Here is a 57,234-nt window from a genome sequence, read left to right as displayed (position 1 = left end):
CGGCGATGCCGGCACCAGCCGCATCTTCACCACCAAACTCGACGACGGCGGCGAGGTCTCCCCCGTGCTGCACCACACCGTCCAGGTGGGCGACGTCGTCGAGATTTCCAACCCTTACGGTGAGATCACGCTCAAGGACGGCGAAGGCCCGGTGGTCCTGGCCTCCGCAGGCATCGGCTGCACCCCCACCGCGTCCATCCTGCGGTCGCTGGCCGAATCCGGCTCTGACCGGCAGGTGCTGGTGCTGCACGCGGAAAGCACCCTGGAAAGCTGGGCCCTGCGCAGCCAGATGACCAGCGACGTCGAGCGCCTGGACGGCGCAGAACTGCAACTCTGGCTGGAGCAGCCGGTGGACGGCACCAGGCAGGGCTTCATGTCCCTGCGCGAAGTGGACCTCCCGGCCGGTGCGTCCCTCTACCTCTGCGGCCCGCTGCCGTTCATGAAGAACATCCGCAACGAAGCCATCAACGCGGGCATTCCCGCCACCAGGATCCACTATGAGATCTTCGGCCCGGACATCTGGCTCGCGAGCTGAATCCACCCCACGGCCCGCTCCCGGGCCCACAGTACGACGACGGCCCCGCACCTTTGGGGAAAAGGTGCGGGGCCGTCGTCGTACTGATAAGGGGGCAGCTCAGCCCAGGCGGGCCTTGAGGCCTGCCAGTTCGGACTGCAGGGCTTCGGGCAGCGAGCCCCCGAAGTTGGCGAACCAGTCTTCAATGGAGGCCAGCTCGGTAGCCCACTCGGCGGGATCGACCTTGACGGCCTCCTCAACCTGCGCAGCTGTCATGTCCAGGCCTTCGAGGTCGATGGCCTCGCCGGTGGGAACGTAGCCGATGGGGGTTTCGACGGCGTCCGCCGTGCCTTCGAGGCGCTCGATGGCCCACTTGAGGACGCGGGCGTTGTCACCGAAGCCGGGCCAGGCGAAGCCGCCTTCGGAGTTCCGGCGGAACCAGTTGACCAGGAAGATCTTGGGCAGGCGCTCCGGGTTTGCCTTGGCGGACAGGTTTACCCAGTGGTTCAGGTAGTCGCCTGCGTCGTAGCCGATGAAGGGCAGCATGGCCATGGGGTCGCGCCGGACCACGCCGACCGCGCCGGCGGCGGCAGCGGTGGTTTCGGAGGACAGGGTGGAGCCCATGAAGATGCCGTTGGACCAGCTGCGGGCCTCGGTGACCAGGGGAATGGTGGTCTTCCGGCGGCCGCCGAACAGGATGGCAGAGAGCTCCACGCCGTCCGGGCTGAAGTACTCTTCGGCCAACATGTCGATCTGGTCGATCGGGGTGCAGAAGCGTGAGTTCGGGTGGGCCGCGGGCTTGTCCGAATCCGGCGTCCAGGAGTTGCCCTGCCAGTCGGTAAGGTGCGCGGGCACCTCGTCCGTCATGCCCTCCCACCACACGCCGCCGTCGTCGGTCAGCGCCACGTTCGTGAAGATGCTGCTGCCCTTGGCGATGGCCCGCATGGCGTTGGGGTTGGTGCCCCAGCCGGTACCGGGTGCCACGCCGAACAGGCCGGCCTCGGGGTTGACGGCCCGCAGCTCGCCTTCCTTGCCGAACCGCATCCAGGTGATGTCGTCACCGAGGGTTTCAACCTTCCAGCCCTTGATGGTGGGATCCAGCAGGGCGAGGTTGGTCTTGCCGCAGGCGGAGGGGAAGGCCGCGGAAATGTAGTACGTCTTCTGCTCGGGGGAGGTCAGCTTGAGGATGAGCATGTGCTCTGCCAGCCAGCCTTCGTCGCGGGCCATGACGGAGGCGATGCGCAGGGCGTAGCACTTCTTGCCCAGCAGCGCGTTTCCACCGTAGCCGGAGCCAAAGGACCAAATGGAGCGCTCTTCGGGGAAGTGGACGATCCACTTGTCCGGGTTGCACGGCCACGGGACGTCATCCTGGCCCGGTGCCAGCGGCGCGCCCAGGGAATGCAGGGCCGGGACGAAAAAGGCGTTGGTCTCGGTGATCCGGTTCAGGACATCCGTGCCAATGCGGGCCATGATGCGCATGGAGGCAACAACGTAGGCGCTGTCAGTGATTTCCACGCCAAACTTGGGGTCCTCGGCATCCAGGTGGCCCATGACGAACGGGATGACGTACATGGTGCGGCCGCGCATGGAACCGGCGAAGAGCCCGCGCAGCTTGTCCTTCATCTCGCGCGGGTCCATCCAGTTGTTGGTGAAGCCGGCGTCACGCCTGTTTTCCGAGCAGATGAAGGTCTGCTCCTCGACGCGGGCAACGTCGGCGGGATCCGAGAACGCGGCGAAGGAATTGGGGAACAGGTCCTGGTTGAGGCGCGTGAGCGTTCCGGCAGCGACGAGCTCGTCGGTCAGGCGGGTGTTTTCCTCTTCGGACCCGTCAACCCAGTAGATGCGGTCCGGCTGCGTAAGCTCAGCAACCTCTTCGACCCATGCCAGCAAGCCGGCATGTGTGGTGGGTGCTTTCTCAAGCAGCGGCTTCTGCGCCAGATCGCCCATTGCAGTTCCCTTCCTCGGGTTCATCGGTGTGAGCTAAATGCTATGGTCCGGACCACTGGAGTTTTTTGGGAGCTTGACTGACATCTCCGGTCACGAAAAGTGAATTCCGCGGAAATTCAAGGAATTTTTACCGCAGAATCGCGGATTAAGTGACAAAGGTCACCTATACCGGTCTAGTTGCCGAGATTACAAGGGTTTCGATTTGGCACTACGGCCCCGGCTCGCGTAAAGTAATTCGAGGTTCGGGGAGAGCGGTTCTTCTCCCGGGACACGGAATGCGCCCATAGCTCAGCTGGATAGAGCGTCTGTCTACGGAACAGAAGGTCAGGGGTTCGAATCCCTTTGGGCGCACCAACAAGGTCCGCACCGGCTCGCCGGTGCGGACCTTTTTTGTACCCTCCAGTCGCCGCGTCCCGGCTAGGCTGTGCACATGATGCCCGAGGCCGCTGAGCGCGAATTTGATGTTGTTGTTATCGGCGCAGGCGCCGTAGGTGAAAACGTGGCGGGCCGCGTGGTCCAGGCGGGCCTGAGCGCCGTCATGGTGGAAGCGGAACTTGTTGGCGGTGAATGCTCCTACTGGGCATGCATGCCATCCAAGGCACTGCTCCGGCCCGGCACCGCCCTGCATGGGGCGCAGACCACCCCCGGCGCCAAGGAAGCCGTCACCCGAACCCTGGACGCCGCCGCCGTCCTGGCCCGCCGCAACTACTTCACGTCCAACTGGCAGGACGACAGCCAAGTCAGCTGGGCGAAGGACACCGGCATCGAGCTGGTGCGCGGCCACGGCTGGCTGACCGGGCCCAAGGCGGTTGAAGTGGCGGGCCTGGATGGGGCGCAACACCTGCTGCGGGCCAGGCACGCAGTGGTCCTGGCCACCGGGTCCACCCCCAATAACCCTCCCATCGAGGGACTGGAGGACGTGCAGGTCTGGGGCACCCGGGAAGCGACCTCCGCGGCTGAGATCCCCGAACGCCTCACGGTCCTGGGCGGCGGAGTGGCCGGCACGGAGCTCGCGCAGGCCTTCGCCCGCCTGGGCTCGAGCGTTACCCTGGTGGCGCGCAGCGGCCTGCTGGGCACCTTCCCGGAGGAAGCGGCGGCGCTGGTTGCGGCGGGATTGCGGGCAGACGGCGTGACCCTCCGGCTGCATACGGCCACCGAACGGATCAGCGCAAACGAGGACGGTACGCTCACCGTCAGCCTGGGCGACGGAACCACCGTCACGGCAGAAAAGGTCCTGGTCTCCACCGGCCGGCACCCGGCGCTGGAAGGCCTCGGCCTGGAAAGTGTCGGCTTCGAGCCCGGAGAATCGGGCCACCTGAGCCTGTCCACGGACACCACCGGCCTCGTGGAAGGGACCCCCGGCGACGACGACTGGCTGTACGCCGTGGGGGACGCCGCCGGGAAGAACCTTTTCACCCACCAGGGCAAGTACGAGGCCCGCGCCACCGGTGACGCCATCGCCGCCCGGGCCACGGGCGGGCTCAAGGGAGCCCCGGGCGACTGGACCAGCTGCGCCCAGACGGCCAACCAGCACGCCGTACCCAGCGTCGTCTTCACGGATCCGGAACTGGCGAGCGTGGGGCGCACGCTGGAATCTGCCAGGAAAGACGGCTACAACGCCTCGTCCGTGGAGCTGCCCATCCAGGTGGCTGGTTCCTCCCTGCACTCCGAGAACTACGAGGGGTGGGCGCAGCTGGTGGTTGACGAAGACCGCAAAGTCCTCCTGGGCGCCACCTTCGCCGGGCCCGATGTGGCCGAGCTACTCCACGCGGCCACCATCGCGGTAGTGGGCGAAGTTCCGCTGGACCGGCTATGGCACGCGGTCCCTTCCTACCCGACCATCAGTGAGGTCTGGCTGCGGCTGCTGGAGAAGTATGGCCTGTGAGTCTTATTTGAACTGACCGGTCAGTTTGGTTAGTCTTGATGCAGACTTCTTCTGCGAAAGGCAAGCCTTGCTCTCAGCACACCAGCTCCAGGCCAAAGGACGCCGGGACCCGCTGCTTCCTCCCACGTCCCTGACGGTTGCGCGTGGCGAGCTGCTGCTCGTTGCCGGCGACCGGCAGGACCAGCGCACCGCGCTGGCACTCCTGCTCAGCGGCAGGATGAAGGCCACTGGCGGCGGACAGCTCAGCTGGGACGGCAACTCCCGGGCCAAGCAGCTCCGCCTCGCCGCGGCCCTGGTGGACTCCCCCGGCGTCAATGAGCCGGAGGAACACCTCAGCGTCCGCGACCTGGTCACCGAGGACCTGGCCCTGATCCCCCGCCGCTACCGTGGCGCCCTGCTCAGCCGGCCCTGGCTCAAGGTCAACCGGTTCGAGGACATCGCGGACCTGTGGACCGAACAGCTCGAGCCGCGGCGGCGGCTTGAGCTGCTCACGGCGCTGGCCCTCGCCAACCCGGGCACCGACCTGCTGGTGGTCGACTCCCCTGACCGGCACAGTGCGGATGACCTCACCTGGCTGCCGCGCCTCCAGGCGTTGGCATACGACGCCGGGCGCCCCCTCGCCGTCGTAGCGGCCGTCAGTGCCGTCCCCGCCTCGTGGGACGGACCGGTCGCCCACATCGGCAACGAGGCACCCGAACCCGCGCCGGAACGGATACCCGAAACCGAACCCGATACCCCGGGCGGCAAGCACTCAGCGGAGTCCGCGCCTGACCGGGAAAACCAGGAAACCGAACTCGAAACCGAGGTTGCCAAGTGACTGTCCTGCGGCTGGCCCGCTCCGAACTCAAGCGCATGACCGGCGGTCTGCTGCCCAAGCTGACCATCCTGGCGCTGACCATGGTCCCGCTGCTCTACGGTGCGGTGTACCTGTACGCGAACTGGGATCCTTACGGGCACCTCAACAGCCTCGACGCCGCACTGGTGGTCGAGGACTCCGGCGCCACCGCTGCCGACGGCACCCGGCTGGAGGCCGGAACCAAAGTGGCGGACAGCCTGGTGGAGGGCAACGTGTTCCACTGGGTTCCGGTGTCCAGCTCAACGGAGGCCGACGCCGGAGTCAGCAGCGGCCAGTACGCCTTCGCCCTGAAGATCCCCAAGGATTTCTCGGCAAACCTGGTCTCGCCGGGCAGCTTTGATTCCGCGAGCCAGGCCATGCTGAACGTCACCACGAACGATGCCAACAACTACCTGTTGAGCACCATCGTGGACAAACTGACCACGGCCGTCCACACCACGGTGGCCAAGGAGGTTGGGGAGGAGACCGCCAACCAGCTGCTCACCGGCTTCGGCACCATCCACAGCAAGATGGTCCAGGCCGCGGACGGCGCCGCCCAGTTGGCCGACGGAGTGGCCACCCTCAGGGACGGAACGGTCACCCTCCACGAGGGCACCACCGCCTTGAGCAGCGGCGCCGACCAGTTGTACGCCGGCCAGCTGAAGCTGCGGGACGGCGCCAACCAGCTGACCGACGGCGCGGGGCAGCTCAGCAACGGATTGTCCACGCTGAAGGACAAGACCGCCACGCTGCCCTCCGATACCCAAACGCTTGCCTCCGGCGCGGCCCAGGTGGCTGCCGGGAACGCCCAGCTGAACACCAAGGTCCAGGATGTGGCGTCCCAGCTGGAAGCAGCCGACCAGGGGCTGCGCGGCCGGGTGGTGGAGTCCAACAGCAGGCTGGTCGCCTCGGGTGTCCTGACCCAGGAACAGGCTGACAAGGTATTGGCTGATTTCGATGCCGCCGCAGCGTCCAGCCCTGTGGCAGCAGCCAAGGCCAAGATCCAGACAGACGCCGAACAGGTCCAGCAGCTGGCCGACGGCTCCCAGGCGGTCAGCGTCGGCGCAGCCCAACTGGCTGCCGGGATGCCGGCCCTGAAGGACGCCATCGGGCAGGCCTCGGCCGGGGCGAACCAGCTGCACACAGGGGCCGCAGCGCTGGCAACCGGTGAGCAGTCCGCCGTCGACGGCGCCTCCGGCCTTGCGGACGGGGCGCGGAAAGTGGACGCCGGCGCGGCCCAGCTCGCCGATGGTGCGGGCCAGGCCGCCACCGGCTCCCGTACCCTGGCCGACGAGATCGGAAAGGGTGCCGGCCAGGTTCCCAACCCGGACGACACACAAAAGAGCAACCTCTCCCAGGTGATGGCCGATCCTGTGGCGGTCAGCAATGTCTCGCAGGCCAAGGCCGGTTCCTACGGCGCAGGGCTGGCACCGTTCTTCCTCACGCTCGCCCTGTGGATCGGGATCTTCATGCTGATCCAGGCGATGCGGCCCATCACCCAGCGGGCCCTGGCCTCGAACGCGCCCTCGTGGAAGATCGCGCTGGGCGGCTGGCTGCCGTTCCTGCTGGTCTCGGTGGTGCAGGCGTCCCTGCTGACCCTGGTGGTGGATGTGGCGCTGGGGTTGAACCCGGCGCACCCGGTCCTGATGTGGCTGTTCCTGCTGGCCGCGGCGATGGCGTTCAGCGCCCTCATCCAGGGGATCGTGGCCTTGTTGGGCTCCCCGGGCAAGCTCGTGGTGCTGATCCTGCTGGTCCTGCAGCTGGTGTCCTCCGGCGGCACGTTCCCGTGGCAGACCACCCCGGAGCCGCTGCATGCTGTGCACCAGGTCCTTCCCATGGGCTACGTGGTGACCGGGATGCGGCACCTGATCTACGGCGCGGACCTGTCCATGATTGTTCCCACCCTGGTTGGCCTGCTCGGGTACACGGTACTGGGCGCCGCCCTGTCCACCCTGGCGGTGCGCAAGAACAAGTACTGGACACTCAAGACGCTGAAACCGGAGATTGCCGTATGACCACCGAACCCCAGGCCGGGGCAAAAGCGCTCCGGCCTGCCCGGACCAACGCCACCCGCCAGAAACTCTTCGACGCCTCCATGGAGCTCATCGGCGAACGCGGGGCGGCCAACGTCACGGTGGACGAGATCGCCGCGGCGGCAGGAGTGTCCAAGGGCACGGTCTATTACAACTTCGGCAGCAAATCCGAGCTGATCGCCCAGTTGCTGCGGCACGGGGTGGACATCCTCAAGGCACGCCTGCTTGAGGCCGCTGACGGCGGCAGCGGCCGGGACCCGCTGCTGGCCATGGAAGCGATGATTGGCCAGGCCATGGACTTCATGGCCGAATACCCTTCCTTCGCCCGCCTGTGGGTCAGCGAGAACTGGCGGATCCCCAGTGAATGGCAGGGCACCTTTGCGGTCCTGCGCGGGGAGCTCCTCGCGGTCATCGGCCAGGCCGTGGAAAGCGTGGCCGCGGCGTATCCGGTGGATGCCTCGGTGTCCCGGGGCAGCCTGGAGACAGCCATCTTCGGCGCCTGCTTCGTGGTGGGCCTGGACCGGCAGACCTACAATCCTGAGCGCACCCGTGACCAAAGTGTTGCAGCAATCATGGCCATCATGCGCGGCTACGTCCTGGGGGAGGCCGCTCCTCGGGGATGATGGAGCACATGCGCCATACCGGAAAGAGCGGAAAATTTGCGGTGATCTGCGGCGTCGTCGCCGCCGGGCTCCTGGTGCTCACGGGGATGACCCTTGCGGAGCCGGTGTTCGTCGCGTTCCTTGGCGTGCTGGCGCTGGCGTACCTGGCTGCGGTGGCCGAAATCGTGGTCCGCCGCCGGCGCTTTGCCCTGCTCGCCGCGGGGACCGGAACTGCCCTTGCCTTCGGCTTTTCCCTGGCGTTCCTCAGCACCTGGACGCTGGCGTACGACGACCAGTCCTCCTTCCTGGGCACCCCGCTGCCCACCCGCGACCCGGACAACTACTTCATGGGCGCCGGGGTTGCGGCCGTCGCGACTTTCGGAATCCTCTTCCTGGGCGCGCTCTGGCCGGGCCGGCGGCGTGCAGCACCGGTCCGCAGGCCGGCCGGAACCACCAGGCGCCCGGCGGCCGCACCACGGGCGGGCACCCGGGCCACAACGCAGGGCACCGCGCCGCAGCGCACCCTTTCGCAGCGGTCCAGTCCTGCCGGCAGCCCGCGCGGTGCCGCACCACGGGCCGGCCAGGCGTCCGGGCCCCACGCATCCGGCGTCCAGGCTTCCCCCGGTCAGCGTACGTCCGCCTCCCGCGCTCCCGCCCGCGGGACATCGACGGCAGCCAAGCGCCCGTCGTCGTCCGCGTCTCCGGCCCCCAAACCGGCACCACGGCCCGGCAGCGGCTCAGCCCCGCGCCGCTGACGGCGCCCGCCCGTTCCGGTGATCACCGCGGTCGCGACGCCACCCAGGAGAAGCAGTCCGCCCGCCAGTTCCGTTGCCGACGGCATCTCTGCGAGGACCAGCCACGCCGCGCTCATGCCCACTACCGGGACCAGGAGCGTGAAGGGCACCACGGCCGACGACGGGTGGCTGGCAAGGAGCCGGTTCCAAATGCCGTAACCCACCAGCGAGGCGAAGATTGCCGTGTACAACGCGCTGAGCACGGTGGGCATCTGCAGGGTGGCCAGCGACTGCCACACCGTATCCGGGCCGTCCACCAGCACGGACAATGCGCCCAGCGGAAGCGGGACCACAGCCCCGGACCAGACCACCAGCCCCAGGCCGGAGGCGGCTTTGGCCTTCCGGGCCAAGACATTCCCGGCGGCCCATGACAAGGCCGCAGCCAGGACAATGACCAGCGGGAGCAGCGGCGCCACAGCGCTGCGTCCTGCCGCCACGACGGCGAGTCCGGCGACGCCCAGCACGACGCCCGCCAGTTGCCGCCGGCTGGGGCGTTCGCCCAGGAAGCCCGCGGCAAGGAGGACGGTCAGCAGGACCTGCGCCTGCAGGACCAGGGACGCGAGTCCCGCGGGCATGCCCAAGGCCATGGCCAGGTACAGGAGGCCGAACTGGCCCGCGCTCATGAAGAGTCCGACGCCGAGGATGGCCTTCCAGCCGACGTCCGGTTTCCTGATGAAGAAGATCCACGGGAACACCACCAGGACAAAGCGCATGGCGACGAACAGCAGCGGCGGGAAGTCGTGGCCGCCGGCGTGCAGCCCGAGGTCGATGGCAACGAAATTCAGGCCCCACAGCAGGGCGACAAGGACGGCAAGCAGGGAATCGCGCAGGTTCACAATCCATACTCTGACAGGACTGCGGATGAAGCACCAGCGCTGGTTTATACCGCGAATCATGTACCTTTGCTTCATGATTGATATTGGCTCCCTGCGGGCCCTCGCAGCGGTGGAGCAGCACGGTTCCGTCATTGCGGCTTCGGAGGCCATGGGGTTCAGCCCATCGGCCGTGTCCCAACAGGTGAAGAAGCTGGAGAAGGAAGCCGGCTTCGCGGTGCTGGAGCGCCGGGGCCGCGGCGTCCTGCTCACGGAGCGCGGACTGGCCCTGGCGGCATACGGCCGGCGCATCCTGGCCGAACTGGAGGAACTGCAGTCCACGCTCCTGGCAGATCCGGCCAAACCCAGCGGCAGCCTCCGGGTGGTGTCATTTTCCACGGCCTGCCGCGGACTGGTGGGCCCGCTGCTGGCACAGCTCGAAAAGTCAGGGGTGCCGTTGGGTATCTCCGTGCTGGCCGAGGATCCGCGGGAAGCCGTGGCCCGGGTGGCCAATGGGGAGGCGGACCTCGGCCTGGTGCACAATTGGAATTCGGTGCCCTTGGTGATCCCGGAGCATCTGACGCTGGAGTGGCTGTGCGAGGATGTGGCGGACGTCCTGGTGCACCGCAGCCATCACCTGGCGGGTCGCCCTGCGGTTGCACCGGCGGAGCTTGTTGACGAACGCTGGATCAGCACGCCGGCGGGGGCAATCTGCAACGAAGCCCTGCTGCGGATTTTCGCGGATTTGGGCCGGGTGCCGGACATCCGGGTGTACGATCCCGATTTCGCGACGCATATTGCGATGGTGGAGCAGGCGGTGGCGGTGGCGCTTGTTCCCCGGCTGGGGCGGCCGGCACTCCCCCGGGATGTGGTGGCCGTCCCGGTGGTCAACCCGGTCCAGGCCCGCCAGGTTGGGCTCATCCATCGCAAGACCATGACGGCCAGCCCCGGCATCAGGCACGTCGCGGGCCTGCTGCGGGAGATTGCCGCAGGCGGGGTTGCCGCTAGTGGGCCCGGGGAACTTTGAACCGGGTAATCCTGGCGTCCTGCCCATCCAGTTCCGCCCAGGGTTTCTCTGTCTGCAGCACGGTCAGCGCATTGGTGGGGAAGCGGGTGGCGGCATCCATGTAGGCGTCGTGGTCGGAGTCCCGGGAGGCGAGGTGCATTGCCAGGTCCTGCACGCCGGGCAGGTGCGCGATCAGCATCAGCGTGGTCACGGTGTCCGGCACGTGGTTGACCACGGTGAGCATCCGCTGCGCTGAGGCCGCATACAAGCCGTCTTCAAGCTTGGGCGTGGGCGCCTTGTCCCCCAGTTCGGAGCAGACCCAGGTGCACGTCTGCCGGGTGCGCAGGGCGCTGGAGCACAGGATGAAGTCGGGGACGATGTTGTGCTCGAGCAGCCACCGCCCGGCGAGCGGCGCTTCCCGGTGTCCGCGTTCCTCGAGCGGCCGCTCATGATCGGCCACCCCGCCCGGCCAGTCAGCCTTGGCATGGCGCATGATCACGAGGCGTCGAACATGGTGCGAACTCATGGCCCAAGCCTAGCTAATCCCGTGGGCCCCTAAGATGGTCCCGCAAAATGCTCCCCGCCCGGTGGGGCAGGACGAATGGAACCCGACGCTAGATGGAGTACTCGGGAGCGGCCCAGACAACAACTTCGGGGTGCTCGTAGAACCGGTAGCCCTGGCCGCGGACCGTGCGGACGGTATTGGCAAGGCGGCCCAGCTTGGAACGGAGGCGCCGGATGTGGACGTCGATGGTGCGCTCATTGGGCACCTCTTCGGCGTTGCGCCACAGCCCTTCGAGCAGTTCGTCGCGGCCCACGGTGCGGGTGCCGTTCTCAACGAGGTAGTTGAGGAGTTCAAATTCCTTGAAGGTGAGGTTCAGGGATTCACCATCGAGGTGGACTTCGCGGCGCGCGAGGTCGATCAGGACACCGGAGGGGCGCGGTTCCTGCGGCTGCGCAGGACGGGCGGCCTCGGTGCGCTGGCGGGAGTTGACCGTGGGGTCGCCGAACGTGGAACGGACGACGTCGAGTGCGGACCCGGGGGTGCCTGCCGGAGCTACCGCAACGGCGGCGTAGCTCTCGGCACCGGAAACCAGCGACTGGGCGTAGGCACGGATTTCCTGGGCGAGCTTGGCGATGGAGGTGCCGGCTGCTGCCGCGGTTTCCTCATCGATCCCCATGTACAGGACGAACCCGCGGGCCACATTGTCATTGGCCACCGGGCGGACAGCATTCGGACCGGCCACCACGGGCGTGGGGGCCGTGACGGGAGCGGCCTCGGCGGGCTGGACGGCGCGGAGCTGGCCGTAGGAGTTCGGGTTGTACCCCTGCGGGGCGTAGCCCTGCGCGGGGAAGGCGCTTCCGGAGGTGGGAGCGAGCGCCGGGCGGGGCCCGAAACCGGGGCGCAGGCCGGAGGGCTGGCCTGCCTTGGCGGCGTTACGGACGGAGATGTGGACGTATCCGGATGCAACTGACATGGAATGCTTACCTCAATGTGAATGGCCGCGTTCGCGGCTCGAATGCTGGATTCCCCGTCAACGCGGACCGGGGAGGGACGCCCGACGCTGGGCTGGGGGGCGAATGCCTAAGAACTTCAGGGGTGCGAAGGTCAGGCGTGCATTCGACAACAGCGCATGTCGGCAGCAGCGGATGTGCTGGGCCAATATTCTGCGGCTGCAGGTGCTGTTGAGTTCTTGTTCACATTGGAAGTGTGCAGCGTAACAATGCCAACTTGCAAGTAACAATGGACCAATTCGTCCACATGGTGAGACAAAACCGTCGATTGTGTTTTAGATCACTATTTCGAGATGGGGAAATAATAACGTTCGTTATCCGGAGGAAAGCCTCGGATAGCCGCCCACTCGGAAGATAATTCGATGGAACGCTAATTCTCCGAATCTCCCTGAAATTCAATCGCTTGACATAGAATCGGCTGGACGACGGGAGCTCATGTCCAGTCCCGGTCCTGCCGGCGGCAGATTTTTTAGCCCTGACGGCGGGCGTGGGCCGGCGGCAGGACCTGCCTGGGAGTGGTACGGCATGCCGGGATCAGTTGCTGCTGGTTCCGGCACCTGCCGAGGTACCGGAACCGGCGGTGGCAAGCTGGATGGCTTGGACGGTGTAAGTGTCGCCGTCCTTGAGCGCGGTCACCCGAACGCTGGATCCCGCGGTCACGTTGGACAAGCTAAGCGTGCTACCAGTGGATGTGCCCCCGCGCTGCCTCATCCCCTGGGTGACCTGCACATCGGAGCCCACGGCATAGGTCCGGGAGAAGCCGTCCTCGCTCTTGACCGTCAGCGACGTGGCCGACACATCCGTCACCGTGCCCGCCTGGCCCGCCATGGTTACGTAGTTGGAACCTTCCAGGATCACATACTCGGAGTGGATGGCAGCGTTCAGGCCGGCCGCCCCCATCCCCAAGCCACCGGGGCCCCCGTCCATGCCCATGCCGCCGGCCGTGCCGCCGTTGGTACCGGCCTGGCTGCCCGGCCCGGCCATGCCGTTCTGCCCGCCGGGACCGAACTGGCTGACCGCGCCGGCGCCTTGGGCGTTGGCTGCTGAGCCCGAGCCGTTTCCGGCAGCGTAGGCGCCGGCGCCGGCCGCTGCGCCCAGGACCACGGCCGCGCCGCCAACCAGGAGTCCCTTCTTCGCCGTCCACGCACCTTTCGGCCCGCGGGACGCCGAGGTGGAAGCGTACTGCTGCGGTGCGCCCCAACCAGTGCCGCCGCTGTGCACCTGGCCGGTTGCCGGCGGAGTACCCCACCCTGCCGATCGCGGACCTTCCACGGGCGTTCCCCAACCCTGCGAAGGCTGCTCCTGCCCGACCGTTTCGTATGCTTCCCCGCCCTGGTTGGCCGGGAACTCCCGGTCGTGGGCCGCCGCGCCGTGGCCGCTGCCCTCTGGTGAGCCTCCCCAGACGGGGGCAGGCTGCCGGTTCTGCCCTGATGTGCCCGGGGCTGGCTTGGTGTTGTGCTCGTCCATTGTCATTCTCCAAGAAGGTCGAAACTGCTGGTGGTGATGCTGTCTGTTCCAACAGGCTCTGCCGAATTGCTGTGCAGAGGCTGTGCAGCAGGCCACCACGGCCTGTGACCTGCACGCTTCCGCCTGCACGGGCAGGCTCCTGGCCTCGGGTCCAGGTGGCTAGGCTGGAGCTCACAGCTGGAGCACAGCAACGGCAAAGCACCGGCACACCGGTAGATCGGAGAGTTGTCCCATGGCATCCCCGCACTCCATGACCAACAACCTGCCCCAGCTCTCCCATCCCGACGGCTCTCCGATCCGGGCCCTGGTGGTCGATGACGAACCCAGCCTGTCGGAGCTGATGAGCATGGGCCTGCGTATGGCGGGCTGGTCCGTGGCCGTGGCCGGGGACGGGCCCACGGCCGTCAAGCTTGCCAAGGACTTCCATCCGGACGTCCTGGTGCTCGACGTCATGCTGCCGGGGTTCGACGGCGTGGAGCTGCTGGGCAGGATCCGCGCCTTCGCGCCGGAGGTGCCCGCGCTGTTCCTGACCGCAAAAGACGATGTCCAGGACCGGATCGTGGGGCTGGCAGCCGGCGGCGACGACTATGTGACCAAGCCCTTCAGCATGGAGGAAGTCCTGCTGCGCCTGCACCGCCTGGTCCAGCGCTCCGGCGTGGCCGCCATGGATACGGCCGAACTGGTGGTTGGCGACCTGGTCCTCAATGTGGACACCCGGGAGGTCACCCGGGCCGGGGAGGAAATCCAACTGACGGCCACGCAGTTTGAACTCCTCCGCTACCTCATGGAAAACCCCAAGCGCGTGGTGAGCAAGGCCCAGATCCTGGACCACGTGTGGGACTACGACTTTGGCGGCCAGGCGAACATCGTGGAGCTGTACATCTCCTACCTGCGCAAGAAGCTCGAAGCCAACCATCCGCCCATGATCCATACCGTGCGCGGAGCCGGCTACGTCATCAAACCCGCAGACTAGCCAAAGGAAACGCGTGTCTCTTTCCGGGGTTCCCCGGCCCACCGGCCGCTCGTGGTTCAACCCTGCCACCTGGCATCTTCGGACCCGCCTGATCCTGCTCTCCATGGCCCTCCTGGTGGCCATCTCGAGTGCGATCGGCGTGGTCAGTTACGCCTCGATGGACGTGGTCCTCTCCAAGCAGTTGGACGAGCAGCTGACCATGGCTTCACGCGGCCGCCCGCCCGAGGGCAATCCCTCGGGACGACCGGATCCGCTCGACGCGCGGGGTCAAAGCGTGGGAACACTCAACGCCAGGGTGGTGGGTGGCCAGATCACTCGGGAAGCGGGTTTCCTGTCCGCGGATTTCACCCGCACGCCGCTGACTTCCCGGGACACGGCCACCCTGCAGGCCCTCCCCCGTGACGGCAGCCCGGTTGACCGGGAACTGTCCAACGGCGACTACCGGCTCATGGCGACACAGACCCCTTATGGCGACGTGGTGATCACCGGGCTGCCGCTGGCAACCAAGGAAAGCACCGAGGCCTCGCTGGTGTTGACGATGGTGCTGGTGTCACTGGGCGGCCTTGTCCTGATCGGGCTGGCCGGCACGGCGTTGATCCGCCGGACCATGCGGCCGCTGGAGCAGCTCTCCGACGTCGCCACCAAGGTTTCCAAGCTGCCGCTCGACGCCGGCGAGGTAGCCCTGGCGGTGCGTGTCCCGCCGTCGGCAGCGCATCCCACCACGGAAGTGGGCAGCGTGGGGCACGCGCTGAACCTCATGCTGGACAACGTCTCCAGCGCTCTCGAAGCCCGGCAACGGAGTGAGATGAAAGTGCGCCAGTTCGTGGCGGACGCCTCCCATGAGCTCCGGACCCCATTGACCGCCATCCGCGGATACACCGAGCTGATGCGCATGACCGAAACCCTCACCGAGGACGGCCAAAAGTCGCTGGGCAGGGTGCAAAGCCAGTCTGAGCGCATGACCGCCCTGGTGGAGGACCTGCTGCTGCTGGCCCGGCTGGATGAGGGCAAGGCGACCGAAACCACCGATGTGGACCTCACCCAGCTGGTGATCGAAACCGTCAGCGACGAAAAGGTCATGGCACCGGACCACACCTGGCAGCTGACGTTGCCCGATGAACCGGTAACCGTCCGCGGCGACACCACCCAGCTCCACCAGGTCCTGGCCAACCTGCTCTCGAACGCCAGGAAGCACACGCCGGCCGGCACCACCGTCACCACCGGGGTCATGCGCTCCGCCGACGGCAGCGTGGTGGTCACGGTCACCGACGACGGCCCCGGCATTCCCGCCGAGTTCCAGGGCAACATTTTCTCCCGGTTCACCCGGGCCGATGCCTCCCGCTCAGGCTCCGAAGGATCGTCCGGGCTGGGGCTTTCGATCGTCGAATCCATCGTCGCGGCCCATGGCGGCACCGTGGAACTCGCCTCCCGGCCGGGCAGGACCGAGTTCGCCGTCCGCCTGCCGGCAGCGGCAACCGCCACCTCCTGACTGCGAGCGCCGGCCGCACTTACACAGGCACGTCACAGGTTGCGCCTAAAGCCCTCAAATACGGCGGCGCCACTCTTGATTCATGACGCTCACGGACTCCACTTCAGGAACCCTGCCGGACGCCGCGGTGGCGCCGGTGGGCATTCCATCACGGGGGCGCGCCGGACGGCGCGCCCCCGTGGACACCCGCACCACCGCGCCGGTCCTGGATGTGACCATCCCGGTCTTCAACGAGGAACGCGACCTGGAGGAATGCCTCCGCAGGCTCCACGCCCACCTGCTCGATTCCTTTCCGCACTCCTTCCGGATCACCGTGGCCGACAACGCCAGCACGGACGGCACCTTGAAGATCGCCGAACGCCTCGCCCGGGAGTTCCCCGAACTCGCGGTGGTCCACCTCGACGAAAAGGGCCGCGGAAATGCGCTGCGCAAGGTGTGGCTGGCGTCGCCGTCGCCGGTCCTGGCCTACATGGACGTGGACCTCTCCACCGACCTTGCGGCCCTGGCACCACTGTTGGCGCCGCTGATCTCCGGCCATTCGGACCTTGCCATCGGCACCCGGCTGACCCGCAACTCCCGCGTAGTCCGCGGACCCAAGCGGGAATTCATCTCGCGCGGCTACAACCTGATGCTGCACTCCTTCATGGGTGCCCGGTTCAGTGACGCACAGTGCGGGTTCAAGGCGATCCGCGCAGACGTGGCCCAACAGATCCTTCCGTACACCGTGGACAACTCCTGGTTCTTCGACACCGAGCTCCTGGTCCTGGCGGAGCGGTGCGGCCTGCGCGTCCATGAGGTTCCCGTGGACTGGATCGACGACCCTGATTCAAGCGTTGACGTGCTGCGGACGGCGCTGGCGGACGTCCGGGGCATGGCACGGCTCACCCGCGACCTGCTCTACGGCCGCATCCCGGTTCCGGAGCTGCGGGCAGCCCTGGCGCGGGGGCCGCTGCCCGCCTCGTCCCGGGCGGCCGAGCAAACCCGCGGCAGCAGCCTGTTTGGCCAGTTGGTGCGCTTCGCCGCCATCGGTGCCGCGTCGACCCTGGCCTACCTGGCGATCTTCGTGTCCTGCCGCAGCTTCATGGATCCCCAACTTGCCAACTTCCTGGCCCTGCTGATCACGGCCGTGGCCAACACGGGAGCCAACCGGCGCTTCACGTTCGGCATCCAGGGCGGCAACCCGGTCCGCCACCACTTTGAGGGGCTGATCGTGTTCGGCATCGGCCTGGTGCTCACCTCGGGTGCGTTGGCACTGGTGCACAGGACGACGACGCCGGACCGGTGGGCGGAGATCCTCACCGTCGTGGCGGCGAACCTCGCCGCCACCGCCGTGCGGTTCCTGCTGTTCCGGCTCTGGGTCTTCCGGGAGCGGGCGCCGCGTACAGCACCCTCCACGCGCCCCGTTCCATGGACAGGCCCTGGACCGGCAACACCATCCGCCGGAACCCCCGCAGCTTCGTCCGCCGACGACACTACCGCCACCGCCTCCACAGAAACGGCAGCATCATGACCTCCACCTTTTCACCGGCAGGCGCCGGATCGACCACCGAATCAACCGACGGTCCACAGCACCCGTCAGGTGCCGCGGCTTCCTCTGCCGGCCCCGCACGCACCGGACCGCGCTGGACCCGCTACGCCTTCGGCGGCCAGCCCCGCTGGGTGCGGCCCTCGGCCGCCGGCCTCCTGGTGGCCACGGCAATCCTGTACCTCTGGAACCTGGCCGCCACCGGCTTCGGAAACTCCTTCTATGCCGCTGCCATCCAGGCGGGCACCAAGGACTGGACGGCATTCCTCTTCGGATCGCTCGACGCCGGAAACGCCATCACCGTGGACAAGCCGCCCGCCGCGCTCTGGATCCCGGCCCTGGCGGGCCGTATCTTCGGCTTCTCGTCACTGAGCATGCTGGTGCCCGAAGCGCTCATGGGAGTGGCCGCCGTCGGCTTCCTGTACCTCGCTGTGAAGCGGGTTTCCGGTCCGGCGGCAGGCCTCCTGGCCGGCAGCGCCCTCGCACTAACGCCTGTGGCGGCGCTGATGTTCAAATTCAACAACCCGGACGCCATGCTCACCCTCTGCCTGGTGCTGGCGGCGTACTTCACCACCCGGGCCATCGAACGGGCCGGATGGAAGTGGCTGGTGGCGGCGGGGGCCGTGATAGGCCTGGCGTTCCTTAGCAAGATGCTGCAAGGCTTCCTGGTGGTTCCCGCGCTTGGACTTGCCTACCTGTGGGCTGCCCCCACACCGCTGGGACGCCGGCTGGTCCACCTGCTCGGCGCGCTGGGCGGGATCATCGTGGTGGCCGGCAGCTACGTTGCCCTTTTCCAACTGACGCCGGCCTCGGAACGGCCGTACATGGCCGGGTCCACCACCAACAGCTTCCTGGAACTGACCTTCGGCTACAACGGCCTGGCCCGCATCACCGGTTCGGGTGAAGGAATGCCCGGAGGTGGAGCCGGCGGCCCGGGCGGCGGTGCGGCGGGCGGCTTCGGCGGCGGAAATGCGGGATTCGGCGGCGCGGCCGGCCTGCTGCGGATGTTCGGGACCAGCTTCGGCGGCGAGGTGTCCTGGCTGCTGCCTGCCGCCCTGGTGCTGCTGGTGGCAGGCTTATGGTTCACCCGCCGCGAAACGCGCACGTCCCGGAGCCGCGCGGCCTTGATCCTGTGGGGCGGCTGGCTGCTGGTCACGGCGGGCGTCTTCAGCTTCATGAGCGGCATCGTCCACCCCTACTACTCGGTGGCACTGGCACCGGCCATCGCCGCGCTGGTGGGCATCGGCGCGGCGGAACTCTGGCGCGGCCGCGCGTACTGGCCGGCACGGACCACTCTTGCCGTCGTGGTCTTAGGCACCTCCATCTGGTCCTCGGTGCTGCTGGGCCGCGACGCGTCGTGGCTGCCGTGGTTGCGCATCGCCACCATCGTCCTTGGTGTCCTTGCCGCGTCCGCCATCCTCCTCCGCCTTGACGGCAAGGGCGCTGCGGGACGGTTCCGGCGCTCCGGGACGGCTGCCGTCGTCGTCCTCTCCTTGTTGGCCGGGGGCCTTGGAACGGCTGCCTGGACCTTGGCCACCGCCGCGTCCGCCCATTCGGGATCCATCCCGACGTCGGGGCCCGCAGGTTCGTCGGCGGGCGGTTTCGGCAACAGGGCTGCCGGCTTCCGGGACGACGCCGCGCTCCGTGGCGACCGGACCGACGGAACGGATGCGGCAGCCGGTGCCGGCGGTTTTGATCCCGCGAACGGAGCCGGCGGCTTCACCGGGGCCCCCGGAGCCGGCGGGGCGGGTGGTCCCGGCGAAGGCACCGCCGATGCAGCCGTGACCGCACTGCTCACCGGCACCACCACGAAGTGGTCGGCGATTGTCTCCGGGGCCAGCCAGGCCGCCAGCCTGGAACTGGCCACGAACACCAGCGTCATTGCCCTGGGCGGCTGGAACGGCGGCGACCCCTATCCCACGCTCGCCGAGTTCCAGGCCATGGTGGCCAGGGGTGAGATCAGCTACTTCATCGAAGGCGGCATGGGCGGCGGCATGGGCGGCCGGGGCGGCAACTCCGAGGTGGCCGCCTGGGTGCAAGCCAACTTCCAGGCCCAAACCGTGGGTAACTCCACGGTGTACCAACTCACCAAGTAGGACCCCATGGCCAGATCTAACTCCACTCCGGTGCAGGCTCCCTCCGCTCCCGCTGCCCCCGGCCCTGCTGCCGCGGCCGGCGTGCGGCGGGAGTCCCCGGCCCTCCGGCACCGCCTGGAACTGGCAGCCGTGCTGGCAGCTACCGCCGTGCTGTACCTGTGGAACCTCGGGGCATCGGGCTGGGCCAACGCTTTCTACTCCGCCGCTGCCCAGGCCGGATCGCAGGACTGGGCGGCCTGGTTCTTCGGTTCCTCGGACGCCGCCAATTCCATCACGGTGGACAAGCCACCGGCGTCCCTGTGGATCATGGGGTTGTCGGTCCGGATTTTCGGCCTGAGCTCCTGGAGCATCCTGGTTCCTGAAGCCCTGATGGGCGTCGGCACCGCCTGGCTGCTGTACCTGGCCGTCCGGCGGGCCGCGGCACCGGCCACCGGTGATCCGCGCCTCGCCCACCGGGCAGGGCTGCTGGCCGCCGTTGCGCTGGCACTGACGCCCGTGGCCACGCTGATGTTCCGGTTCAACAACCCGGACGCCCTGCTGGTGCTGCTTATGACCGCCGCGGCCTATGCGGTGCTCCGCTCCGTGCAGGAGGACAGGCTGCGCTGGCTCCTGCTGGCAGGGGTTTTCCTGGGCTTCGGGTTCCTTGCCAAGCAGCTGCAGGTCCTGCTGGTGGTTCCCGGGTTTGCCCTCGCCTACCTGGTCGCGGCGCCCGCCAGGCTGGGCCGGCGGCTGCTGCATCTGCTCGCCGCCGGTGCCGCGATGCTTGCCGCGGCCGGCTGGTGGCTGGCGGTCGTGGAGCTCATCCCGGCTGCGGACCGTCCGTTCATTGGTGGTTCGCAGGACAATTCCATCCTGGAACTGACCCTCGGCTATAACGGCCTCGGCCGGCTGACGGGCGACGAGACAGGGAGCGTGGGCGGCGCCAACGGCTGGGGCGTTCCCGGGCTGCTGCGGATGTTCAACAGCGAATTTGGCGGCCAGATCGCGTGGCTGCTGCCCTCCGCACTGATCCTTGCTGCCGGCCTGCTGTGGGTGGGACGCCGGGCGCCGCGGACTGACGCCGTCCGGGCGTCGGTGCTCATCTGGGGTTCCTGGGTCCTGGTGACCGGCCTGGTCTTCAGCTTCATGGCGGGCATCATCCACCCCTACTACGCGGTGGCATTGGCGCCCGGGATCGCAGCCCTGGCCGGCCTGGGCCCGGTACTTCTCTGGCAGCACCGGCGGCAGGCCGCAGCGGCGGTCTTCCTGGCCGCCGCAGTGGCCGCGGCAGCCCTGATGGCATTCACCCTGCTGGGAACCACATCCGCCTACGGCCCGTGGCTGCGCTGGGTGGTGCTGGCTGCAGGCCTTGCGGCCGCAGCAGGAACAGGGTTGAACAGGTTCATCCGCCTGCGCTCCGTGCAACGGACGACGACGGCGCTCGCCATTGCGGCATCGCTGGCCGGCCCGCTGGCCTTCTCCATGTCGACGGCGGCGACGGCGCACAGCGGGGCCATTGTCAGCGCCGGACCGGCGACGTCGTTCGGCGGCCCGGGCGGGTTCGGCGGAAACCGGACCGGCGGGTTTGGCGCGGGCGGCACGTCCCGGCAGTTGAACGGCCAGGCTGGACAAGGCCAGGCCGGACAAGGCCAGGCCGGACAAGGCCAGGGTGCCGGCCAGGGCGGGGCAGCAGGCCAGGGCGGGGCAGCGCAGGGCGGTCAGGGTGCCACCGGTGGCCGCGCCGGCGGGATGGGCGGCCTTCTGGGTGCGCCCACGCCGTCGGCCGGGCTCGTGGCCGCATTGAAGGACGGTGCCTCAAACTACACCTGGGCAGCGGCAGTAGTCGGTTCGAACAATGCCGCAGGTTACCAACTGGCCACGGAACTGCCGGTGATGGCCGTGGGCGGCTTCAACGGCACCGACCCCTCCCCCACGCTGGAACAGTTCCAAGCGCTGGTCTCCCAAGGCCGGATCCACTACTTCATTGCCGGCGGGACCATGATGTCCAGCAGCGGCTTTGACGCCTCCACCCGGATTGCACAGTGGGTGGAGTCCACGTTCCCGGCGCAAAACATTGGCGGGACCACGGTCTATATCCTGGCGGGATAACCCGGCGCCGGGGATCCGCCTGCAGCAAATCGACGCGCCATGATTCGTGACTTCCGTTACCCAAATGTGACTAATGCGCAATCTTCCTGTACCGTCGATTGGGTGCGGTCCCCGTTCGGGCCGCATATCCCGGGTTGACGCCAAGCTCTGCCGCTTCCCGGATTCCGCTTGAGCAACGGCAGAGGCGGGGGACCCACCGTCCCGGGCAATGATTGCCCTTGGGGTTAAGCCAGCACGTGTTTTTTCCGTGCGGCCGGATGCCCTCATCCGAACCCGACAGCTAACTCCGCAGGTGTGAGAGGCGATCAATCATGTCTAAATCCATGGCAAAACCATGCCTGCAAACCAAGGCAAAACATCGGGCCAAACCCCAGCCCGCCAAAAAGACCACCGTGGGCCGGCGTGTTGCGGTCCTCGCTGCATCATGCGCGGTGCTGGTTGGCGTTGGCGCGGCAGGCCAGGCGACCAACAGCATGACCCAGGCGTCGTCCACCGGGTCAAGCGCTTCCACGTCGGCGGCGGATGCCCAGATGAGCATCGAGAAGAGCGAAATCCGGTCCAACCCGGCCGCTAATCCTGCTCCTTCCGCCATCAGCGTGGCACCGCAGGCCGCGGAGCCGGCCCCCGCGCCCGCTCCCGCCGCCCCGCCTGCTGAAGCACCCGCACCTGCGCCGGCCCCCGCACCTGAGCCTGCTCCCGCCGTCGCGGTTAACGATCCCGCGGGCGCCCAGGCCTACGCCGCCAGCCAGCTGTCCTCCTTTGGCTGGGGACCGGACCAGATGCAGTGCCTGCAGACGCTGTGGACCAAGGAATCCGATTGGACCACCACCGCCACCAACGCCAGCAGCGGCGCGTACGGCATCGTCCAGTCGCTGCCGGCGGAGAAGATGGCCAGCGCAGGCGCCGACTACCTGACCAACTACCGCACGCAGATCAACTGGGGCCTGGACTACATCAAGAAGAGCTACGCCTCGCCCTGCGGCGCGTTGAACTTCCACCTGGCACACAACTGGTACTAGGCACCACCAGCACCGGGCGCAACGCAAACCGCGGGCCGCATCATGTCGATGCGGCCCGCGGTTTGCGTTAACCGGCGCCCCGGACGTCGCCCGGCCCGGCGTTCCGCCAGGGGATGTACTGGACAGACCACTTGTTGCCGTCCGGATCGGCGAAGTACAGGAAGTGGCCCCACTGCTGCACATCCACGTCGCTGACGTCCACGCCGTTGCCCTTGAGTTGGCGGTGGGCAGCCTCGATGTCGCTGACCACCAGCTGGAGGTTGGATCCTGTGCCGGGCGGAGCGTCGGTGAGCCCTTCGCCGATGCAGATGGAGCAGGCGGAGCCGGGTGGCGTCAACTGCACGAAGCGGATCGACTCCGACGGGCGTTCGTCGTAGTCGGCGTTGAAGCCAACCTTGTTGACGTAGAAATCCTTGGCGCGGTCCACATCGGATACAGGGACAAAGACAAGTTCAAGTTTCCAGTCCATCCGCACAGGCTAGCGGCGGGAACGGTTTTGAAAAAGGGTGGAACCTACCCGGCGATCCCGTACAGGCGGTCGCCGGCGTCGCCGAGGCCGGGAACAATGTAGGACTTCTCGTTGAGCTTCTCGTCGATGGAGGCCAGGACGATGTGCACGTTTGCGTCGCCCAGTTCCTCCTCCAGCTTGGCCAGGCCCTCCGGGGCCGCCAGCAGGCAGATGCAGGTGACGTCGGAGGCGCCGCGCTTGAAGAGGAACTTGATGGCCTCACGCAGGGTTCCGCCGGTGGCCAGCATCGGGTCCAGGACGAAGACCTGGCGGCCGGTGAGGTCCTCGGGGAGGCGCTCGGCATACGTGATGATGTCCAGGGTTTCCTCGTCCCGGGCCATGCCCAGGAAGCCCACCTCGGCGGTGGGCACCAGCTTGGTCATGCCTTCCAGCATGCCCAGGCCGGCGCGCAGGATGGGAACTACCAGCGGCGTGGGCTTGGTGAACGCGGTGCCGACCGTGGTGCTGACGGGCGTTTGGATGGTGACGGGCTCGGTGCGGACCTCCCGCGTGGCCTCATAGGCCAGGAGGGTCACCAGCTCCTCCGTCAGCTGGCGGAAGACCGGCGACGGCGTGTTTTTGTCCCGCAGGACGGTGAGCTTGTGGGCGACCAGGGGGTGGTCAACAACGAGAGTGCGCATCCCCTAAAACTATCATCCGGCGCTGCCTTTGCCGGGTCCGGAGTGTTCGCCGTCGTGCAGCTCCTCGGCCACCACGTCCCTGACGATGGGACGGTCGAACGACGGCGCCGCACCCACGTGTTCCCGCCTGCGGACAATGTGGAACAGCCGGTGGGCCATAATCACCACACCCACCCAGGTGAGACCCAGCAGCCAGCCCGCCATGACATCCGTGAGCCAGTGGTGGCCCAGGAAGACCCTGCTCAAACCCATGGCGATGATGAACACCGCGCCCGCCGTGATGGCCAGGACCCGGACGCGCATGGCGTGGAACTGGAGGCAGATCAGGTACACCACCAGGCTGATCACCACGGTGGTGTTCAGGGTGTGCCCGCTCGGGAACGACGGGGAATCCTCGTACGGCGGAACGGCGTCTGCGTGATCCGGGCGCGTGCGTCCCACCAGCTTCTTGCCGAAGGTGGTGGCGGTAATGGACACGGCAGCGGCTCCGCCGATCAGGACCAGCGGACGCCAGTTGCGGCTGAGGAAGGTCAGCCACGCGGTGAGGATGCTGGCCAGGATGGGCATTCCGATGCCACCGCCGATATTGGTGAACCCGGTAACGAACGCGTCGAGCCCGGGGCTGCGGAGGCTCTCGGACAAGGCCAGCGCCGGCTTGTCCAGGTTGGCCAGCCCGGCGGAGTCCACCACGTCGTCATACACCTCGGCGCCCAGCAGGGCGAGGGAGACGATGACAACACCGCCCACGAGGATGGTGAGGACCAGCGCCGCGTAGGGTTTGAACCAGGTCCCCAAGCGGTCCCGAAGCGTATCCATGGTGCCTCCCGGCATCGGTAAGTAACCTGAGTATCCCCGAAACTATCATTGAGCCATGCCGTTGCCCGAAAAGAAACACGACGCCTGGATGGGCCTTGCCCTCGCGGAGGCGCACCGCGCCCTCGCCACGGAGGACGTGCCCATCGGCGCCGTGGTCATTGGGCCCGACGGCAGGGTGCTGGGTTCCGGCCGGAACCAGCGGGAGGAGCTGGGTGACCCAACAGCCCACGCCGAGGTGGTGGCCATCCGGGAAGCTGCCGCACGGTTGCAGGAACGGGCCAGGCTCGACGGCGGCCGGGGCGACGGCTGGCGGCTCTCCGACTGCACGTTGGTGGTCACCCTGGAACCCTGCGCCATGTGCGCGGGCGCGATCGTCCTGGCCAGGATCCCCCGGGTGGTTTTCGGGGCGTGGGACGAGAAAGCCGGTGCCGCAGGATCCGTGTTCGACATCCTGCGCGAACGGCGGCTCAACCATTGGGTTGAGGTGTACCCGGGCGTCCGCGAGGAAGAGTGCGCCCGGTTGCTGCGCGAGTTCTTCGCGGCGCACCGCAGCAGCCTTTAGCGCGTCCGGCGGCGGGCATCTTTACCGCGGCGGGTTTCCGGCAGTCCGCGGCGCGTTTCCGGCAGTCCGCGGCGGGTTTCAGGCAGGCCGCGGCTGCCCGTTCCCTCGGTCGCCCGCTGCCACTACGGCCAGCAGGGCCTGGGCCGTGCTGCTCCAGCCGGGGAGGTCCTGCCGGGCCTCCGCTGCGGCTGCGCGCCAGCCCTCGCGGACCCGCGCGTCCCCGAGCCACCGCCGCAGGACCGCAGCCAGCCGGCCGGGACTCTCCTGGCCCCCTACGGGCAGGGGAACCGCTGCCCCCGGAAGTCTTGGCCCGCCGTCGGACGTTTCCAGTCCGGCGAGGGTAAGCGCCTCCACCGCGCCCGTGCCTGCCCTGACCAGCGCTGGGATGCCGTGGGCCAGGCTCTCGGTGACGGCCATCCCAAACGCTTCCGTCCGTGACACCAGCAACGTCAGGTCGGTCCGGGCCCACTGTGCTTCCAGCGGCTCGCCGGTGAGTTCGCCGGTCAGCCACACCCGCTCCTGCAGACCGTTCCCGGCAACCGCAGCCTGGACTGCCTGCGCATACAACGGATCGGCCCGGTCCGACCCCACGAACGACGCAGTCCAGTCAAGATCCCTGATCCGGCCCAGGGCCTCGACCGTGAGCAGCTGGTCCTTGTTGGGCAGGAGCGCCGCAACGACCGCCAGGTGGGGCGGCGTGGAACCGGCCGCCAAAGGTGCCGGCTCCACGCCGGGGAGGACAACCCGCGCTTGCGGGAGCCCCCGTTTGAGGAGCACGTTTGCCGCCGACGTGCTGGTGCAGATGACCCCGGTTGCGGCGCGCAAAGACCTGGCTTCGCGTTCAAGGGCCTGCGTGCCTGCATCTTCCGGCACGGGCATATGCACCAGGACCCATGTTTGCCGGCCGGCTTTCGCAGCGAATTCCAGTTCGTCCGGAGCGCCCACGGCCACCAGTCCATCCACGATCGCCACCGGCTGCCCGGGATGTGTTTCCGGGTCCCACGCCCCGAGGAGGGCGCCCAGCCGGCGTCGTTCGTGTGCGCCGGCATCCGGCCAGGTGCCCTCCACGGCAATGACCTCAGCCCCTGCACCCAAGGCCTGGAGGCCGGCAACCAGGCACGCGTTGTAGACATTGCCGCCCGAGCTGTGGCGGATATTGCCCGGGACGAGCAGCCGAAGGGGGCGCATGGTCAGTCGGACAGGTCCAAGGCGTAGGTGGCCCAGGCGTCCGGATTTTCCCGGAGGGTGACGTCGATTCCCGCCAGCTCGGGGCCGTCTGCCGTGTCCTTGATCCTGTCAGCCACCTTCCGGGCGATGTACTCGGCCAGCGCCTCCGTGGTGGTGAGCTTGTCCTCGAAATCCGGGTGCTCGTCCAGGTTTCGGTAGTTCAGGCCGCCCAGCACGTCCTCGATGATGGTCCCGGCGGCCCCAATGTCCAGCACAATCGCGTCCGGGTTCAGGGCATGACGCCGGAAGCTCACCTCGGCGACGAAAGTTGCGCCGTGCAGTGCTTGCGCAGGCCCGAATGCTTCGCGCGGAAGGCTGTGGGCGATCATGAAGTGGCGGCGGACGGTCAAGCTGAACATGGGCTACCTTACGTTTCGGAGTTGTGGGTTGCGTGGCTGGGGGCCGGGTTGCCGGAAGGGTATTCGACCACGTGGCACAGGGCTTCGAGAGTGCCGTCGGCCAGGCGCTGGACCACCTCGGGAAGGTCCTCGAACCGGGACGAACCGGTCAGGAAGGCATCGAACACGGGGTCCTTGAGCAGCGATACGGCAAGGTTGAGGCGGTCCGCGTTGGTGCGGCGGTGGCGCCGGGACCGGGACACCATGCCTACCTGGCTGGCCCTGATGGACAGCCTGCGCGCGTGAAAATCCTCGCCCAACGGTATGGTCACCGTCCGGTTGGCGTACCAGGACATTTCGATGACATCGCCGTCGTCGCCGACGAGCTGGAGGCTGCGTTCCAGCCCTTCCTGCGAGGCCGAGCAGTGGATGACAATGTCGCAGTCGGCCAGGGCATCGTCGGGATGGACGAAGTCGACACCGATCGCATCGGCCAGCTGCTTCCTGCCCGGGTCCAGGTCCACCAGTTGCAGGCGCTGCAGCGGGAATGTGCGCAACAGGGTGGCCACCATGCCGCCCACCAGGCCCGCGCCGACGACGGCAACCCGGTCCCCCAGGCGCGGCCCAGCCTCCCACAGGGCGTTGACTGCGGTTTCGACCGTGCCGGTCAACACTGCGCGCCGGGACGGGACATCGTCCGGGATCCGCGTCAGTGACTCCAGCGGCACCACATAGCGGTCCTGGTGCGGGCTCAGGCAGAACACGCGCGCGCCCATCCAGTCCTGGGGCCCTTCCTCGACAACGCCAACGGAGAGGTAGCCGAATTTTACCGGCCCCGGGAACTCCCCTTCCTGGTGCGGGGCGCGCATCTGCCCAGCGACCCGGGGCGGAACAGCGCCGGCGTGGACTACCATTTCGGTGCCCCTGCTGATGCCGGAGTACAGGGCACGGACCAACACCTCGCCGGGACCGGGTGCGGGCATTTCTTCGGGCCTGAGCTCGCCGTGCTGCTTTGCGGTGGTCCAGTATGCGGTTGCGTGGATCGGAGGCTGTGGATTCATCATCTTGCTGATGAATCTAGCCCGACGTGCATGCGCCGGGAAAGTCCGACGGCGGCCGGCGGCGTTTCCGGTCACCGTTCCGTTTGGGAAGAGGCGGGTGAACGGCCCGGCGGACCGAGTGCGCACAGAGTGCGCACCGCAGCTTGGGCGTGGGGCCGCTTGCTGCGGTCGAGGCTTGTGGGCGCAGCAAGCGTCCGCAGTGGCCGTCGGGCGGCATACGCATGGGGGTGTCCCGCCGCCTAAGCAGAGGGCGGGTGGAGAATGCGGTCCAGGCACGCTTCGGCCAGCGAGTAGTCGATTCTGTTCAGGTCCGCGACGCCGAAGGGCATTTTCTGCAGGGGCCTTGGCTCTGCTCTTTCCAGTTCCGGCGCCGTCCTGTCGTGGTCGACGAATCCCGGTGGCCACACGGGTGGTTGCCAGTCTTGGTGTTCGCTGTGGTAGTGGCGGCCGGCCGGTGAGGTCCAGCCCGGTGGTTCGGTTTTGCTGGCCGGGGTGGGTTTCCAGCCGGTGGTGTGCCGGAGCCGGTGGTGTTTCGGGCAGGGCTGTCCCAGGTTGCTGACTCCGGTGGTCCCGCCGTTGGCCCAGGCCAGGATGTGATCGGCCTCGGTATCCAGTGAGCTGTTGCTGCAGCCGGGGAACGGGCACTTACCATCCCGGAGCCTGAGCCAATTCCGCATCGCCTTGCCCACCCGGTAACTCTTCCTGCCTATCTCCAACGGTGCCCCGTCCCGCGGATCCACAAGCACCCGGTAAAACGAGCCCGCCCCCTCAGCGACCAACCGGCGCGCCATCGAAGCCGGGATCGGCCCATACCCATCCAGCACCGCCGCCTCATCCGTCAACCCGAGCAACGAAAACACCGGCACGGTCACCAACACCTGCGCCCGGACCGCATCAGGCGGGACATCGGCAGGCCTCTCGAGGTCATCGGGGCTGGTGCAACCTTCGCCTGGCCCCGCGTTCCTCCCGGCAGCCTGTCCCGTGCTCAGACCGACGGTCAGAAGGGACGTGGCAAACACATCGGCCCGGAGCTGGGTGAGGGTCCTGGCCTCGCCGGGTCCCTGCACGCCCCGGGCAACAGCGGTCAGCCGGTTCCAGCCCGCTGCTGCCTGGTCCGCGGGCAGATACGCACCCAGCCAAGCCATCCCGTCCCGGTCCGGCCGGAACTCCACCCGCCGGTCCACCACCCCCTTGGCGTGACGCTGCTCAATGCTCCCGGCATGGCGGCGCTCCCGCCAAACCCTGGCCTTGGCCCGGAACCGGTGCGCCGGCAACTCCCCCACCGCACACCCCCGCACCGCATCCGGTGCATCAGGGTCCAGGAAATGGGCCTCCAACCCCGCCGCCCCCGCAGCATCCAGCCCGCCCGTTTCATCGGCCATCACCGTGGCGTGCTGCCAGGACAGGGTCCCGTCGTTCAAAGCAGCCGCAGTCCGCGGCAACCCCTTGACCACAGCGTGCGAGGTGGCCAGGAACGAAGACGCAGCCCGCGGACCCAGCGCCAGCACACACCCGACCTCCGCCGCGACCGCCATCTCCTGCGCCACCACCGGCACCCCCGGCCCCGCCACAACACCGGCAGCATCCGCAAACGCCACCGCAGCCCGCGCCTTCAAACCAGCGACACGGGCCTCCACCTCACGAACACCGGCCAGAACATCAAGGCAACCATCCGCCAACCCAGCCAACGGATCAGCAGCAGAGAACGGCTCGCCTCCCGCTCCGTCCACCTCGGCAACCAGCACGGCAAGGGCAGCACGAATATCCGCCAACGCTCCCACCACCGCCGCTTTCCCCATAAACCCATCATCACAAGGGGGTACGACATTCAAGGGGCCGGCCACCACAACCGGTCACCCAAAGAAGGCAGATTGGGTTTCGACAAAGCAAACCACCGGCAGGCCCGGCCACCGACAAGCCCACCCACCAGCGCACATCAACCACCGGCGCGCCCACCCACCCACAGCCCACCCACCGGGCAAGCAGCCCGAATCCGGCCTCGTTTTGGGGATGACGGCCTCGCTCCGGTACCCTATTGAGGTTGGTGACGTGTCCGAGCGGCCGAAGGTGCAACACTCGAAATGTTGTTTGGTGTAAAAGCCAACGTGGGTTCAAATCCCACCGTCACCGCCACGTATAAAGGCCCGGGTTCCCTTGGAAACAATGGAACCCGGGCCTTTCGCTTGCCCGGGCCGGGGGGTTCAAATCCTCCGGCGGGAACGACTCACCCGTACCGGCAGCTGAAGCTCCGCACCCCGAAAAAGCGTCAGCGGCTCGGATGGATCATGGTCATGCCCGCCACGTTCGCCGTATCCATCCGGGGAAGCATCACGGCCGCATCTTCGAGCCCGATGACGCGTTCAATAAGCTTCTGCGGCTGGAGTGCGCCGGATTCGATCAGGGCGAGCATTCCAGGGTAATCCGCCGCGGCCATCCCGTGGCTTCCGAAAACGTCCAATTCCCACGCAATAACCCGGGCCATCTGAACGCGCGGGTGGCCCTCAACCGGCGGCAGTAGCCCGATCTGGACGTGCCGGCCACGTCGCCGGAGGCTCAGGATCGCGTCGGCGCAGGTCTGCTCGCTGCCGACGGCGTCGATGGAGACATGGCTTCCTCCCGTCAGGTCGTGTACCTTCGACGGAATATCAGAACTTCAAAGCTGACCCCCTCAGGGATCGCCACGAGATTGGTGTCCGCCGCATGGATCACCACGCGCTCAGCGAACGACCCCCAATGCGTGAAGCCCGGCTGCTGCTGGTCCGGGCATACCTGTGCATTGCCGCCGAGGCACCACTCGCAGGTCCCGCAACCCTCCACGAAAGGGGCCGTCACCCGGTCACCCACCGCCCATCCGGTTACTCCCTGGCCGACCTCAACGACGACGCCGGCGAACTCGTGGCCGGGAACGTGCGGCAGGGCGATGTCGTCGTGTCCGGCCCACGCGTGCCAGTCGCTGCGGCACAAGCCCGTGGCGACGACGGAGATCACCACGCCTCCTGCCGGGGCCTCAGGCTGGTCCACGTCCTGGACGGTCAGCGGTCCGGCGATCTGGCGCATAACAAGGGAACGCACTGGCCCTCCTTCGGCTTGATTGTCCAGCCCAGTCTAGGTGGGGGCGAGGGTGAACCGGGCGCGCCTTCATAGTTGCGGCGCACGTTCCTGTGGCCCCGTCCCAACGGCCGGTACGCGTCCCGTGACTGAAGCGAACGGCCAGCAGATATGCGTTGTGCAACATTCATGCAGAATAGGGTTTCAATCAGGCATCTGCGCCTGGAAAACAGGCCTAAGAGCGGAGCGGGGACACGGATGAACGAGTTTTTCGCGGCGTCCTGCGAGCGCGGGGTTCTGCGGCTGCGCTGGGCCCCGGACGTCCACATAACGTACGAGATTGCCGTTCGGGCGGCGCGGGCCCTGCAAGGCTTCAGCGACGGGTGGGTCCTGCCACTGCTGGTTGACCTGAACGGAGTGGCAGGGTTGACGCCCGAAGCCAGGGCGGGCATGAATGCCTACCGTGGGTTCTCGGCGGTAGCACTCATCGGCGACGGACCCATGGGCAAGGTCGTGGCGGCGTTTTCCCAGCGGTCGCTGACTCCCACTGCGTACTTCACGAAAGTGAGCGAAGCCCTTGATTGGTTGTCGGGCCAGGGCAGCAGGGCCGCGAAGTAGCGCACTGGCATACAAGGGGGCACTCCCCTTCAGTGTGGGGCGGACGACGGCGGCCCGTTGGCTCCCCCTTCGGCGCGCTTTTTGATGCCCAGCAGCATTGCCCGGTCCATCACGAGATAGCCGGGCCGGAGGAGGAAGTCCATCACACGCAGCCCTGCAGGCCGGCCCGCGCCGTACCGCGTCCTGAGCAGGAGCCTGGTACCGGAAGGGCCGGCGTCGTGCAGCACGAACTGCCACGTACCGGTCACTGTTCCGGGCGGGGCGCCCGGGCTGGAATCCAGGACGAGGTGGCGGTCCTGCGCCAGGTCCACGACGCGCGGCCCCCGCCTACCGCCAGGGTACCCACCAGGTGTGAAAGCGATGATGTCTCCCACCTTCAGGTCCTGCCACTCGGGATGGATGCGGTCCGCGTTGGTGACCCCCAGGCGGAGCAAGCCGTTCTCCACAGCCGTATAGGAATACAGGCCGGCCCGGTCTACTCCCATTTGCACGAGCCATGGCCAGACCTGGCCGGGGCGTGCGGCGACGGTAACCGCCATGGTCCAGACGTCGTCGGCGTCGGGAATCAGTTCGTCGCCCGGAAGCGGCGCAGTCTTTTCGGGCCCGGTGGCACCCCATGTCCGCAGCACCCGCGGCAAGAGGCCATGCGTGGACAGACCGGCTGCGACGGCGGCCGCAAGGAAACCGCGAAGCCGGCGCCGCCGGGGGCCAGGCCCGGATTGTGGACCGGAACGGACACCGGGACCCGCCGCCCTGCCGCCCATGGCACACCTCCTCCTGGTTCCAGGGATGCCTCGAGGCTACAAACCGACACCCCGAGGCCCCCAGAGTCCAAAGCCCCTACAGCCGCGTGTCGAAGGACCCGCAGAAAACGTTCTCGTTGAAGGTGCCCTGGAAGCCGGACTTGCCTTGGATCTTCTCCACGGTGGCCCGGATGGCCTCCCGGGTCCCGGCGTGCGCGTGGATTGCCGTCTTGACCATGGGCACGTCGATGAGGTGGTTCGGCTGGTTCAGGGACACGAACACGGTGGGCACCTCGGTGACGTACCAAGGGATTTCCGCCGCCATGGGCGAGGACCACGTGATCCGGATGGCGGCCTCCTGCGCGAAACCCTTCACGTTGGCGAACACGAAGGCGGCGTCGTACTTCTCCGCATAGTCCCCCGTGGCCTCCTCGGAGATGACGGACATGAAGTTGACCCCGGCCTCCCCGGCCGCCTCGCGCTGTTCAGCCGTCCGGTACAAGGACACCTGGAAGCCGGCAGCCTCGAGTTCCTCCTTCACCACATCCAGGTAGGCCAGCGGATCAGCCCGCGTGAAGTCGGCACCGCCGGAGATGCCGTAGAGGCGGATCCGCGGATGGGTTTCGGGTGTGATGGGCAGGTTCCCCGCGGTGTCCTTGACCAGGGTCACGGTCTTGTCGGCGATCTCCGCCGCCACCGAACGGTGCGCAGGTGATCCAATGACGGCAAGCGCCTCGGCAGGCGGCACCAGTTGACCTGCAGCCTTCAGGTGCAGCCCCAGCGATGCCTTCAGGCCGAGGATGCGCCGCAGCGCGTCGTGCAGCCGCTGCTCGGTGATGATCCCGGACTTGTACCCATCCAGCATGTACTGGAAGTCCTCGGCCGGGTTCCGGAAGAACAGGAACATGTCGCAGCCGGCGGCGATCGTTGCCGGGACCAGGTCCCTCCGCTTCATCGCCTGCGTCAGGCCCACCATCTGCGAGGCATCGGTGAGGACCAACCCGTTGAAGCCGAGCTCCCCGCGCAGCAGGTCCTGCAGGAGCTCCGGGGACAACGTGGCCGGCAGGATCTCTGCGTCGGCCAGGCCGGGCCGGAAGTGCCGCGAAACTTCCGGCGCTCCAATGTGGCCCACCATGATCGACTGGACCCCGTGGGCAATCATCTCCCGGTACACGTGCCCGTAGCTACGGTTCCATTCCTCGTACCCAAGGGTGTTGTAGGAGGTGACCACATGCTGGTCCCGCTCATCGATGCCGTCCCCCGGGAAATGCTTCATGGCGCAAGCCGTGGGTGATTCGCTGATGCCGTCGAAGTACTCCTTTGCCCGTTCCACCACGATCTCCGGGGTGTTGCCGAACGCGCGGGTGGAGATCACAGTGTTCCGCCAGTTGTAGTGGATGTCCACGATCGGCGCGAAGGCCCAGTTGCAGCCCAAGGCCGCGGTCTCCACCCCGGCCACCTGCCCCATTTGCCGGGCAATATTCTTGTCCGGGTGGGAACCGGCCTGCAGGTGCGTGGAGACAAACGTGCCGTCGTCGCAACTGCCTGCACCGCCCATTTCCGGGTTGGACGCAACCAGCAGCGGAATCCTGGACCTGGACTGGGCGTAGCGGATGTGTTCCTGCACGGCGGCTGACGGTCCGGGCCGGTAGCGCATGCCGCCCACGTGATAGTTGTCCAGCACGCCATCGAGGTAGCCGGGCGAGTAGTCGTTGTTGTGGTTGATGAACAGTTGCCCGATCTTTTCCTCGAGCGTCATCCCCGCAAGGGTGCCCTCCACCCAGGCGATGGCCCCGGCGTCGAGGTTGAACGGCGCGGCCGCAAGGTCGACGTCGAACTGCCGCGGCGGGGTGCCCCCGGCCGTCCGCTCGGGAGGTACGACGCCGGCGATCCCCTTGAGTGCCTGGGCCACGACGTCGGCGACGGGCACGGCAATGTCCACCACCACGCCGGCCTCGTCGTCCTGGAGCGGCTCAAGGGTGGCGAGCTGGGAATCCAGCAGCGCGGGCGGCATGAAGTGGCCGCTGCGGCCTTCCGTCCGCGCCTTCAGGACTTCCTTGCTGCCGTTCAGGTGCAGGAAGACCGTGTCCGGCGCCTGGGCACGGATGGCGTCGCGGTACGTGCGGCGCAGCGCCGAGCAGGCCAGGACCAGGCCGCCGTCGGCCGCGCCGGCAAGCCTGCTGCCCACGGTGGCCAGCCAGGGCCAGCGGTCCTCATCCGTCAAGGGCGTGCCGGCAGCCATCTTGGCGACGTTTTCCACCGGGTGCAAGGAATCGCCGTCCAGGAACGGGACGCCCAGTTCGCGGGCCACGAGATCGCCGATGGTGGTCTTGCCGCAGCCGGAGACGCCCATCACGACGATTCGGATGTTGCTCATCGGGTGCTTTCCTTACCAGTCGTGGCCAGCCTCACCAGTCATGCACCGTGCCGTCGACCAGGCGGTTGTAGGGCAGGTAGGCCTGCTGGTAGGGGTAGGCGGCGGCTGCTTCCTCGTTGAATTCGACGCCGATGCCGGGCTTGTCGCCGGGGTGCAGGTAGCCGTCCGTGAACGTCATGGACTGTTCGAAGACCTCGTTGGTCTTGTCCGAGTGCTGCATGTACTCCTGGATGCCGTAGTTGTGGATGGCAAGGCCCACATGCAGCTGCGCGGCGAAGCCCACGGGGGAAATATCCGTGGGGCCGTGGAAACCGGACTTGATCTGGTACTGCGCCGCGAAGTCCATGACCTTCTTCAGCGGCGAAATCCCGCCGAAGTGCGTGGACGCTGCCCGGACATAGTCGATCAGCTGTTCCTTGATCAGCGTCTGGAAGTCGAACACGGTGTTGAAGATTTCACCGATCGCCAGCGGTGTGGTGGTGTGCTGGCGGACCAGGCGCAGGCCCTCCTGGTTCTCCGCCGGAGTGCAGTCCTCCAGCCAGAACAGGTCGTACGGCTCCAGGGCCTTGCCCAGTTTCGCGGCCTGGATGGGCGTCATCCGGTGGTGCCCGTCATGCAGCAGCGGGATCTCGGGGCCGAACTCGTTCCGGACAGCCTCGAAGACCGTGGGCAGGTGCCGAAGGTAGGCGCGGGTGTCCCAGTCCTCTTCCTGCGGGAACGCTCCCCGGCCGGCGGGCTCGTAGTCATACCGCTCCCCCGATGCCTGTGCCTGGGCAGCCACGCCGTAGACGGCTTTGATCCCCGGGATGGCGGTCTGGATCCGGATGGACTTGTAGCCGAGCTCCAAATGCTCCCGCACGGAATCGAACAGCGACTCGATGTCCGAGCCGGACGCGTGGCCGTAGGCGCGCAGCCCGTTCCGGGACGCCCCGCCCAGCAGCTGGTACACGGGAAGCCCGGCAACCTTGCCCTTGATGTCCCACAGCGCCATGTCCACGGCGGCGATGGCCGCCATGGTGACCGGGCCACGGCGCCAGTACGCGCTCCGGTACAGGAACTGCCAGGTGTCCTCGATCCGGTGCGGGTCCTTCCCGATCAGCAGCTGCGCGACGTGTTCCTTGAGATAGGCGGCGACGGCGAGCTCGCGGCCGTTCAGGGTGGCGTCGCCGATACCCGTCACGCCGTCGTCCGTGGTGATCCGGAGGGTCACGAAGTTTCGGGTGGGGCTGGTAACGAAGACGTCGGCGGCAATGATTTTCATGGGACTAACTGTTCCTTCCGGAAGTAAAAGCGTGATTCAGGTACGTGCGGGGCTGGCGGCCGGGGCCATTGCGAAGGATCCGAGCAGCCGGGAAACAAGGGCGACAACGTCAGGGTCCTCTGCGAGGGCAGCGCTGACGAGGCGAAGCAAACCCTGCACCCGATTGGTTCCGTCAAGTGCCACGGCAGCCTGGATGTCGGCGGCGAGCGGATCCTGGAAGTCGTTTCCCGCGGTGACGTAGTCAATCCAGGCGGCAAGCATCAAAGCGCTGCCCGCGCCACTGCGGCCGTCGGCCCGTTCCGCCGCCATCACGGGTACCGCGCGCATGCGCAGCTTGGTGGTGGCATCGGCCGCGATCTGTGCGAGCCGGTGGGCGATACGCGCGTTTCCGAAGCGGTCCAGCAGGGCCCGGCGGTACGTCGGAATGTCCAGCCCTTCCCCCTGCAGGTGACGGGCTGCCTCGTCCCAGAAGTCCTCCACCGCTTTCCGGCAGAGGGGGTCTGCCAGGGCGTCCGCCACGGTGGCATGCCCGCGGAGCTGTCCCGCGTAGGCAAGGATGGAATGCGAGCCGTTGAGGAGCCACAGCTTCCGGTTCTCATAGGGCTCGATGTCACCGACCACGACGGCGCCGGCCTCCTCCCAGCGGGGACGCCCGGCCGGGAAGTCCCCGCTGAGCACCCAGTTCCGGAAAGGTTCAGCCACCACCGGCGAATTGTCGCTGTAACCGCATTGCTCTTCCACCTCTGCGATGTCCGCCTCAGTGGTCCGCGGCGTAATCCTGTCCACGGACGTGCTGACAAAGCTGACGTTCGCCTCGATCCATCCGGCCAGCCCGGAACCCCATCCGGAGGCCAGTCCCAGGACGGCCCGGCGGGCAACTTCACCGTTTGCGGACAAGTTGTCGCAGCTGACGACGGCGATGGGTCCCGCGCCGCTGGCCCGGCGCCTGGCAAGGGCCAACACCAGGCGGCCCAGCGGAGTGCCGGGCACTCCGGCCTCCCCGGACGCTGCTGCCGACAGCGCCCGGAGATCATCCGCCGTGCCTGGAGCGCCGGCGTCGAACGTTCCATCCGCGGCCAGCCCGTAGGCTGCCTCGGTGATGGTCAGCGTGACCACCGCTGTCTCCTTCGCCGCGACAAGCTCGCAGAGCCGTGCCGTGTTGGCGCCATCCACCGCTTCCACAATGCTGCCGATGACTTCGAAGCTGTCCCCGCGGGCCGACCGCTCCACCAGCGTGTAGAGGCAGTCCTGGCGGGACAGCGCTGCCGCGGCGTCGGGCCGGCGCCCCGTGAACGCCGCGATCCCCCACTCCGCCGCGTCCGGGGCGTGCTGGGTATACCAGGCCTGGTGGGAGCGGTGGAACGCCCCCAGCCCAAGGTGCACGATGCGCACCGGAGGCTTGGGCAGCGGCTTCAGGCTGCGGTTGAGTGCAGGCAGCGCGGCGTTCACAGCTTGAACACCCTCCGTGGCGACCCGTCCACGATGTCCACGATAAGTTCGTGTGCCCGTTCCTCGGTGACCCGGTGTTCGGCCACCAGGCGGGCCAGGAAGGACGCCTCGATCCGCCGGGCCGTGTCGTGGCGGGCCGGAATGGAGCAGAAGGCGCGGGTGTCATCGATGAACCCGGAGGACCGCGAGAAACCCGCGGTCTCCGTCACCGCGGACCGGAAGCGCAGCATGGCGTCCGGGGCGTCCAGGAACCACCAGGGCGCACCGAGGTAGACCGACGGGTAGAACCCGGCCAGCGGCGCCAGTTCGCGGGAGAAGACGGTCTCATCCAGGGTGAACAGGACCAGGTGGAAGTCCTTTGCCGTGCCAAAGTCCTGCAGCAGCGGCCGGATGGCTTCGGTGTAGTTCACCGCCACCGGGATGTCGTGCCCGGTATCGGCGCCAAAGGCCTCGAACGTGGGTGCGTGGTGGTTCCGGAAGGAGCCCGGGTGGATGGTCATGACCAGCCCGTCCTCCACCGACATCCTGGCCATCTGGTACAGCATGTGGGCTTCGAAGGCGTCCCTGTCCCGGGCGCTCGCCTGGCCCGTCCTGCCGCGCTCAAAAAGCCGCTCGGCCTCGCCGTCGTCCAGTTTCAGGGTGGCAGGCGTGAACACCCCGTGGTCGGCGGAGACGGCGCCGCGCTCCACGAAGTGCCGGCGCCGCGACTCAAGTGCCTTGATGTACCCGGCGTAGCCGGTGGCACCCTCCCCCGCAGAGCCGAGGAGGTGTTCCACGTTCTCCTGCCAGGCCGGATGTGCCATGTTCAAGTACTGGTCCGGCCGGAAGGTGGGCAGCACCCGGCCGGCGAACGCGGGGTCCGCGTGCAGCGCAGCGTGGCTGTCCAGCGAATCCAGCGGGTCATCCGTGGTGGCGAGCACCTCGATGTTGAATTCCTTGAACAGTTCCCGTGGCCGGAAACCGGGCTCGGACAATTTGGCCTGCAGGGCATCATAGAGCTGGTCGGCGTTCTGGCCGGACGGTTCCTCGGCCAGGCCGAAGACATGGGCAAACTCCTGCCGGATCCAGTACCCGGAGGCGGTTCCCTCGAAAGCCGGCCATGCTTCACAGAAGTGCCGCCAGACCTGCCGCGACTCTGCGGGCTGGTTGCCCAGGCCCAGCTGGTCCATGGTCACCCCGCCGGCGTGGATCAGGCGGGTGACGTAATGGTCCGGAGTGACCAGGAGCGCGGCCGGGTCAGGGAACGGCGTGTTCTGTTCGATAACGGCAGCGTCGACGTGCCCGTGCGGGGAGATGATGGGGAGCCCTTCCACCCGGGAGAAGAGCGAGCGGGCAATGTCCCGGACCGCGGGATCGGCGGGCAGGAGCCGGTCCGGGTGGTCCGCTATGGTCTGCGCCATGGCTCAACGCCTCCCGGCTGCGACATTGAGCCCAGCCAAGGCGGCCGTGGCGCGGAGGTACTCGAGGTTCCCGGCGGTCCGTTCGGCCAGCGGCAGCTCAGTGGAAAAGTCCTCCACGGTCACCCAGCCGTCGTATCCGAAGGCGGCGAGCGCCTTGAAGTACTGCAGGACGCTGCCCTGGCCCGCGCGCAGGGGCGCCCACTCGTTCTTGAAAATGGCTGCCCCTGACTCGTCGGTCTCGCCGCTGTCCACCCACACCGCGTTCTTCACGTGCACGTGCGCCAGGTAGTCGCCGAGGAGCTCGAAGGCGGGCAGGTAGTCTTCCTGCCCTTCGATCAGCAGGTTTCCCAGGTCGTGGATGACGCCGACGTGCCGGGGGTCCAGGCCGTCCAAGAGCCGCAGCGCCGATGATGCCGACGCGGTGATGGTGCGGTGGTGCAGCTCCACGAGCGCCTTCACTCCGTGGTGCGCCGCCCGCTCGGCGATCCATTCGAAATCGCGGCGGGCAGCGGCGAAGAGTTCCGGGTAGGGGGTGCCGCTGGCCGGTTCGTTGCCCCAGGCGGCGGTTCCGAGCGGCGGCGTGGTCACCCGCACCTGGCCGGCGCCGAGCTTGGCGGTGGCGGCGAGCATGCGGTCCACATCGTCATGGTTGTCGCACCGCGCATACCCGCCGACGCCGGAGAACTCCAGGCCGGCGTGGCTGGTAATGGCGGCGATCCGGTCCAGGTGGTCTTCCATTCCGGCCAGCGGCACGGTTGCTTTGTTCCCGGCCCAGAAGCCGGGCTCGGGGGCGTCCGCCTGGTCCGTGATGCGCCATTCGACGCCGTCCCAGCCCTGTCCGGCAAGCTGCTGGACGGCCTCCTCGGGGGTCCACTCGGGGGTTGATGCGGTAAATACTGAAAACTTCATGGTGTCAGGCGCTTTCTGCCGTGCTGCCGGTGTGGACTTCGAGGTCGTTGTACTTGCCTGCCAAAACATCCTCGAAGAGGACGGGCTGGCCGAGGGTGGCCGAGACGTATACCGAACGCACCGCGGCAAGGGCATTGACGGCGTCGCTGACCGTGACTCCTGGCTGCTTCCCACCGGCGATCGCGGCCAGGATGTCCCGGTACTGACGGACGTGGCCGGCCGGGTACACGGTGGGGTCGGCTGCTTTGTAGTCTTCCTCGGGGTACTTGGCGAGTTCTTCCTCCGACTGGTTGCCGCCGCCCTGGAGTCCCATGTCCGCCGAGGCGCCGCCTGCGGCCCTGCTGTGGAAGTACTCCAGCCGGTCGTTGTCCACCACGGCCGAGCCCTCGGAGCCCATGAGCTGCACGCGCACGGTCAGTCCCGGGTAGGCGGCAGTGGTGGCGTGAAGGACAGCCAGGCCGCCGTTCTCGAAGGTCACGGTGGCTACCGCCGTGTCCTCCACTTCGATGCGTTCGTGGGCGAGGCGGGCGGTGTGCGCGAAGATCTCCACCGGCCGTCCCATGAACCACAAAAGCAGGTCCACGGTGTGCACGCCCTGGTTCATGAGGGCGCCGCCGCCGTCCATCGACCACGTGCCGCGCCAGTCGCCGGAGTCGTAGTAGCCCTGGCTGCGCCACCATGCCACCGAGGCGATGGCGGAGGTCAGCTTGCCGAACCGGCCATCGGCGATGGCGCGGGACACGGCGACGCTGGACTGGTCGAACCGGTGCTGGCTGATGACCGAGGCAACGATGCCTTTGCCCGCCGCTTCCTTCGCGGCTGCCTCGATTTCCTGGGCGCGGCTGAGGTCCACGTCGAGGGGCTTTTCGATGACCACGTGCTTGCCTGCCGCCAGCACCTCCAGGCTCTGCTGGATGTGCAGGCCGCTGGGAGTCGCCAGTGCCACGAGGTGGATGTCTTCGGCGGCGAAGGCCTCGGCCTGGGTGGTGTACAGGGCCGGCCGCGTACCGCCCTGCTGTTCGATGAAGTCCGCGAGTGCTTCGGCGGCCGCCGGGATGGCATCGATGAGGGCGACGATGCGGACTTCCGGGAATTCGCGGAGGGCTACGGCGTGCGTGCGGCCAATGACGCCGCACCCGGTGATGGCTGCATTCAAGGTGCTCATGCGGTCTGGACTCCTGCTTCTGCGGTGACTTTGGCGAAGGCGCGGGCTGCGATTCCGAAGGCCGTGGGGCCGGAGAATCCGCCCAGGCCGTGGGCACCGGCGAGGTGCGGCTCAAGGGAAGCGAAGCCTTCGTAGCCGTCCGCCTTGAGCGCCTCCACGGTCTTCAGGACGTCCCCGTCGCCCTCGCCGGCAGGCACCACGTGGCCGTTGGCGAAGAGGGCATCCTTGACCTGGAGGTATTCCAGGTGCGGGCGCAGCTTGGCGTATCCCTCGTCGAAGGGCTTGACGCCCACCTGGACGAAGTTTGCAGCGTCCCAGGCCACTTTCAGGGCGGGCGAGTCCACGGTCTCGATGATGTCCAGGACACGGTCCGGGACGTCTCCGAAGATGTCCTTCTCGTTTTCGTGCAGGAGGATCACGCCGGCTTCCTCGGCCACGCCGGCCAGGGCGCGCATGCGCTCGATGACGTCATCGCGGATGCTGTCCACCTGGACTGACTCGCCGTAGTAGAAGGAGAAGATGCGGATGTACTTCGCGTCCAGGACCTTGGCGGCATTGACCGCCCGGCGCAACCGCTCCACCTCATGCTCCACCGGGAGGCTGACGTCCACTTTTCCAATGGGCGAGGCAATGGCCGAGACCTTCATGCCCTTATCTGCCAGCAGGGCGGCGAGTGCCTGGAGCTGTTCGTCGCTGAGGTCCACAATGTTGGTTCCCCATGCGCTGCGGACCTCGATGTGGTTGGCGCCGAGGGCCTGCAGCACGGCGATCTGGACTGCGGGGTCGTCGTCGATTTCGTCGCCGAAACCTGACAGCTGCCACGTGACCTGGGTGGTCGAGACCATGGTTATTTAACTCCTCCGGCGGTCAGCCCGCCTACTAGGTAACGCTGGAAAATCAGGTAGAGAATGACCACTGGCGCTGCACACACCAGGGCTGCGGCCATCATCTGGCCGTAGTAGGGAATGGCGCCGCCTTCCTGCGAGGCACCAAAGATTTGCAGGGCGACGGCGGCGGTCTGGCTTTCGGGGCGCGTCATCACCGAGGCGAAGAGTACGTCGTTCCAGCCGAGCAGGAAGGCGAAGATGCCGGAGACGACGATGCCGGGCCAGCTCAGGGGCAGCACGATGCGGAAGAGGACGCCGAGGTTTGACGCGCCGTCGATCTTGGCTGCTTCCTCCAGTTCCTTGGGGAGCCCGCGCAGGTAGGTGACCATCACCCAGGTGGAGAACGGCATGGCGAAGGTCAGGTAGGTCACGAACAGGCCCCACTGGGTCCCGATCACCTGGATGCCGAGGTAGGTTGCCGCCGAGGAAAAGAGCACGAACACCGGCAGCACCATCAGGGTTCCGGGGACGGACTGCAGTGCCAGCAGGCCGCGCAGGATGCTGAGCCTGCCACGGAAGCTGTACCGGACCAGGACGAACGCGGTGGAAACGGACAAGGCCGCGGATACGACGGCGGTTGATCCGGCCACCAGGACACTGTTGGTCAGGCCGGTGGCCAGGCCCACGCTGGTCCAGATCTTCGAGTAGTTCTCGAAGGTCACCGACGACGGCCAGAACTCGCCGTTGGCAACGCCGATGTCAGAATTCACCGAGGCCAGGAAGATATAGAGCACCGGAATCAGTACGAGTGCACCCAGGAAGACAAGGATGATGACCAGCAGGGGGCCGGGCAGGAGCCGCAGCACCTCGTGCTGGCGGTGTGAGCCCGGACGGTCGACGTCCGCGGTCGGCGCGCTGCGGCGACCGGCGATGGTGGCGCTCATTTCTTCGCTCCTGGGGTGTCGGCGTCGTCAAGCTTCACGGCGCGGAGGTAGACGAACAGCGGGATGGCGATGAGCACCAGGGAAATGAAGGCCATCGCAGCACTCAGGCCAAAGCGGAAGCTCTGGAAGCTGGTGACGTAGGTCAGGATGGGGAGGACTTCCACGTCCGACGGCGCCGGGACCCCGAACAGCACGAACGGAAGCGTGAAGTTGTTGATGTGGTGCAGCATTCCGATCAGGAAGGCCAGGGCCAGCGGGCCCTTCAGGTACGGGAAGATCACGTAGCGGAGCTTGTTCCACCACAGCGCCCCGTCCAGGGCTGAGGCCTCGTGCACCTCATGGTCCACTGACTGCAGGCCGGACAACGCCAGCAGGTAGATGAACGGCCAGGAAGCCCAGATCTGGACCAGGACCAGCGTCCAGAACGTTTGTGGTCCGTTGAGCCAGAGTCCCACGTGGATTCCCACGGTGGCCAAGGCCTCGTCCACGATGCCGCCGGGCTGGAGCATGGTCCGCCAGACGGTGGCCACCACGAAGGACGGCAGGACATACGGGATGAGGAACACCGAGCGGATCAGCGCGCGGCCCTTGAATGCATTCTGGGTTGCCACTGCCGCGGCAATGCCCAGCGGCAGGGTCACCACCATCGCAAGCAGCGAGTAGCTGACGCTGAGCCACACGGCGTGCAGCAGCGGCGAGTTGGTGACGGCTTCAACGAAGTTTTCGACTCCGATGATTGGTGCACTGACCCACTTCCGCAGCGTGTACTGGTCCAGGTTGAGGATGGACATGTAAATGCCCAGCAGCAGCGGCACCACGATGATGATGATCATCAGGACCCCGCCGGGGATCAGCATCCAGAGCGGACGGTTCCGCTCGCTCAGGCCCTTGCGCCGCGGGCCGTCCTTGGGGCCGGGCTGCTGCCCGGCGTCATTGGCGGTCCGGGGAGCCCGGCCTGCGGCGGATTCCACCGCAGGCCGTACTTCATGAGAGGCGTCGGTTGACATCAGAACTTATCCTTTGGAGGCCCGGTCCAGGGAAGCCTGGCCCTTGTTTTGGGCGTCTTTGATCCGCGTATCGAGGGCGGATCCGTCCACCTTGCCGGCGGCCAGGTCCGGGATCGACTGGACAGTGACGTTGAGCAGGCCCAGCTGGATATCGCCCCAGGCGCCCGTGAACGGGGTGGCCTTGGACTTGGCGGCGGCATCGGCCAGTGGCTTGAGCTTGGCATCGGTCAGGGTGGCGAGGGCCTCGGCGTTGGCCGGGAGGTCACCGAAGACCTTCTGGTAGTTCAGCTGTTCGTCCTTGGAGGTGATCAGCTTGATGTAGGCGAAGGCCAGGTCCTTTTGCTTGGAGTAGTCGGCCACCACCAGGTTGTCGCCGGAGAGGATGCTGGCGGCGTCGCCGTCGGACTTGGACTGGGTCTGGCCCGGAGCGATCGTGGGCATCAGGGCGTATTCGTACTTGCCAGCGACGGCTGACTTGTCCAGGGTGGGAATCGAGCTGGACGTGGTCATCATCAGGTATCCGGCCTTGCCGCTGGCGAAGGCGGCCACGGCGTTGCTGTTGCTCCAGCCAATCGATGCGGGGTCGACCACTTTGTCGTTGGTGAGCCAGCCGAAGTACGTTTCGTAGGCCTTCTTGACCGTGGGGTCATCCATCTTCAGCTTGTTGCCGTCCACCAGCGGGTTTCCGGCCTGGACGGACATGGCCCAGATGAACTTCCAGGGATCGAAGCTGTCCTTGTATCCCGTGGCGATGCCGTAAGTGCCGTCCTTGGTCATCTTCTTCGCCTGCGCGGCCAGGTCATCCCAGTTGGTGGCAGGCTTGTCGATGCCTGCCGCAGCCAACAGGTCCTTGTTGTACGCCATGACGAACGGCCGGCTGACGAACGGGATGCCGGCAAGGTGGTCCTTGTCCGGTCCGGAGATTCCCAGGGTTGCCGGGTTGAAGCGGTCCTTGCCGCCCACCTTCTTCCAGTCGTCGTCGGAGAGGGTCACGAAGGCCTTGGTGGCATATGCCGTGGGGGTGAACGTGGTTCCCAGGCTGTAGACGTCCGGGCCCTGGCCGGAGACCACGGATGTTTGGATGCGCGTGAGTTCATCGTTGGCCGAAGCGAAAGTTTCGAACTTCACGTCGGCGCCGGTCTCGGCCTTGAACTTCGCGGCAATATCGGACTGCCACTGCTTCTGCTGTTCCGGGTACTGGCTGGAAACGTTCACCAAGACGCTCAGCGTCTTGCCGGTGCCGTCCACTTTGCCGTCCGAGCTGGTTGAGCCGCCCCCGTTGCCGGAGCTCGATCCACACCCGGTCAAGGCGAGCGCTGCAGCCGTGACGATCGCCGCAAGCCCAGTAGTCGATTTAAACCTCATTGTTTTTTCTCCTCTAGGACACCCGCATGGCCACATCCGTCTTGTGGCGGAAATCACTGCAGGCGACTCGAGAGTCAGTCTAGGAAATTGGAAAGCTTGCGGCAAGCGGTTGCCAAAAGTTGCCAAGAATGGTGTCATTGGATCATCCAAAGTCGGGGAAACGCCGGTCGGAATGCTGCCGGCGGATTCCCCAAGCCAGCGATGAAAGGTCGGCAACTATGGCTAATCCATCGGTGGAAGCCGCTCCGCAGGGTGCCGGGGACGCGAACGCCCGGCGGGACCGTCCGCCCACCATCCGGGATGTCGCCGAGCTCGCCGGCGTCGCCACGTCCACGGTCTCCAGGGCCCTCTCTCGGCCCGAGCGGGTGAATCCCCGGACGCGGGTCCGGATCGAAGAGGCAGCCGCTGAACTCAACTACATTCCCAGCTCCCAGGCGCGCGGCCTCAGCTCGGGGCGGACGAACGCCGTGGCCGTACTGGTGCCCGACATCACCAACCCGTTCTACTTCGACATCATCCGGGGTACCCAGCACCAGCTCAAGGCAGCCGGCGTGACACAGCTCCTGGTGGACACGGAGGAGTCCAGCGAGATGGAACTGGATGCGCTGCACAAAATGCGCAAGTCGGCCGATGGCTTCATCCTGGCAGCGTCCCGCCTGACCGACGCCCAGCTGACGGAGGTCTCCCAAACACAGCCCCTGGTCACGTTCAACCGCGCGTCCACCAGCGCTCCCACCGTGATGATCGATACGCCGTCGGCCATCATCCAGGCGCTGGAGCACCTGGCATCGCTGGGCCATCACAAGGTCTGCTACGTTGCCGGGCCTCCCACCTCCTGGTCAAACCAGATGCGATGGAAGGTGTTCGAAGAGGACGCCACGAAGCGGGGGATGGAAGTCCACCGGATTGGCCCCTACGCGCCAAAGACAACGTCCGGGGCGGCCGCGGCGGATGCCGCTGTCCGCACCGGGGCCACCGCCTGCATCGTGTTCAACGACCTGCTCGCCATCGGCATGCTCCAGCGCCTGAAGGCCCGCGGGATCCGGGTGCCTGCGGACATGAGCATCATCGGCTCGGACGATATCTTCGGCGCCGATTTCTGCAATCCGCCGCTGACCACCATCTCCAGCCCCATCGAGCAGGCGGGCAGGGTGGCGGTGTCCATGCTCCTGGCCCAGCTCAATCCCCTGCCGGGAAGCGCCACCCGGAAACTCGCCGTCATGCCCACCCACCTGACGGTCCGGGAATCGACGGGACCGGCCCCCGCCTGATCAACCCACGGTAAACGGCAGCACCAGCCGGTGTCCCGGGGTGAAGGCATTAAGTAATTGCTAAAGGCGCACCACATACGACTCGACGAAGGCTAGTCAAGCTGGAAGCGGTCCAGGGCCTCCCGAAGCATGCGGTGGCCTTGGCGTTCAAAGTTCCCATCCCCCACCTGGTACGCCCAGACCGCCGTGCCGATCGCTTCCCGAAGCAAGTCGATGCGCCACACCTCCATGGACCTGGGGTCAGTTCCGTATCCCTCCAGGAAGGCCTTCTCCAGCTCTGGCCTTCCCCGCCATTGCTGCACCGCCAACCGGCACAGATCAGTGGCGGCCGGCCTGAAATCGAACCTGCCGAAGTCGATAATCCGCAGCTCGCCATTGCGGATGAGCCAGTTCCGCGGCTGCCAGTCACCATGGGTGGGAACCACGGTGATGGGGGCAGGCCGGTACTCCGCAAGGCGACTCCGTGCCTCCAGCTCGATTGATGGATCGACGCGATGGTCACGGTCCAACCACGCAAACGCCTTCGCCGTGGCCCGCGCTTCGCAGGTGTCATCGCAGCGGCGCTCCTGACTGTGAACCACCTTCAACAATTCGCCGGCCTGGGCGTAGGTCTCCGGGACCTGCTCGGCCGGGGTTCCCTCCACCAGAACGCCCTCAAGGTACTCAACCACCAGGATGTTGGCGTCCGGGTCTGAATGAAGCAGGCGGGCTGCCCGGCCGAGCCCGGCAAGCGGCCGTGTGTAGGCGTTGTGGGCCGCGACCTCGCGGCCCAAGTGGTGGTTCGAAGGTCCGGCAGCCTTGATGATTACCTGCCCGGTGGCCGTCCGGACCTTGAGGACCTTGGTGTCCACGATCCCCCAGGACAGGTCGGCGACAAGTTTCGGCGAGCCAAGCCACCCCTCAGCCAGCCTGGACTGTTCGGCGCTCAGCAGCCCGCCATCCCACTGCCCTGCCCCCGAACGTTGCCCCATGATCTGAAGCCTAGCAACGGGCGGTCCACGGAGGATCCGGCTGACCCGGCAAAAAGGCGGGCGTACAACGCCGGGAGCCACCCGTCGTCGTACGCACGCCTTCATATCGCGCTGCTTAGGCTTCCACGAGCTTGGCCCCGGCCGGCACCTCCGCCGGAACGCCGGGCTCGCCGCGGCCGTACAGCCAGTCGTTGTACTGGAAGTTGTTGTCGCCGCGGCTCTTGAACAGCATGTTCCGGAGCACCCGGGCCACGCCGCCCACGTGCCAGGACTCGCCCCAGGTCCTGGCGGTGCGCTGCACGCGGGCGGTGCGGGCTGCGCGGGTTTCATTGAACTCGCGGAAGGCGTCCTCCCACGCACCGGCGTCGATTCCTTCGGGGGTGAAAACCTGGTTCCGGGACACATCCTGGAGCACTGCCGCGTCCTCCAGCGCCTGGCACGCACCCTGGGCCAGGTATTGCAGCATCGGGTGGGCGGCATCGCCGATCAGCGCCATGCGGCCGGACACCCAGTTGTCGATCGGGTTGCGGTCGTACATGGGCCAGCGGATGCCGGTGGCCAGGTTCTTCAGGGCCTCCTGCACCGCGGGGACGCAGCCGGCGTAGGCCGCCTCGAGTTCGTCCACGCCGCCGTATTGCTCTTCGCCGCGCTCGAATGATGCCGACTTGAACACGGCAACCGTATTGAGCAGTTGGCCCTTCCGCAGCGGGTACTGAACCAGGTGGCAGTCCGGCCCGAGGTAGACGATGACGTCCTCCAGGTCCGCTGCCGGGGTCTCCTCCGTGATGGGCACGGTTCCCCGGTATGCCACGTAGGCCGAGTTCACCGGGCCGTCGTTGGCAACGGTCCCGCGCAGTGTGGACTTGAGCCCGTCCGCGGCCAGGATGGCGTCGGCTTCGAAGACCTCGCCCTTGGCGGTGTAGGCACGGGCCCGGTCGCCGTCGGTTTCCACCTTCTGCACCAGGACATCGTTCACCAGGGTGACGCCCGCCGCCTGGCAGGCCTCGAGCAGGATCCGGTGCAGGTCGCTGCGGTGGATCACCACGTAGGGCGCCCCGTAGCGCTCCTCGAACTCGCCGCCCAGTGTCTGGCGGGTCAGTTCCTCCCCCGTAACCGCATCGCGGAACACCAGGTGCTTGGGCTGGACGCCGATTTCCAGGGCTTTCTCCAGCAGTCCCCAGCGCTTGAGGACCCGGGAGGCGTTGGGGGCCATCTGCAGCCCGGCTCCCACTTCGCCGAAGGCCGGTGCCACTTCAACCAGCGTGACGTCGGCGCCGTTTTCGCGCAGGGCGAGCGCTCCGGCCAGTCCGGCCATGCCGCCGCCCACCACGAGGACATCGGTGGACTCTTTGACGTTAGACATTGGTAGCTCCTACTGCTGTCGATTTCTTGATTTTGGTGCCGACGGCTGCGATCAGGACCGCCGCCGCGGCTGCTGCTCCGGCGAAGGCCAGGAAGTTGGAATTGACGCCCAGCCCCGCCGCGAGCAGGAGCCCGCCGGCCTGCGGCGCGGCCACGGCGCCAATCCGGCCGACGCCCAGCGCCCAGCCGAGGGCGGTGCCGCGCAGGTGCGCCGGGTAGTGGCTGGCCACGGCGGCGATGATCAGGCACTGGGTGCCGTGCGTTCCCACGCCGGCCAGCACCAGCATGAGGTAGACGACGGCGACCGGCGGTCCGGTCACCAGCACCACCAGGGCGACGGCGGCCACGCCCGCTGCCGCGATGGCCGTGGGAATGGGACCGAACCGGGTGCCTGCCCAGGCCGTGAGCACTGACCCGGCCACGGCGCCCAGGTTGAGCGCCAGGGCGAAGGTCAGCGCAGAGCCCAGGTTGTAGCCGGCCAACTGCATCAGGTTGGGCAGCCACGTTCCCAGGCCGTACCAGGCAAACAGGGTCACCAGGGTGGCCACCGCAAACAGCAGGCTGGTGCCGAGGTAGGGCGCCCTCAGCAGGCTCCCAAATCCCGCGGACTCCTTCGCGGTGCTGCCGACGGCTGCCTTGGGTGCCAGGGTTTCCGGCAGGTAGCGGAGCGCCAGCGGGATCACCACCACCAGGGCCACGACGGCCACCAGGAACATCGCCGGCCAGCCGAAGGCCGGGATCAGCGGAATACCCACGAGCGCGGCGATCGAGCCGCCAATGGGGACACCGGACATCATGAGGGTGGCGATGGTGGACCGCCACTTTTCCGGAACGAGCTCGGCCACCAAGGCGTTGGCCGATGGCACCAGGCCGCCCAGGCCAATGCCTGCCAGCAGCCGGAGGCCGCCGAACACCGGCGCGCTCGGTGCAAAGGCACAGAGGATGGTGAAGAGGGAGAACACCACGGCGCAGCCGATGATGGTGCGGCGGCGGCCCCAGGTGTCGGCCATCCGTCCGGCAAAAACGGCTCCGATCATCATGCCCACGAAGGCCATGGATCCGATGGTTCCAGCCGTCGCCTTGGTCAGGCCCCAGCCGGTGTCGCTGATGAGCGAGACTTGGACGGTGCCGTAGACGATCAGGTCGTAGCCGTCGAAAACGACCAGCAGCCAGCACACCAGGACGGCGAGCATGGAACGCCGGGGAAACCCGGAAAGGCCTGCGCCCCGGGCGGGGGCGGCCGTGCGCTGCGGCACTGCAGCGGAAGTTGTGTGATTCATCCCACCACTGTGCTGGCAGTCATACCAGCGCGCCCATAAGATTCTGTCATGCAGAATCTTCCTGCCCGGCGGAAACCCACCTACTCAATCGAGGCGGTGGACAACGCCCTGCAACTCCTCCAGCTGCTGCGGGACGTGGGGAGCCTGCGGCTCAAGGACGCAGCGGCGGAGCTCGGCGTGGCACCCTCCACGGCACACCGGCTGCTGGCCATGCTGGTGTACCGGGGCTTCGCGGTGCAGGACGAAACGCGGCGGTACGTTCCCGGTCCCGCCATGGGGGCGGGGCCCGCAGGGTTCAGCTGGACAAGGCAGCTGCGCGACATCTCCCGGCCGCATATGGAACTGCTGTGCGCCCGCACCAACGAAACCGTCAACCTCATGATCCGGGTGGGCACCAAGGTCCGTTTCCTGGACACGGTGGAAAGCAGCAACATCCTCCGCGTTGGCGACCGCCAGGGCACGCTCCTCCCGGCACACAAGGCCTCCGGCGGCAAGGCCATCCTGGCCGAAATGGATCCCACCATGCTCGAGCAGCTGTTCCACAGCCCGAATGCTGAGCTCGCCGGCGACTACATCCCCAAGTCCGAGTACCCGGCGTTCCTGCGCGAGCTTGAATCCGTGCGCGCCAACGGCTTCGCGGCCAACTTCGAGGGCACGGAGGAGGGCATCAGCGCCTTTGGCATGGCACTGCACAACGGGAAGGGAATGGTAGTGGGTGCGCTGAGCGTAGCCACTCCGGTAGCCAGGTTCCGGCCACTGTTCGACGCCGGGCTGGTGGGCGTCATGATGGAAACACGGCGCCAGCTGGAGCTGGACATCGCTGCCAACCCGGCGGATGGCGCAGCGGGGAGCTGACCCGGGCGCACGCCACTCCGAGGAATATTCTGCCTGCCAGAATATGCTGGGGATCACAGCCCGCTTTCCCTAAGGTCGAATCCACGCCGCAGTCAGTCCGCACGCAAGGAGAAGGCCAGTGTCGATCAGCGCTGAAAACCAAACACATGAATCCGTGGCCCGGGAGCACCATGTCCTCGAGCCCACTCCGGAAGAGGCTGCCCAGTTGGAGCAGCTGTACAAGGATTTCGATAAAGAGAACCTGATTCCGTTGTGGACGGAGATCGCGGACCTGATGCCCATGGTCCCGTCCCCGAAGGCGGTTCCGCATGTGTGGCGGTGGGATGACCTGTACCCGCTGGCCGCCCGCGCCGGGGACCTGGTGCCCGTGGGCCGCGGTGGGGAACGCCGCGCCATCGCGCTGGCCAACCCCGGCCTGGCCGGCACCCCGTACGCCACCCCCACGCTGTGGGCCGCCATCCAGTACCTGGGCGGCCGCGAGACCGCCCCGGAGCACCGCCACTCCCAAAACGCGTTCCGGTTCGTCGTCGAAGGCGAGGGCGTGTGGACCGTGGTGAACGGGGACCCGGTCCGGATGTCCCGCGGCGACTTCCTGCTCACCCCGGGCTGGAACTTCCACGGCCACCACAACGACACCGACCAGCCCATGGCGTGGATTGACGGCCTGGACATCCCGTTCGTGCACTACGCCGATGCCGGATTCTTTGAGTTTGGTACCGAACGCGTCACCGACGAGGCCACCCCGGACATCTCCCGCTCCGAACGGCTCTGGGCCCACCCAGGGCTGCGCCCGCTCTCCGGGCTCAATGACACCACCAACTCCCCCATCGCCGCATACCGGTGGAAGTACACCGACGCCGCGCTGCGCGAACAGCTGCTCCTCGAGGACGAGGGCCACCCCGCCACGGTGTCCCAGGGCCACGCCGCCATCCGGTACACCAACCCCACCACCGGCGGGGATGTCATGCCCACCATCCGGGCCGAGTTCCACCGCCTCCGCGCCGGCGCCACCACCGAGCCCGTCCGCGAGGTGGGCTCCAGCGTCTGGCAGGTCTTCGAAGGCACGGGCACCGTGACCCTGAACGGCGAAACCAAGGTCCTGGCCAAGGGCGACCTCTTCGTGGTCCCGTCCTGGGCCGCCTGGTCGCTGCAGGCCGACGCTGGTTCACAAACGGAGTTTGATTTGTTCCGGTTCAGCGACGCGCCCATCTTTGAGCGCCTGAACTTCAACCGCACCTACATCGAAGGACGCACCAAGTAATGAAACTCCTCACCCTCCGCCTGAACAACGGCACAGGCAACGGCAAGAGCACGACGGCGGTCCGCCAGGACGGTGACACCCTCACCGAAATCCCGGGGTTCGCCGACGTCGGGGCCCTCCTGAAGGACCCCGCCTGGGAAACCACCGCCAAGGAAGCCAACGGCGCAACCCACGCGCTGGCCGGCGCCGACCTCGCCGCCGTCGTACCCTCCCCCGGCAAGATCATCTGCGTGGGCCACAACTACCGCAACCACATCAAGGAGATGGGCCGCGAGGTTCCCGAGTACCCCACCCTGTTCGCCAAGTACGCCGAATCCCTGATCGGACCGAACGACGACCTGGCCCTGCCGCAGGAATCGGACACCGTGGACTGGGAAGCCGAACTCGCCGTCGTCATCGGCAAGGCCGGCCGCCGCATCCCCGAAGCCGAAGCCGCGGACCACATCGCCGGGTACGCCGTCCTGAACGACATCTCCATGCGCGACTACCAGTTCCGCACCATCCAGTGGCTGCAGGGCAAGACCTGGGAAAAGTCCACCCCGTTCGGCCCGGCCCTGGTGACCAAGGACGAGTTCACGCCCGGCCCGCTCATGACCTCCGCCGTGGACGGCGATGTCCAGCAGTCCACCCCCACCTCGGACCTGGTGTTCACCCCCGAATTCCTGGTCTCCTACATCTCCACGATCGTCACCCTCAACCCGGGCGACGTGATCGCCACCGGCACCCCCGGCGGCGTGGGCCACGCCCAGGACCCCAAGCGCTACCTGCAGGAGGGCCAGGTCCTGGTCACCACCATCGAGGGCCTGGGCCGGCTGGCCAACCGCGTGGTCAAGGAAGCCTGATGGTCGCCCGGCACGACCAGGCCACCGACCCCGTCCTACTGGACGGGCTGCTGCAGGCCCGGCGCGGCACCGCGTTCTTCGCCCGCAAGCTCAACGAGCTCATGGACGCGGAACTGGACGCTGACTCGCTGCTGCCGGGCTGGACCCGCCGCCACGTTGTAGCCCACGTGGGCTACAACGCCCGGGCCATCGCCCGCCTGGTCGAGTGGGCCGCCACCGGGGTGGAAACACCCATGTACCCGTCCGTTGAGGCCCGCAACCATGAGATCGACTTCGGGGCGACGCTGTCCCCGATCGCACTGCGGAACCTCTTCGACCACTCCGCCGTGCACCTGAACGTCGAATGGCGCGACCTGCCCGCCGCCAACTGGCACCACAAGGTCAAAACCGTCCAGGGCAGGACCGTCCCGGCCGAAGAGACCGTGTGGATGCGCACCCGCGAAGTCTGGGTCCACGCCGTGGACCTGGACAACGGGGCCACCTTCAAGGACATCCCTGCACCCGTCCTGGAACGCCTGCTCAAGGACATCACCGGCGCCTGGCATGTGCGCGGCACCGATGCCGGGCTCCTCATCACAGTGGACGGCACCGGCTTGTCGTTTGGGGACACCGCCGGCCCGTCGCCCACCGTGGTGTCCGGTTCACTGGCCGCCATCGCCCAGTGGGCCACCGGCCGCGGCACGGACGGAACCACGGCAACGCACGACGCCGGACCCGTCACCCCGGTGCCCGCGGCACCGGCCTGGATCTAGACGTCCCGGCCACACCATCACACCGCACCAATGGCGGGCCGGCCCTGCCGGCCCGCCATTCGCCGTTGCCGCGCGGGCACGCTGTTTCGGCGACAGCGCGTCCGCCTCAGACCGGAAACCAAAAATGGGCCAGTGGACTTGGAACAGATTCCATAATCCTGCCTCCTGCCGCTGGATAGCATGAGGTGACCGGACAGAGCCGTCCGGCGGGATCAACGCAAAAGGACAACCATGGCCGCGGTTACGGTGGATGACATCCTCTCGGATCTTCCCCTTGGCTTCGCCAGCCTCATCCTCCGGCCCGGCCCTTCGGCGCCGGCCATCGAACGGTTCCTGATCGTCGACGCCGACGATGAAGCAGTGGAGGCCGCCAAAGCCTTCGTCCTGCTCATCGGGGTCCGCGGCCGGTCTGCCCTGCCGGCACTCCGGCGCCTCCTGGCGGATCCGCCCCCGGTGGTCGCACTGAAGGGCCGGCGGGACGACCTCGCCGAAGCAGAGGAGCTCCTGCGCGCAGCGGGGTCGGGGCTGCTGCTGGTGGATCCGGCCGCAGACTGGGACCGCCTGCTGTCGATTGCCAAGGACCGGATCCAGCCGCGCAGCTACCAGAGCGAAGTCCTGACATTGCTCGAGGAAGACCTGTTTGCGATCGCCCAGACCACGGCACGGCTTACGTCCAGCCACGTGCTCATTGAGGATGCGGCCAACAAAGTCCTTGCCTATTCCACGGTCACCAATGACATCGATGAGCTCCGGAAGGCGTCCATCCTGGCCCGCCGCGGCCCACGGAAGTACGAACTGCTGCTCAAGGACCTGGGCGCCTACCGGGAACTCCACCGCACCCGGCAACCTGTCCGCGTCCCGGCGAGGCCGCAGGACGGGCTGCGGGAGCGGGTTGCCATCGCGCTCTTTGCCGGCGAGCGGATCATGGGATACATCTGGCTCCAGGAGACCGGTGCAGGCTTCGGGCCCGACGTCGAATATGTCCTGACCGGGTCCGCTGCCCGCGTCTCGGCCGAACTGATCCGCTACCGCAACCAGCAGTCGGTCCACATGCGGGAAGACCGGATTGCGCGGATCCTGTCGGGTCCGGCAGAAGCCGCCGCCGGTGCGCACAGCGGAAAAATCCCGTCCGAAGCTCCTGCCGCGCTCATCCTGATGGGCATGTCCGACGCCGATTCGCGTGCCGACGACGCCGCCCTCAAGCACGGCGAACTGGCCAACCTCGCCTCCATCCACGCCGCCGCGTACAAGGCCTCCGCCGTCGTGGGCCAGTTCAACGGTGACACGGCCATCATCGTGCCGGACCTGCAGTCCAGCACCGCCGAGCCGGGGCTTCGGTCCCTGGCCGAGGCAATCGTCAGGGACGCCCGAAAACACCTCGGCATCACCCCCTTCGCCGCCGTCGGCCCCCTGGTGCCGGACCTGCTGTCCCTCAACACGGTGACCCGTGTAACGGAGGCGCTGCTGGCCTGCGTGGGCACCGCAGAACCGGGCACGGTGGCGGGGGTGGCCGATTTCGAAGCGGAAATCCTGTACCGCGAGGCGGTCCGCAACTTCCAGGCCTCGCCCTTCCGGCACCGCAGCCTGGCCGCGCTCCTGCAGGAGGACGCCGAGCTCGCCGCCACCCTCCGCGCCTACTTCGACGCCGCCTTCGACGTCGCCGAGTGCGCCAGGGGCATGAACCTCCACAAAAACACGGTCTACTACCGGGTGGCCAAGGCCGCCCGGGTGACCGGGCTCAACTTCGGCAGTCCCCGGGACTCACTGGTGGCACTGCTCCACCTCCAGGAGTGGGCCGCCGCCAACAACACTTCAGGCAGGAAATGACCACGACCCTCAGCGCACCGCCCCTGGACATCCTCCTTGAGGAAATCGTCCGGGAACACCGGCCCCGGAAGGAAGCCGGTGCCGTGCCCGGCAACATCCCGGTCCTGGCCGCCGTCCCCTTCAACCGTTTTGGCATCGCCGTTGCCACCACCTCCGGCAAGGTCTTCAGCTCCGGCGACGCGGACGTCCCGTTCTCCATCCAGAGCATCTCCAAGGTCTTCACCCTGGCCATGGCGCTGCAGGGCGGCCGGTCCGGCCTGCTGTGGTCACGGGTGCTGCGCGAACCATCCGGATCGGCTTTCAACTCACTGGTCCAGCTCGAAGCCGAGCACGGCATCCCGCGCAATCCCTTCATCAACGCCGGCGCCCTGGTGGTCACGGACCACCTGATGGAAGAGACGCCCGACGCCGCCGGGCACCTCCTGCAGTTCCTCACCCGGCAGGCGGGTACGGGAGGACAACCAGGCCGGGAGGGAGATCCGGCACCGTACATTGACGAGGCGGCTGCTGCCGGTGAACTGGCCGGCAGCAGCCGGAACCTGGCCCTTGCCCACTTCCTGAAGGACTTCGGCAACCTCACCCAGCCGGCCGCGGCCGTGGTGGAGAACTACGTCCGCCAGTGCTCCGTCATGATGACCTGCGTCCAGCTGGCCAAGGCGGGCCTGTTCCTTGCCAATAACGGCCAGGGAGCCCCGGGGGCCGTGTTGTCCCCGAGCGAGGCCAAGCGGATCGGCTCCATCATGCTGACCTGCGGCATGTATGACGCCGCGGGCGAGTTCGCGTACCGCGTGGGCCTGCCCGGCAAGAGCGGAGTGGGCGGCGGCATCCTGGTCATCGTCCCGGGCCAGTGCGCCATCTGCGTCTGGAGCCCCCGCCTGGACGCCAAAGGCAATTCCCTCGCCGGCACGGCGGCCCTTGCCGACCTCTCCGACCGCACCGGCTGGTCAGTCTTCTAAGTTCCCCAACCAACAAGATCTTTTCCGGATCGAAAGGAATCCCCATGCCCAACAACCCCAATGACGAGGTTGAGCCGGACCATGTAATTGATGGTGGTCACGCGCATGCGTCCGAGACTTCCCTGCACGCGGAGGACAAGGGTTACCACAAGAACCTCAAGCCGCGGCAGATCCAGATGATCGCGATCGGCGGTGCGATCGGTACCGGCCTGTTCCTGGGCGCCGGCGGCCGGCTGAACGCCGCGGGCCCGTCCCTGGTCATCGCGTACGCGGTCTGCGGGTTCTTCGCGTTCCTGATCCTGCGCGCCCTGGGCGAACTGGTCCTGCACCGGCCCTCCTCAGGCTCCTTCGTCTCCTACGCCCGTGAATTCTTCGGCGAGAAAGCCGCGTTCGTTTCCGGCTGGTTCTACTGGATCAACTGGGCCACCACCACCATCGTGGACATCACCGCCGCCGCCCTCTACATGCACTTCTTCGGCAACTACATCCCCTGGATGGCCGATGTCCCGCAGTGGGCCTGGGCCCTGACCGCCCTCCTCGTCGTCCTCGCCCTGAACCTCGTCTCGGTCAAAGTCTTCGGCGAAATGGAATTCTGGTTCGCCCTGATCAAAGTAGCCGCCCTCGTCGCGTTCCTGATCATCGGCACCTACTTCGTCATCTTCGGCACCCCCGTGGACGGCCAACAAGTCGGCATCAGCCTCCTGTCCGACCACGGCGGGATCTTCCCCACCGGCCTGCTGCCCATGATCATCCTCATGCAAGGGGTCCTGTTCGCCTACGCCTCCATCGAACTCGTCGGCACCGCCGCCGGCGAAACCGAAAACCCCGAAAAAATCATGCCCAAAGCCATCAACTCCGTGGTCTTCCGCATCGCCGTGTTCTACGTCGGCTCCGTCATCCTCCTCGCCCTCCTGCTCCCCTACACCACCTACCAAAAAGGCGTCAGCCCCTTCGTGACGTTCTTCGGCTCCATCGGCGTCCAAGGCGTAGA

48 protein-coding genes, 2 tRNA genes, 1 pseudogene and 1 riboswitch (1 of these 52 only partly in view) are annotated in these 57,234 nt (G+C 67.2%); of the genes and pseudogenes, 24 read left to right on the top strand and 27 right to left on the bottom strand.

Going from position 1 to position 57,234, the window contains the following annotated elements:
- A protein-coding gene (locus tag DFO47_RS19455) for a globin domain-containing protein (RefSeq protein WP_133832689.1) crosses the window boundary here: on the top strand, positions 1-535 show its end. 626 nt of this gene lie to the left of the window's left edge; the window shows 535 of its 1,161 coding nt (coding positions 627-1,161); its start codon lies off the left edge, out of view; its stop codon occupies positions 533-535.
- Positions 536-634: 99 nt separating this feature from the next.
- Here DFO47_RS19455 and DFO47_RS19450 read toward each other — a convergent pair whose 3' ends face one another.
- The gene (locus tag DFO47_RS19450) at positions 635-2,461 is read right to left on the bottom strand and encodes a phosphoenolpyruvate carboxykinase (GTP) (RefSeq protein WP_018762387.1); all 1,827 of its coding nucleotides are present in this window, start codon (positions 2,459-2,461) and stop codon (positions 635-637) included.
- 277 nt (positions 2,462-2,738) lie between these two features.
- On the opposite strand from DFO47_RS19450, the gene DFO47_RS19445 reads away from it, so the two are divergent.
- The 5 genes from DFO47_RS19445 to DFO47_RS19425 all read left to right on the top strand — a co-directional run bounded on the left by DFO47_RS19445 (position 2,739) and on the right by DFO47_RS19425 (position 7,837).
- A tRNA-Arg gene (locus DFO47_RS19445) sits at positions 2,739-2,815 on the top strand.
- 76 nt (positions 2,816-2,891) lie between these two features.
- Complete coding sequence (locus DFO47_RS19440; protein WP_133832688.1) at positions 2,892-4,346, top strand: NAD(P)/FAD-dependent oxidoreductase; 1,455 nt, start codon at positions 2,892-2,894, stop codon at positions 4,344-4,346.
- A gap of 67 nt (positions 4,347-4,413) precedes the next feature.
- A complete protein-coding gene (locus DFO47_RS19435) occupies positions 4,414-5,163 on the top strand; it encodes an ABC transporter ATP-binding protein (RefSeq protein ID WP_133832687.1) in 750 nt (249 codons plus the stop codon).
- Positions 5,160-7,196 (top strand): YhgE/Pip domain-containing protein, encoded by a 2,037-nt coding sequence (locus tag DFO47_RS19430; protein WP_133832686.1) that lies wholly within the window; start codon positions 5,160-5,162, stop codon positions 7,194-7,196. Before DFO47_RS19435 ends, DFO47_RS19430 begins: the two co-directional genes overlap by 4 nt.
- Positions 7,193-7,837, top strand: coding sequence for a TetR/AcrR family transcriptional regulator (locus DFO47_RS19425; RefSeq protein ID WP_133832685.1), 645 nt, complete (start codon positions 7,193-7,195; stop codon positions 7,835-7,837). Before DFO47_RS19430 ends, DFO47_RS19425 begins: the two co-directional genes overlap by 4 nt.
- A gap of 604 nt (positions 7,838-8,441) precedes the next feature.
- On the opposite strand, the gene DFO47_RS19415 is transcribed toward DFO47_RS19425, so the two are convergent.
- On the bottom strand, positions 8,442-9,446 hold the full coding sequence (locus tag DFO47_RS19415) for an EamA family transporter (RefSeq protein WP_133832684.1): 1,005 nt from the start codon (positions 9,444-9,446) through the stop codon (positions 8,442-8,444).
- 73 nt (positions 9,447-9,519) lie between these two features.
- On the opposite strand from DFO47_RS19415, the gene DFO47_RS19410 reads away from it, so the two are divergent.
- The gene (locus DFO47_RS19410; protein WP_133832683.1) at positions 9,520-10,449 is read left to right on the top strand and encodes a LysR family transcriptional regulator; all 930 of its coding nucleotides are present in this window, start codon (positions 9,520-9,522) and stop codon (positions 10,447-10,449) included.
- On the opposite strand, the gene DFO47_RS19405 is transcribed toward DFO47_RS19410, so the two are convergent.
- The 3 genes from DFO47_RS19405 to DFO47_RS19395 form a co-directional block, all read right to left on the bottom strand.
- Positions 10,427-10,954 (bottom strand): histidine phosphatase family protein, encoded by a 528-nt coding sequence (locus DFO47_RS19405; RefSeq protein ID WP_133832682.1) that lies wholly within the window; start codon positions 10,952-10,954, stop codon positions 10,427-10,429. The genes DFO47_RS19410 and DFO47_RS19405 overlap by 23 nt on opposite strands.
- A gap of 88 nt (positions 10,955-11,042) precedes the next feature.
- Positions 11,043-11,906 carry a winged helix-turn-helix domain-containing protein gene (locus DFO47_RS19400; RefSeq protein WP_133832681.1) on the bottom strand — a complete coding sequence of 288 codons (864 nt, stop codon included), beginning with the start codon at positions 11,904-11,906 and terminating at the stop codon, positions 11,043-11,045.
- A 571-nt stretch (positions 11,907-12,477) separates the two neighbouring features.
- Positions 12,478-13,410 carry a hypothetical protein gene (locus tag DFO47_RS19395; RefSeq protein ID WP_208294437.1) on the bottom strand — a complete coding sequence of 311 codons (933 nt, stop codon included), beginning with the start codon at positions 13,408-13,410 and terminating at the stop codon, positions 12,478-12,480.
- 232 nt (positions 13,411-13,642) lie between these two features.
- Here DFO47_RS19395 and DFO47_RS19390 point away from each other — a divergent pair, with 232 nt between their 5' ends.
- From DFO47_RS19390 to DFO47_RS19365, 6 genes are all read left to right on the top strand, one after another.
- A complete protein-coding gene (locus DFO47_RS19390) occupies positions 13,643-14,383 on the top strand; it encodes a response regulator transcription factor (protein WP_018762397.1) in 741 nt (246 codons plus the stop codon).
- A 13-nt stretch (positions 14,384-14,396) separates the two neighbouring features.
- Positions 14,397-15,872 carry a HAMP domain-containing sensor histidine kinase gene (locus tag DFO47_RS19385; RefSeq protein WP_109044753.1) on the top strand — a complete coding sequence of 492 codons (1,476 nt, stop codon included), beginning with the start codon at positions 14,397-14,399 and terminating at the stop codon, positions 15,870-15,872.
- Between the two features lie 82 nt (positions 15,873-15,954).
- Positions 15,955-17,382 (top strand): bifunctional glycosyltransferase family 2/GtrA family protein, encoded by a 1,428-nt coding sequence (locus DFO47_RS19380; RefSeq protein WP_133832680.1) that lies wholly within the window; start codon positions 15,955-15,957, stop codon positions 17,380-17,382.
- Positions 17,379-19,493 carry a glycosyltransferase family 39 protein gene (locus tag DFO47_RS19375; RefSeq protein ID WP_133832679.1) on the top strand — a complete coding sequence of 705 codons (2,115 nt, stop codon included), beginning with the start codon at positions 17,379-17,381 and terminating at the stop codon, positions 19,491-19,493. Before DFO47_RS19380 ends, DFO47_RS19375 begins: the two co-directional genes overlap by 4 nt.
- A 6-nt stretch (positions 19,494-19,499) precedes the next feature.
- Positions 19,500-21,581, top strand: coding sequence for a glycosyltransferase family 39 protein (locus DFO47_RS19370; protein WP_243835557.1), 2,082 nt, complete (start codon positions 19,500-19,502; stop codon positions 21,579-21,581).
- A gap of 145 nt (positions 21,582-21,726) precedes the next feature.
- Positions 21,727-21,889, top strand: a riboswitch (cyclic di-AMP (ydaO/yuaA leader).
- Positions 21,890-21,892: 3 nt separating this feature from the next.
- Entirely contained in the window at positions 21,893-22,600 is a 708-nt protein-coding gene (locus DFO47_RS19365) for a hypothetical protein (RefSeq protein WP_026264763.1), read from the top strand.
- 67 nt (positions 22,601-22,667) lie between these two features.
- Here DFO47_RS19365 and DFO47_RS19360 read toward each other — a convergent pair whose 3' ends face one another.
- From DFO47_RS19360 to DFO47_RS19350, 3 genes are read right to left on the bottom strand one after another with little or no spacing between them, the layout of a single operon-like run.
- Positions 22,668-23,069: a glyoxalase superfamily protein gene (locus DFO47_RS19360; protein WP_133832678.1), complete on the bottom strand. Its 402-nt coding sequence runs from the start codon at positions 23,067-23,069 to the stop codon at positions 22,668-22,670.
- Positions 23,070-23,113: 44 nt separating this feature from the next.
- A complete protein-coding gene (upp, locus tag DFO47_RS19355) occupies positions 23,114-23,749 on the bottom strand; it encodes a uracil phosphoribosyltransferase (protein ID WP_109044758.1) in 636 nt (211 codons plus the stop codon).
- Positions 23,750-23,761: 12 nt separating this feature from the next.
- Positions 23,762-24,565, bottom strand: a complete 804-nt coding sequence (locus DFO47_RS19350; protein WP_243835555.1) for a phosphatase PAP2 family protein — start codon at positions 24,563-24,565, stop codon at positions 23,762-23,764.
- A 55-nt stretch (positions 24,566-24,620) separates the two neighbouring features.
- Here DFO47_RS19350 and tadA point away from each other — a divergent pair, with 55 nt between their 5' ends.
- Positions 24,621-25,127 (top strand): tRNA adenosine(34) deaminase TadA, encoded by a 507-nt coding sequence (gene tadA / locus DFO47_RS19345; protein ID WP_133832676.1) that lies wholly within the window; start codon positions 24,621-24,623, stop codon positions 25,125-25,127.
- Positions 25,128-25,205: 78 nt separating this feature from the next.
- On the opposite strand, the gene DFO47_RS19340 is transcribed toward tadA, so the two are convergent.
- From DFO47_RS19340 to DFO47_RS19325, 4 genes are all read right to left on the bottom strand, one after another.
- Positions 25,206-26,315 carry a glycosyltransferase family 4 protein gene (locus DFO47_RS19340; protein WP_133832675.1) on the bottom strand — a complete coding sequence of 370 codons (1,110 nt, stop codon included), beginning with the start codon at positions 26,313-26,315 and terminating at the stop codon, positions 25,206-25,208.
- 2 nt (positions 26,316-26,317) lie between these two features.
- Positions 26,318-26,713 (bottom strand): 6-carboxytetrahydropterin synthase, encoded by a 396-nt coding sequence (locus DFO47_RS19335; RefSeq protein ID WP_133832674.1) that lies wholly within the window; start codon positions 26,711-26,713, stop codon positions 26,318-26,320.
- Between the two features lie 8 nt (positions 26,714-26,721).
- Entirely contained in the window at positions 26,722-27,756 is a 1,035-nt protein-coding gene (locus DFO47_RS19330) for a zinc-binding alcohol dehydrogenase (protein ID WP_243835553.1), read from the bottom strand.
- A gap of 236 nt (positions 27,757-27,992) precedes the next feature.
- On the bottom strand, positions 27,993-29,552 hold the full coding sequence (locus tag DFO47_RS19325; RefSeq protein ID WP_133832673.1) for an HNH endonuclease signature motif containing protein: 1,560 nt from the start codon (positions 29,550-29,552) through the stop codon (positions 27,993-27,995).
- 244 nt (positions 29,553-29,796) lie between these two features.
- Between DFO47_RS19325 and DFO47_RS19320 the strand changes: the two genes are divergently transcribed.
- Positions 29,797-29,886 (top strand) — tRNA-Ser (locus tag DFO47_RS19320).
- 133 nt (positions 29,887-30,019) lie between these two features.
- On the opposite strand, the pseudogene DFO47_RS19315 reads toward DFO47_RS19320, so the two are convergent.
- Positions 30,020-30,825, bottom strand: a pseudogene (locus DFO47_RS19315) (alcohol dehydrogenase catalytic domain-containing protein).
- Between the two features lie 234 nt (positions 30,826-31,059).
- On the opposite strand from DFO47_RS19315, the gene DFO47_RS19310 reads away from it, so the two are divergent.
- Positions 31,060-31,419, top strand: coding sequence for an STAS/SEC14 domain-containing protein (locus DFO47_RS19310; RefSeq protein WP_133832672.1), 360 nt, complete (start codon positions 31,060-31,062; stop codon positions 31,417-31,419).
- A gap of 29 nt (positions 31,420-31,448) precedes the next feature.
- Here DFO47_RS19310 and DFO47_RS19305 read toward each other — a convergent pair whose 3' ends face one another.
- From DFO47_RS19305 to DFO47_RS19255, 11 genes are all read right to left on the bottom strand, one after another.
- Positions 31,449-32,183 (bottom strand): hypothetical protein, encoded by a 735-nt coding sequence (locus tag DFO47_RS19305; RefSeq protein ID WP_133832671.1) that lies wholly within the window; start codon positions 32,181-32,183, stop codon positions 31,449-31,451.
- Between the two features lie 76 nt (positions 32,184-32,259).
- Entirely contained in the window at positions 32,260-34,539 is a 2,280-nt protein-coding gene (locus DFO47_RS19300) for a gluconokinase, GntK/IdnK-type (protein WP_133832670.1), read from the bottom strand.
- Between the two features lie 31 nt (positions 34,540-34,570).
- Positions 34,571-35,800, bottom strand: coding sequence for a D-mannonate dehydratase ManD (manD, locus tag DFO47_RS19295; RefSeq protein WP_109044767.1), 1,230 nt, complete (start codon positions 35,798-35,800; stop codon positions 34,571-34,573).
- A gap of 36 nt (positions 35,801-35,836) precedes the next feature.
- Positions 35,837-37,249 carry a mannitol dehydrogenase family protein gene (locus DFO47_RS19290; protein WP_133832669.1) on the bottom strand — a complete coding sequence of 471 codons (1,413 nt, stop codon included), beginning with the start codon at positions 37,247-37,249 and terminating at the stop codon, positions 35,837-35,839.
- Complete coding sequence (uxaC, locus tag DFO47_RS19285; protein WP_133832668.1) at positions 37,246-38,649, bottom strand: glucuronate isomerase; 1,404 nt, start codon at positions 38,647-38,649, stop codon at positions 37,246-37,248. Before uxaC ends, DFO47_RS19290 begins: the two co-directional genes overlap by 4 nt.
- 3 nt (positions 38,650-38,652) lie before the next feature.
- Positions 38,653-39,558 (bottom strand): sugar phosphate isomerase/epimerase family protein, encoded by a 906-nt coding sequence (locus DFO47_RS19280; protein WP_133832667.1) that lies wholly within the window; start codon positions 39,556-39,558, stop codon positions 38,653-38,655.
- A gap of 4 nt (positions 39,559-39,562) precedes the next feature.
- Positions 39,563-40,723 (bottom strand): Gfo/Idh/MocA family oxidoreductase, encoded by a 1,161-nt coding sequence (locus tag DFO47_RS19275; RefSeq protein WP_133832666.1) that lies wholly within the window; start codon positions 40,721-40,723, stop codon positions 39,563-39,565.
- Positions 40,720-41,568, bottom strand: coding sequence for a sugar phosphate isomerase/epimerase family protein (locus DFO47_RS19270; RefSeq protein WP_109044772.1), 849 nt, complete (start codon positions 41,566-41,568; stop codon positions 40,720-40,722). The genes DFO47_RS19275 and DFO47_RS19270 overlap by 4 nt, the downstream gene beginning before the upstream one ends.
- 2 nt (positions 41,569-41,570) lie before the next feature.
- Positions 41,571-42,494, bottom strand: a complete 924-nt coding sequence (locus tag DFO47_RS19265) for a carbohydrate ABC transporter permease (protein WP_018762443.1) — start codon at positions 42,492-42,494, stop codon at positions 41,571-41,573.
- On the bottom strand, positions 42,491-43,501 hold the full coding sequence (locus DFO47_RS19260; RefSeq protein WP_018762444.1) for a sugar ABC transporter permease: 1,011 nt from the start codon (positions 43,499-43,501) through the stop codon (positions 42,491-42,493). The genes DFO47_RS19265 and DFO47_RS19260 overlap by 4 nt, the downstream gene beginning before the upstream one ends.
- A gap of 6 nt (positions 43,502-43,507) precedes the next feature.
- Positions 43,508-44,866, bottom strand: a complete 1,359-nt coding sequence (locus DFO47_RS19255; RefSeq protein ID WP_208294436.1) for an extracellular solute-binding protein — start codon at positions 44,864-44,866, stop codon at positions 43,508-43,510.
- Between the two features lie 218 nt (positions 44,867-45,084).
- Between DFO47_RS19255 and DFO47_RS19250 the strand changes: the two genes are divergently transcribed.
- Positions 45,085-46,137, top strand: coding sequence for a LacI family DNA-binding transcriptional regulator (locus DFO47_RS19250; RefSeq protein ID WP_043424119.1), 1,053 nt, complete (start codon positions 45,085-45,087; stop codon positions 46,135-46,137).
- Between the two features lie 92 nt (positions 46,138-46,229).
- Here the strand turns inward: DFO47_RS19250 and DFO47_RS19245 are convergent, their stop codons facing one another.
- From DFO47_RS19245 to DFO47_RS19235, 3 genes are all read right to left on the bottom strand, one after another.
- The gene (locus DFO47_RS19245) at positions 46,230-47,108 is read right to left on the bottom strand and encodes a phosphotransferase (protein ID WP_133832665.1); all 879 of its coding nucleotides are present in this window, start codon (positions 47,106-47,108) and stop codon (positions 46,230-46,232) included.
- Between the two features lie 115 nt (positions 47,109-47,223).
- Complete coding sequence (locus DFO47_RS19240) at positions 47,224-48,471, bottom strand: FAD-dependent oxidoreductase (RefSeq protein ID WP_018762448.1); 1,248 nt, start codon at positions 48,469-48,471, stop codon at positions 47,224-47,226.
- Entirely contained in the window at positions 48,464-49,750 is a 1,287-nt protein-coding gene (locus DFO47_RS19235; protein WP_133832664.1) for an aromatic acid/H+ symport family MFS transporter, read from the bottom strand. The genes DFO47_RS19240 and DFO47_RS19235 overlap by 8 nt, the downstream gene beginning before the upstream one ends.
- Positions 49,751-49,798: 48 nt before the next feature.
- On the opposite strand from DFO47_RS19235, the gene DFO47_RS19230 reads away from it, so the two are divergent.
- The 7 genes from DFO47_RS19230 to DFO47_RS19200 form a co-directional block, all read left to right on the top strand.
- The gene (locus tag DFO47_RS19230) at positions 49,799-50,605 is read left to right on the top strand and encodes an IclR family transcriptional regulator (protein ID WP_133832663.1); all 807 of its coding nucleotides are present in this window, start codon (positions 49,799-49,801) and stop codon (positions 50,603-50,605) included.
- Between the two features lie 118 nt (positions 50,606-50,723).
- A complete protein-coding gene (locus tag DFO47_RS19225; protein WP_133832662.1) occupies positions 50,724-51,866 on the top strand; it encodes a cupin domain-containing protein in 1,143 nt (380 codons plus the stop codon).
- Positions 51,866-52,708: a fumarylacetoacetate hydrolase family protein gene (locus DFO47_RS19220; RefSeq protein WP_133832661.1), complete on the top strand. Its 843-nt coding sequence runs from the start codon at positions 51,866-51,868 to the stop codon at positions 52,706-52,708. The genes DFO47_RS19225 and DFO47_RS19220 overlap by 1 nt, the downstream gene beginning before the upstream one ends.
- A complete protein-coding gene (locus DFO47_RS19215; RefSeq protein WP_109044780.1) occupies positions 52,708-53,460 on the top strand; it encodes a maleylpyruvate isomerase family mycothiol-dependent enzyme in 753 nt (250 codons plus the stop codon). Before DFO47_RS19220 ends, DFO47_RS19215 begins: the two co-directional genes overlap by 1 nt.
- A gap of 231 nt (positions 53,461-53,691) precedes the next feature.
- On the top strand, positions 53,692-55,287 hold the full coding sequence (locus tag DFO47_RS19210) for a helix-turn-helix domain-containing protein (RefSeq protein ID WP_133832660.1): 1,596 nt from the start codon (positions 53,692-53,694) through the stop codon (positions 55,285-55,287).
- On the top strand, positions 55,284-56,243 hold the full coding sequence (locus tag DFO47_RS19205; RefSeq protein WP_133832659.1) for a glutaminase: 960 nt from the start codon (positions 55,284-55,286) through the stop codon (positions 56,241-56,243). The genes DFO47_RS19210 and DFO47_RS19205 overlap by 4 nt, the downstream gene beginning before the upstream one ends.
- 44 nt (positions 56,244-56,287) lie before the next feature.
- Positions 56,288-57,234: amino acid permease (locus tag DFO47_RS19200; RefSeq protein ID WP_133832658.1), on the top strand; the 947-nt coding region annotated here is incomplete at its 3' end.

It is taken from the genome of Arthrobacter sp. AG258 (assembly GCF_004364695.1).
Classification (GTDB): Bacteria; Actinomycetota; Actinomycetes; order Actinomycetales; family Micrococcaceae; genus Arthrobacter.
This window is presented reverse-complemented; position numbering and strand designations above follow the sequence as displayed.

Excerpts from the sequence above, each read along its gene's own strand:
- DFO47_RS19450 (WP_018762387.1), bottom strand. The coding sequence starts at position 2,461 with ATGGGCGATCTGGCGCAGAAGCCGCTGCTTGAGAAAGCACCCACCACA.
- DFO47_RS19440 (WP_133832688.1), top strand. The coding sequence starts at position 2,892 with ATGATGCCCGAGGCCGCTGAGCGCGAATTTGATGTTGTTGTTATCGGC.
- DFO47_RS19425 (WP_133832685.1), top strand. The coding sequence starts at position 7,193 with ATGACCACCGAACCCCAGGCCGGGGCAAAAGCGCTCCGGCCTGCCCGG.
- DFO47_RS19410 (WP_133832683.1), top strand. The coding sequence starts at position 9,520 with ATGATTGATATTGGCTCCCTGCGGGCCCTCGCAGCGGTGGAGCAGCAC.
- DFO47_RS19405 (WP_133832682.1), bottom strand. The coding sequence starts at position 10,954 with ATGAGTTCGCACCATGTTCGACGCCTCGTGATCATGCGCCATGCCAAG.
- DFO47_RS19400 (WP_133832681.1), bottom strand. The coding sequence starts at position 11,906 with ATGTCAGTTGCATCCGGATACGTCCACATCTCCGTCCGTAACGCCGCC.
- DFO47_RS19395 (WP_208294437.1), bottom strand. The coding sequence starts at position 13,410 with ATGGACGAGCACAACACCAAGCCAGCCCCGGGCACATCAGGGCAGAAC.
- DFO47_RS19390 (WP_018762397.1), top strand. The coding sequence starts at position 13,643 with ATGGCATCCCCGCACTCCATGACCAACAACCTGCCCCAGCTCTCCCAT.
- DFO47_RS19380 (WP_133832680.1), top strand. The coding sequence starts at position 15,955 with ATGACGCTCACGGACTCCACTTCAGGAACCCTGCCGGACGCCGCGGTG.
- DFO47_RS19375 (WP_133832679.1), top strand. The coding sequence starts at position 17,379 with ATGACCTCCACCTTTTCACCGGCAGGCGCCGGATCGACCACCGAATCA.
- DFO47_RS19370 (WP_243835557.1), top strand. The coding sequence starts at position 19,500 with ATGGCCAGATCTAACTCCACTCCGGTGCAGGCTCCCTCCGCTCCCGCT.
- DFO47_RS19365 (WP_026264763.1), top strand. The coding sequence starts at position 21,893 with ATGTCTAAATCCATGGCAAAACCATGCCTGCAAACCAAGGCAAAACAT.
- DFO47_RS19360 (WP_133832678.1), bottom strand. The coding sequence starts at position 23,069 with ATGGACTGGAAACTTGAACTTGTCTTTGTCCCTGTATCCGATGTGGAC.
- upp (WP_109044758.1), bottom strand. The coding sequence starts at position 23,749 with ATGCGCACTCTCGTTGTTGACCACCCCCTGGTCGCCCACAAGCTCACC.
- DFO47_RS19350 (WP_243835555.1), bottom strand. The coding sequence starts at position 24,565 with ATGGATACGCTTCGGGACCGCTTGGGGACCTGGTTCAAACCCTACGCG.
- tadA (WP_133832676.1), top strand. The coding sequence starts at position 24,621 with ATGCCGTTGCCCGAAAAGAAACACGACGCCTGGATGGGCCTTGCCCTC.
- DFO47_RS19340 (WP_133832675.1), bottom strand. The coding sequence starts at position 26,315 with ATGCGCCCCCTTCGGCTGCTCGTCCCGGGCAATATCCGCCACAGCTCG.
- DFO47_RS19335 (WP_133832674.1), bottom strand. The coding sequence starts at position 26,713 with ATGTTCAGCTTGACCGTCCGCCGCCACTTCATGATCGCCCACAGCCTT.
- DFO47_RS19330 (WP_243835553.1), bottom strand. The coding sequence starts at position 27,756 with ATGATGAATCCACAGCCTCCGATCCACGCAACCGCATACTGGACCACC.
- DFO47_RS19325 (WP_133832673.1), bottom strand. The coding sequence starts at position 29,552 with ATGGGGAAAGCGGCGGTGGTGGGAGCGTTGGCGGATATTCGTGCTGCC.
- DFO47_RS19310 (WP_133832672.1), top strand. The coding sequence starts at position 31,060 with ATGAACGAGTTTTTCGCGGCGTCCTGCGAGCGCGGGGTTCTGCGGCTG.
- DFO47_RS19305 (WP_133832671.1), bottom strand. The coding sequence starts at position 32,183 with ATGGGCGGCAGGGCGGCGGGTCCCGGTGTCCGTTCCGGTCCACAATCC.
- DFO47_RS19300 (WP_133832670.1), bottom strand. The coding sequence starts at position 34,539 with ATGAGCAACATCCGAATCGTCGTGATGGGCGTCTCCGGCTGCGGCAAG.
- manD (WP_109044767.1), bottom strand. The coding sequence starts at position 35,800 with ATGAAAATCATTGCCGCCGACGTCTTCGTTACCAGCCCCACCCGAAAC.
- uxaC (WP_133832668.1), bottom strand. The coding sequence starts at position 38,649 with ATGGCGCAGACCATAGCGGACCACCCGGACCGGCTCCTGCCCGCCGAT.
- DFO47_RS19280 (WP_133832667.1), bottom strand. The coding sequence starts at position 39,558 with ATGAAGTTTTCAGTATTTACCGCATCAACCCCCGAGTGGACCCCCGAG.
- DFO47_RS19275 (WP_133832666.1), bottom strand. The coding sequence starts at position 40,723 with ATGAGCACCTTGAATGCAGCCATCACCGGGTGCGGCGTCATTGGCCGC.
- DFO47_RS19270 (WP_109044772.1), bottom strand. The coding sequence starts at position 41,568 with ATGGTCTCGACCACCCAGGTCACGTGGCAGCTGTCAGGTTTCGGCGAC.
- DFO47_RS19265 (WP_018762443.1), bottom strand. The coding sequence starts at position 42,494 with ATGAGCGCCACCATCGCCGGTCGCCGCAGCGCGCCGACCGCGGACGTC.
- DFO47_RS19260 (WP_018762444.1), bottom strand. The coding sequence starts at position 43,501 with ATGTCAACCGACGCCTCTCATGAAGTACGGCCTGCGGTGGAATCCGCC.
- DFO47_RS19255 (WP_208294436.1), bottom strand. The coding sequence starts at position 44,866 with ATGAGGTTTAAATCGACTACTGGGCTTGCGGCGATCGTCACGGCTGCA.
- DFO47_RS19250 (WP_043424119.1), top strand. The coding sequence starts at position 45,085 with ATGGCTAATCCATCGGTGGAAGCCGCTCCGCAGGGTGCCGGGGACGCG.
- DFO47_RS19245 (WP_133832665.1), bottom strand. The coding sequence starts at position 47,108 with ATGGGGCAACGTTCGGGGGCAGGGCAGTGGGATGGCGGGCTGCTGAGC.
- DFO47_RS19240 (WP_018762448.1), bottom strand. The coding sequence starts at position 48,471 with ATGTCTAACGTCAAAGAGTCCACCGATGTCCTCGTGGTGGGCGGCGGC.
- DFO47_RS19235 (WP_133832664.1), bottom strand. The coding sequence starts at position 49,750 with ATGAATCACACAACTTCCGCTGCAGTGCCGCAGCGCACGGCCGCCCCC.
- DFO47_RS19230 (WP_133832663.1), top strand. The coding sequence starts at position 49,799 with ATGCAGAATCTTCCTGCCCGGCGGAAACCCACCTACTCAATCGAGGCG.
- DFO47_RS19220 (WP_133832661.1), top strand. The coding sequence starts at position 51,866 with ATGAAACTCCTCACCCTCCGCCTGAACAACGGCACAGGCAACGGCAAG.
- DFO47_RS19215 (WP_109044780.1), top strand. The coding sequence starts at position 52,708 with ATGGTCGCCCGGCACGACCAGGCCACCGACCCCGTCCTACTGGACGGG.
- DFO47_RS19210 (WP_133832660.1), top strand. The coding sequence starts at position 53,692 with ATGGCCGCGGTTACGGTGGATGACATCCTCTCGGATCTTCCCCTTGGC.
- DFO47_RS19205 (WP_133832659.1), top strand. The coding sequence starts at position 55,284 with ATGACCACGACCCTCAGCGCACCGCCCCTGGACATCCTCCTTGAGGAA.